Annotated in this window: 45 protein-coding genes, 1 tRNA gene and 3 pseudogenes; 28 read left to right on the top strand and 21 right to left on the bottom strand. The window is 65.2% G+C overall.

The annotated features are described in order from the left end of the window. Positions 1-237 (top strand): annotated as a pseudogene (locus VQ042_RS15990) (IS66 family transposase); the annotation flags it as partial. After that, positions 212-439 (top strand): transposase domain-containing protein, encoded by a 228-nt coding sequence (locus VQ042_RS26015; protein WP_442880100.1) that lies wholly within the window; start codon positions 212-214, stop codon positions 437-439. The pseudogene VQ042_RS15990 and the gene VQ042_RS26015, both read left to right, overlap by 26 nt. A 168-nt stretch (positions 440-607) precedes the next feature. Here the strand turns inward: VQ042_RS26015 and istB are convergent, their stop codons facing one another. From istB to VQ042_RS15945, 8 genes and pseudogenes are all read right to left on the bottom strand, one after another. Then, positions 608-1360: an IS21-like element helper ATPase IstB gene (gene istB, locus VQ042_RS15980; RefSeq protein WP_331821039.1), complete on the bottom strand. Its 753-nt coding sequence runs from the start codon at positions 1358-1360 to the stop codon at positions 608-610. Between the two features lie 14 nt (positions 1361-1374). Continuing rightward, positions 1375-2904, bottom strand: a complete 1530-nt coding sequence (istA, locus tag VQ042_RS15975) for an IS21 family transposase (RefSeq protein ID WP_442880099.1) — start codon at positions 2902-2904, stop codon at positions 1375-1377. A 313-nt stretch (positions 2905-3217) separates the two neighbouring features. Continuing rightward, positions 3218-3457, bottom strand: coding sequence for a hypothetical protein (locus VQ042_RS15970; protein ID WP_331821035.1), 240 nt, complete (start codon positions 3455-3457; stop codon positions 3218-3220). Positions 3458-3816: 359 nt separating this feature from the next. After that, positions 3817-6171 carry an AI-2E family transporter gene (locus VQ042_RS15965; RefSeq protein ID WP_331821033.1) on the bottom strand — a complete coding sequence of 785 codons (2355 nt, stop codon included), beginning with the start codon at positions 6169-6171 and terminating at the stop codon, positions 3817-3819. A 338-nt stretch (positions 6172-6509) separates the two neighbouring features. Further along, the gene (locus VQ042_RS15960) at positions 6510-6920 is read right to left on the bottom strand and encodes a hypothetical protein (protein ID WP_331821031.1); all 411 of its coding nucleotides are present in this window, start codon (positions 6918-6920) and stop codon (positions 6510-6512) included. Between the two features lie 1187 nt (positions 6921-8107). Beyond that, positions 8108-8621 (bottom strand): annotated as a pseudogene (locus VQ042_RS15955) (IS256 family transposase); the annotation flags it as partial. A gap of 177 nt (positions 8622-8798) precedes the next feature. Further along, positions 8799-10181 (bottom strand): ATP-binding protein, encoded by a 1383-nt coding sequence (locus VQ042_RS15950; RefSeq protein ID WP_331821029.1) that lies wholly within the window; start codon positions 10179-10181, stop codon positions 8799-8801. Then, the gene (locus VQ042_RS15945) at positions 10178-10837 is read right to left on the bottom strand and encodes a response regulator transcription factor (RefSeq protein WP_331821028.1); all 660 of its coding nucleotides are present in this window, start codon (positions 10835-10837) and stop codon (positions 10178-10180) included. The genes VQ042_RS15950 and VQ042_RS15945 overlap by 4 nt, the downstream gene beginning before the upstream one ends. A 141-nt stretch (positions 10838-10978) precedes the next feature. Between VQ042_RS15945 and VQ042_RS15940 the strand changes: the two genes are divergently transcribed. The 6 genes from VQ042_RS15940 (at position 10979) to VQ042_RS15915 (ending at position 17466) form a co-directional block, all read left to right on the top strand. Continuing rightward, on the top strand, positions 10979-11287 hold the full coding sequence (locus VQ042_RS15940; protein WP_331821026.1) for a PepSY domain-containing protein: 309 nt from the start codon (positions 10979-10981) through the stop codon (positions 11285-11287). Positions 11288-11473: 186 nt separating this feature from the next. Next, positions 11474-11839 (top strand): hypothetical protein, encoded by a 366-nt coding sequence (locus VQ042_RS15935; protein ID WP_331821024.1) that lies wholly within the window; start codon positions 11474-11476, stop codon positions 11837-11839. Positions 11840-11873: 34 nt separating this feature from the next. After that, a complete protein-coding gene (locus tag VQ042_RS15930) occupies positions 11874-12344 on the top strand; it encodes a DUF2271 domain-containing protein (protein ID WP_331821022.1) in 471 nt (156 codons plus the stop codon). 12 nt (positions 12345-12356) lie between these two features. Continuing rightward, the gene (locus tag VQ042_RS15925; RefSeq protein WP_331821020.1) at positions 12357-14564 is read left to right on the top strand and encodes a PepSY domain-containing protein; all 2208 of its coding nucleotides are present in this window, start codon (positions 12357-12359) and stop codon (positions 14562-14564) included. Then, a complete protein-coding gene (locus VQ042_RS15920) occupies positions 14545-15519 on the top strand; it encodes an FAD:protein FMN transferase (protein ID WP_331821018.1) in 975 nt (324 codons plus the stop codon). The genes VQ042_RS15925 and VQ042_RS15920 overlap by 20 nt, the downstream gene beginning before the upstream one ends. A gap of 15 nt (positions 15520-15534) precedes the next feature. Beyond that, positions 15535-17466, top strand: coding sequence for a heavy metal translocating P-type ATPase (locus VQ042_RS15915; RefSeq protein WP_331821016.1), 1932 nt, complete (start codon positions 15535-15537; stop codon positions 17464-17466). 85 nt (positions 17467-17551) lie between these two features. Here the strand turns inward: VQ042_RS15915 and VQ042_RS15910 are convergent, their stop codons facing one another. Continuing rightward, the gene (locus tag VQ042_RS15910) at positions 17552-18253 is read right to left on the bottom strand and encodes a VIT1/CCC1 transporter family protein (protein WP_331821014.1); all 702 of its coding nucleotides are present in this window, start codon (positions 18251-18253) and stop codon (positions 17552-17554) included. 362 nt (positions 18254-18615) lie between these two features. On the opposite strand from VQ042_RS15910, the pseudogene VQ042_RS15905 reads away from it, so the two are divergent. Continuing rightward, positions 18616-19659 (top strand): annotated as a pseudogene (locus VQ042_RS15905) (IS110 family transposase). A gap of 335 nt (positions 19660-19994) precedes the next feature. Here the strand turns inward: VQ042_RS15905 and ppsR are convergent. After that, on the bottom strand, positions 19995-21383 hold the full coding sequence (ppsR, locus tag VQ042_RS15900) for a transcriptional regulator PpsR (RefSeq protein ID WP_331821012.1): 1389 nt from the start codon (positions 21381-21383) through the stop codon (positions 19995-19997). A gap of 405 nt (positions 21384-21788) precedes the next feature. Here ppsR and VQ042_RS15895 point away from each other — a divergent pair, with 405 nt between their 5' ends. Next, positions 21789-22685, top strand: a complete 897-nt coding sequence (locus tag VQ042_RS15895; protein WP_331821010.1) for an MBL fold metallo-hydrolase — start codon at positions 21789-21791, stop codon at positions 22683-22685. 1 nt (position 22686) lies between these two features. Here the strand turns inward: VQ042_RS15895 and VQ042_RS15890 are convergent, their stop codons facing one another. From VQ042_RS15890 to VQ042_RS15880, 3 genes are all read right to left on the bottom strand, one after another. After that, positions 22687-23784 carry a YeeE/YedE family protein gene (locus VQ042_RS15890; RefSeq protein ID WP_331821008.1) on the bottom strand — a complete coding sequence of 366 codons (1098 nt, stop codon included), beginning with the start codon at positions 23782-23784 and terminating at the stop codon, positions 22687-22689. Positions 23785-23895: 111 nt separating this feature from the next. Then, on the bottom strand, positions 23896-24273 hold the full coding sequence (locus tag VQ042_RS15885; protein ID WP_331821006.1) for an ArsR/SmtB family transcription factor: 378 nt from the start codon (positions 24271-24273) through the stop codon (positions 23896-23898). 1 nt (position 24274) lies between these two features. After that, on the bottom strand, positions 24275-24724 hold the full coding sequence (locus VQ042_RS15880) for a transcriptional regulator (RefSeq protein WP_331821004.1): 450 nt from the start codon (positions 24722-24724) through the stop codon (positions 24275-24277). Positions 24725-24814: 90 nt separating this feature from the next. Between VQ042_RS15880 and VQ042_RS15875 the strand changes: the two genes are divergently transcribed. From VQ042_RS15875 to VQ042_RS15825, 11 genes are all read left to right on the top strand, one after another. After that, positions 24815-25549 carry a cytochrome c biogenesis CcdA family protein gene (locus VQ042_RS15875; protein ID WP_331821002.1) on the top strand — a complete coding sequence of 245 codons (735 nt, stop codon included), beginning with the start codon at positions 24815-24817 and terminating at the stop codon, positions 25547-25549. A 43-nt stretch (positions 25550-25592) separates the two neighbouring features. Further along, a complete protein-coding gene (locus tag VQ042_RS15870; protein WP_331821041.1) occupies positions 25593-26174 on the top strand; it encodes a SoxW family protein in 582 nt (193 codons plus the stop codon). Between the two features lie 149 nt (positions 26175-26323). Then, the gene (soxX, locus tag VQ042_RS15865) at positions 26324-26785 is read left to right on the top strand and encodes a sulfur oxidation c-type cytochrome SoxX (RefSeq protein ID WP_331821000.1); all 462 of its coding nucleotides are present in this window, start codon (positions 26324-26326) and stop codon (positions 26783-26785) included. 12 nt (positions 26786-26797) lie between these two features. Beyond that, positions 26798-27253 (top strand): thiosulfate oxidation carrier protein SoxY, encoded by a 456-nt coding sequence (soxY, locus tag VQ042_RS15860; RefSeq protein ID WP_331820998.1) that lies wholly within the window; start codon positions 26798-26800, stop codon positions 27251-27253. A gap of 81 nt (positions 27254-27334) precedes the next feature. After that, entirely contained in the window at positions 27335-27661 is a 327-nt protein-coding gene (gene soxZ / locus VQ042_RS15855; protein WP_331820996.1) for a thiosulfate oxidation carrier complex protein SoxZ, read from the top strand. A gap of 74 nt (positions 27662-27735) precedes the next feature. Further along, positions 27736-28602, top strand: a complete 867-nt coding sequence (gene soxA, locus VQ042_RS15850; RefSeq protein WP_331820994.1) for a sulfur oxidation c-type cytochrome SoxA — start codon at positions 27736-27738, stop codon at positions 28600-28602. Positions 28603-28701: 99 nt separating this feature from the next. Further along, entirely contained in the window at positions 28702-30396 is a 1695-nt protein-coding gene (gene soxB / locus VQ042_RS15845; RefSeq protein ID WP_331820992.1) for a thiosulfohydrolase SoxB, read from the top strand. A gap of 75 nt (positions 30397-30471) precedes the next feature. After that, positions 30472-31761, top strand: a complete 1290-nt coding sequence (gene soxC, locus VQ042_RS15840) for a sulfite dehydrogenase (RefSeq protein WP_331820990.1) — start codon at positions 30472-30474, stop codon at positions 31759-31761. After that, a complete protein-coding gene (locus VQ042_RS15835; RefSeq protein WP_331820988.1) occupies positions 31745-32878 on the top strand; it encodes a c-type cytochrome in 1134 nt (377 codons plus the stop codon). Before soxC ends, VQ042_RS15835 begins: the two co-directional genes overlap by 17 nt. A gap of 71 nt (positions 32879-32949) precedes the next feature. Continuing rightward, positions 32950-33471 (top strand): DsrE family protein, encoded by a 522-nt coding sequence (locus VQ042_RS15830; RefSeq protein WP_331820986.1) that lies wholly within the window; start codon positions 32950-32952, stop codon positions 33469-33471. A gap of 218 nt (positions 33472-33689) precedes the next feature. After that, positions 33690-34790 (top strand): YeeE/YedE family protein, encoded by a 1101-nt coding sequence (locus VQ042_RS15825; protein WP_331820984.1) that lies wholly within the window; start codon positions 33690-33692, stop codon positions 34788-34790. 105 nt (positions 34791-34895) lie between these two features. Here VQ042_RS15825 and VQ042_RS15820 read toward each other — a convergent pair whose 3' ends face one another. Both VQ042_RS15820 and VQ042_RS15815 read right to left on the bottom strand, forming a co-directional pair. After that, positions 34896-36017: an NAD(P)/FAD-dependent oxidoreductase gene (locus VQ042_RS15820; RefSeq protein WP_331820982.1), complete on the bottom strand. Its 1122-nt coding sequence runs from the start codon at positions 36015-36017 to the stop codon at positions 34896-34898. Positions 36018-36094: 77 nt separating this feature from the next. Beyond that, positions 36095-36170: transfer RNA gene (locus VQ042_RS15815), tRNA-Val, on the bottom strand. A gap of 52 nt (positions 36171-36222) precedes the next feature. On the opposite strand from VQ042_RS15815, the gene VQ042_RS15810 reads away from it, so the two are divergent. The 5 genes from VQ042_RS15810 (at position 36223) to VQ042_RS15790 (ending at position 40332) form a co-directional block, all read left to right on the top strand. Then, positions 36223-37209: an HNH endonuclease gene (locus tag VQ042_RS15810; protein WP_331820980.1), complete on the top strand. Its 987-nt coding sequence runs from the start codon at positions 36223-36225 to the stop codon at positions 37207-37209. 74 nt (positions 37210-37283) lie between these two features. Then, positions 37284-37634 carry a hypothetical protein gene (locus tag VQ042_RS15805; RefSeq protein WP_331820978.1) on the top strand — a complete coding sequence of 117 codons (351 nt, stop codon included), beginning with the start codon at positions 37284-37286 and terminating at the stop codon, positions 37632-37634. Between the two features lie 109 nt (positions 37635-37743). Next, a complete protein-coding gene (locus VQ042_RS15800) occupies positions 37744-39276 on the top strand; it encodes an AAA family ATPase (RefSeq protein ID WP_331820976.1) in 1533 nt (510 codons plus the stop codon). A gap of 226 nt (positions 39277-39502) precedes the next feature. After that, entirely contained in the window at positions 39503-40126 is a 624-nt protein-coding gene (locus tag VQ042_RS15795) for a metallophosphoesterase family protein (RefSeq protein ID WP_331820974.1), read from the top strand. Beyond that, positions 40123-40332, top strand: a complete 210-nt coding sequence (locus VQ042_RS15790) for a hypothetical protein (protein WP_331820972.1) — start codon at positions 40123-40125, stop codon at positions 40330-40332. Before VQ042_RS15795 ends, VQ042_RS15790 begins: the two co-directional genes overlap by 4 nt. A 51-nt stretch (positions 40333-40383) precedes the next feature. Here the strand turns inward: VQ042_RS15790 and VQ042_RS15785 are convergent, their stop codons facing one another. From VQ042_RS15785 to VQ042_RS15765, 5 genes are read right to left on the bottom strand one after another with little or no spacing between them, the layout of a single operon-like run. Next, a complete protein-coding gene (locus VQ042_RS15785) occupies positions 40384-40653 on the bottom strand; it encodes a hypothetical protein (protein ID WP_331820970.1) in 270 nt (89 codons plus the stop codon). Positions 40654-40708: 55 nt separating this feature from the next. After that, positions 40709-40912: a hypothetical protein gene (locus VQ042_RS15780; RefSeq protein WP_331820968.1), complete on the bottom strand. Its 204-nt coding sequence runs from the start codon at positions 40910-40912 to the stop codon at positions 40709-40711. Between the two features lie 14 nt (positions 40913-40926). Continuing rightward, a complete protein-coding gene (locus tag VQ042_RS15775; RefSeq protein WP_331820966.1) occupies positions 40927-41319 on the bottom strand; it encodes a hypothetical protein in 393 nt (130 codons plus the stop codon). Further along, positions 41316-41570: a hypothetical protein gene (locus VQ042_RS15770; RefSeq protein ID WP_331820964.1), complete on the bottom strand. Its 255-nt coding sequence runs from the start codon at positions 41568-41570 to the stop codon at positions 41316-41318. The genes VQ042_RS15775 and VQ042_RS15770 overlap by 4 nt, the downstream gene beginning before the upstream one ends. Continuing rightward, a complete protein-coding gene (locus tag VQ042_RS15765; protein WP_331820962.1) occupies positions 41567-42709 on the bottom strand; it encodes a hypothetical protein in 1143 nt (380 codons plus the stop codon). The genes VQ042_RS15770 and VQ042_RS15765 overlap by 4 nt, the downstream gene beginning before the upstream one ends. A gap of 260 nt (positions 42710-42969) precedes the next feature. On the opposite strand from VQ042_RS15765, the gene VQ042_RS15760 reads away from it, so the two are divergent. Both VQ042_RS15760 and VQ042_RS15755 read left to right on the top strand, forming a co-directional pair. After that, complete coding sequence (locus VQ042_RS15760; protein WP_331820960.1) at positions 42970-43440, top strand: MarR family winged helix-turn-helix transcriptional regulator; 471 nt, start codon at positions 42970-42972, stop codon at positions 43438-43440. An 84-nt stretch (positions 43441-43524) separates the two neighbouring features. After that, positions 43525-43737, top strand: a complete 213-nt coding sequence (locus tag VQ042_RS15755; RefSeq protein ID WP_331820958.1) for a hypothetical protein — start codon at positions 43525-43527, stop codon at positions 43735-43737. 87 nt (positions 43738-43824) lie between these two features. Here the strand turns inward: VQ042_RS15755 and VQ042_RS15750 are convergent, their stop codons facing one another. After that, complete coding sequence (locus tag VQ042_RS15750) at positions 43825-44397, bottom strand: SH3 domain-containing protein (RefSeq protein ID WP_331820956.1); 573 nt, start codon at positions 44395-44397, stop codon at positions 43825-43827. Between the last annotated feature and the right edge of the window lie 388 nt (positions 44398-44785).

The raw sequence follows: 44785 nt of genomic DNA, 5'->3' as shown, positions 1-44785 counted from the left end.
GTGCTGGCATACTGTTGGGCCCATCACGCCAGACGCGAAGTCATCAAGGCGACGCCGAAGAACGGCTCGCCAGTCGCCGAGGAGCTCCTGCGTCGCATCGCGAGCCTCTACGGGATCGAGAAGGAGATCCGCGGCCTGGGGCCGGACGAGCGTCGAGCCGTGCGGCAGGAGCGCTCGCGCCCGCTCGTCGCCGAGCTCGAGGCGTGGCTGCGTGCCCAGCGCGAGCGGCTGTCACGCAAGTCGCCGATGGGACAGGCGCCCGCCTACGTCACGCGGCACTGGGACGGGCTCTGCGTCACTGATCGGCACCTGCAAGCTGAACGGCGTCGAGCCCTACGCCTATGTGAAGGCGACCCTCGAGGCGATCGCCGCGGGCCACCCGCAGAGCCGTATCGACGAACTCCTGCCCTGGAACTTCGTCCCGCAAGACCCGGCATAGTAGCCGGCGCCTTCGGCGTGCGGATTCCGACGAAGCCGGCCATGCATTCCAAAATGAAGCCGGCCCCCTGTTCCGATTTCATTCCGGCCGCCGTTCCGATTTGAAGCCGGCCACCTCCTGGTCTGGTCCTGGGTCGATTCCGATGATGGGTCGGTGTCGGAGTTCAGGTCAAGATGCCGCTGCGGTCGTCGGCCGTGGGGCTCGTTTCCGTAGGCTCTCGCCGGACAATTCGATGCGATAGGCGTTGTGGACGAGCCGATCGAGAATGGCGTCGGCGATGGTCGGATTGCCGATGATGTCGTACCAGCGATCGACCGGCACCTGGCTGGTAACGATCGTCGACCGTCGCTCGTAACGGTCCTCGACGATCTCGAGGAGGTCGCGCCTCTGATCGTCGGTGAGCGTTTCGGGTCCCCAATCGTCGAGGATGAGGAGGTCGACCCTTTCGAGCGACTTCAGCAGCCGCGCATATCGACCGTCACCGCGGGCGAGGCCAAGGGTGGCGAAGAGCCGCGGAGCCCGGTGGTAGGCGACGGAGAAGTCTTCGCGGCAGGCCTTTTGGCCAAGGGCGCAGGCGAGCCAACTCTTGCCGACGCCGGCGGGCCCGGTCAGCAACAGGCCTTGCCGCTGGCGGATGAAGTCGCACCCGGCCAATTGGAGGAAGAGGCCACGGTCGAGGCCGCGCACGGCGCGGAAGTCGGTATCCTCGACCTGCGCGTCGTGACGCAATCGGGCGGCGCGAGCCCGGGCTTCGAAGCGCTTCTGCCGACGTTGCGTCGCTTCGCGTTCGAGGAGAAGCGCCAGCCACTCCCCATGCTCCAGGGCCCGGGCCTCGGGTTGGGCCTCGAGATCCGCAAAGCCCCTGGCCATGCCAGTCAGGCCCAACTCATTCAGGAGGTCGAGGGTCGGATGGGTCAGCATGATCGTGTCTCTCCTCAATGGAAGTAGCGGGGGCCACGCAGATTGACGTGGTCGACGATGGCAGCGGGTTTGGTGTCGGCGGCCGCGCTGGCGCCCGGGTTCGCGGTCTTCGACAGGCTCAGGAGCGAGGCGATGCTTTTGTAGTTGAGGCCGCCGATCGCGACGGCTCGCGCCGAGACCGCCTCGGCCCGGGACTTCTCGATGTCGCGGTAAAGGCGCAAGACGCCGAGGCAGGTTCGAAAGCCCTGCTCCGGGTGCGGGCGGGCAGCGAGGATGGCGAGGATCAGCCCCTCGGTCTGGGGTCCCACCGATGCGGCCCAGCGGCAAAAGCGATCCGGCGTCCATTCGGCATAGCGCCGATGCGAACTCGGCATATGATCGGGATCAGTGCCATGACGGCGACCGCCATAACGCCGCTGATGAACGGCCACCCGCTTGCCGCGGTGGAAGATCTCGATCGTCTTCGCGGTCGCCCGGACATCGACCTGCTGACGGATCAGGCTGTGCGGCACCGAGTAGAAGAAGCCGTCGAATTCCACATGGTAGTCGGTGCCGACGCGGGCGAAGCGCCATTCGGCGAACTCGTAGTCGCTCCCCGGCAGGTCCGCGAGCGCTGGCTGCTCGACGGTCTCGAAGAGATGCCGGCGGCTGACGCCGAGCCGACGCATGACGTGGTCGTTGATGCGATCGAGCGCCCCGGCGATCGCAGCGTTCGCCTCGGCGAGCGAGAAGAAGGTCTGCCGCCGCAGCCTGCCCAGAATGCAGCTTTGGGCGAACCGCACGCCGTTCTCGACTTTCGCCTTGTCGCGCGGCTTGCGGGGCCGGGCCGGCAGGACGCCGACGCCGTAATGGGCGGCCATCATGCCGTAGCTTCGGTTGATCTCCGGATCGTAGAACGAGGCGCGGTTGACGCCGGACTTCAGATTGTCGGGCACGATCAGGCGCGGTACGCCGCCGAGGAAGTGGAACATGCGCACATGGGCGCCGATCCAGTCGGGCAGTGCCTGCGTCCACGTCGCCTCGGCATAGGTGAAGCTGGAGGCTCCGACGACGGCGATAAACAGTTCGGCCTCGCGGATCTCGCCGGTCCGGGGATCGGCGATGGCGATCTTCTTGCCGGAATAGTCGACGAAGACCTTGTCGCCAGCCACGTGCTCCTGGCGCATCGTCGGCGAGAGCCGACGCTCGAAGCTGCGGAACAGTTCGCAAAAGCGGCTGTAGCCGTAGCCGCCGGGATGAACGGCGCGATACTCGTCCCACAGTATCTGCAGAGTGACGCCGGGCTTCTTCAGCTCCACGGCGACCTCCGCCCAGTCCGGTTCCGGCCGCCGCCGCATGCCCTGCTTGACCCCGGCGTGGTCGAAGAGCCTGTTCTCGAGGACATCGTCCGTCATCTCGCCCGGCAGCGGCCAGCTCAGACCGGCCGCCGTGGCGCGCTTCAGGTTGTCCTGGATGGTGCTCCTCGCCACGCCGAGCGTCACGGCGATCTCCCGGGCACTGATGCCGTCCCGGGCAAGCCGAAGCATCTGTCGCAATTGTCTCATGGTCAGCCTTCTCTTTGCCGGCATCACGCTCTCCTCGTTCGACAAGGAGTGATGCCCGAGTTGCTGACCCAGGGTCTTCAGACGCCGGAGAATGGCCGGTTATTAATCGGAATGCTGGCCGGCTTCATTCCGGAATGGTGGCCGACTTCAAATCGGAATACCCGGCCGGTTTGGATCGGAATCCGCATTCGGCGGCAGCTTCCCAACAAACGTTGCAAACTTTGTTGCACTCGAAGGCGACCTTGCGCCTCGCAGGCCGCAGACCTCCCTCAGGACCGGTCAAGCCCAAAAGGCAATGTCCGTCGCCCACCGCTTACATTTCTCCCACCGCCGTCACGACCGACTTGCGGTCCAGGGTCATGACGCCGTTCGGGGAGGTCTTGCGGGTAGCCTCCATCACGCCGTCGGTCAGGCCGTTGACGGCTTCCTTGCCGAGGGACTTCCCGAACGCTCCGACATCGGCGCCCTCGGGCCGCACCCGACGGACCGTCTTGCGGGTCAGGTCGAGCGTGTCGGCCAGTTGCGTCCTCTCCGCAGACGACCTACGCGCCACGGTCCGGACGATTGTTCGCTGGGCGCAGTGCCGAAGGCCGGATCGAGGGCGGGGGCAGGTGCTCGAACGAGCTACGCTGTCGCACATATCGAGGCCGCGAGGGCTGCGGAGATCCCTCGATACCGGCGGCCTTCGATGTCGAGAAATGAAGGCGCCGTCCCAGGGGGGCGGATCCTGTCACAGGGAGCCCGACAGACCTTCGCGGCCTCGTGCGGATCACTGAGCGGTCGAGAACCGAACGGCGGTTTTCCGTGCGGGAAGCAAATAGGTGTAGGGGACGGACTTCTTCCGGCCCATTCCAGCAATCAGAAATTATTTACACGGGTCGCTGTTCACCCACCAACGCGACGATGAGTGGATTAATCCGGGACCGGCTGTGCGACAGCCGTCGAGGGTTTCTCCGGCTCTCGGGGAGCCGGCTGGACTGCCTCCTGTCCGGTTATAACTGAGACAACGTCCGCCGCCATTGATTCGAGCAGGCCGAGTTCCTCCTCCGACAATTTGCGCGGCGTCATATCAAGCAGACTGAGCGCTCCCAGCACCATGCCGTCCGCAGTCCTCAACGGCGCGGCGGCATAAAAGCTCGTACCCCACAGCCGGAGTCTCGGGTGGTCGGCGAAGCGTGGGTCGCGTTTCGTGTCGCTGACGACGAGCAGCTCGCCCTCCGCGACCGCGTAATCGCATATTGCCTGGTTACGCGGCACGGTGGTCATGTCCGTGCCATCCTTCCCGGGTAGATCACTACTCTGGCCTATGAAGTATTCCTCGGCCGCGCTCATGACTGAGATTAGCGCAAACTTCACGTCGAAGACGGCGGCCGCCCGCTTGGTCAACGCGTCGAGCTCCTCGCGGGCGTGGCCGTCCAGAACGTTGGTCGCGAGCAGCGCCTTGACCCGCGCCGCGTCGTTTTCCGGGATGTCGACGATCCGGCGCTCGAGCGTATTTTCCGGTGCGATCATCCGCTGGATCCGCAGAACCGCCTCCTGCACCGTCGTCACAACCTCGTCGGCACCCAGCGCCGCGATGGCGCCTGGTTCCAGTATCGCTGGCGGGGCGTTCCACAGTGCGACAACGATCCGCTTGCCGGGCCAGCGGTTGCGAAGCCGCCGGCAGAAGGCCTTGATCGACGATGCCGGCTCCCTGCTGAAATAACTGAGGCAGACGAGATCAATCCCATTCAGATCGAGATTGTCCACATAGCGCGTGCTCACCACCCCCTCACGCCGTTCGACGGCAGGCAGACCCGCCAGTCCCAGCGCATGGACGAGCATCTCGCACGCGAGGCTGTCGATCTCCCACCGCCCGCCAATGCATGCAATTCTCGGAGCCTGCATCGGATCGACCTCCGGGGGATACTCTTCCTTCAGATCTTCCAGCAGCGCATCCATGCCGTTGAACACCCGCTGGCGATGCTCGGGTCGGGCATTGCTTAAATAGTCTTCGCTCACCTTCCGAAGGACCTCGATCCCGTGTTCGTTGTAGAATTCTACGACGTCGTGGTCAGCGATCGTATCGTCGGCGATTTCGATGGCATCCTCGGGGTTGTCCGCGATCAGGCGCTGATAGATTCGCGTCGGGATGTCCAGAACAGGGGTCGAGCCCAGCAGGGTATCAAGGAAACCAAGCCGCGGATTGCCGCGACCCAGGACGAGCAGGCAAACTGTCAGAGGGGTGGAGAGGATGAGCCCAATCGGCCCCCAGAGGGCAGTCCAAAACGTTGCGGCCGCGATCAACGACATCGCCGAGAGCCCCGTGCTGGTCCCGTAAAGCATGGGCTCGACGATGTTGTTGCTGATTAGTTCCAGGAAGAGGATCAACGCGAGGGTCCAGATGACCATCTCCCACCCTGTTCCGACCGCAAATGCCAGCGCGAGCGGAAATACCGCCGAAAGCAACGGCCCGAGATAGGGAATGAACCGCATCAGTGCTGCCAGAGTGCCCCACAGCAACCAGCCCGGGACGCCGATGAACCAGAGCCCTAAGCCCATCGGCACGCCGTAGGATACATTCACGACCACCTGCATCAGCAGATACTTGGAGATGCGTTTGGCAGCGTCCTCCATGGCGTCGGTGGAGGTGTGCAGGTTTCCGCCGAGAAGCCGGATCAGGCGGTCCCGCATGTCACCGCGATCCAATAGCACGAGAAACAAAAAAAAGATCACGATGCCGGCGGTTGCCAGAGGTGCAAGCGCGGGAGTGAGCCATTCCAAGGCGGTGTCGAGGGGTTTCCTTTCCGACTCGACCAGCTCGACGCGTTGCGGCGGTGCCTCCTCATCGTCGTCGGTGCTGGCTTCTACTTCCGCTTGAACCGTATCGACGGTTTGGATGACCCCGTCGAACATGCCCGGTCCCTGGAAGCTCACCCCCAAGTCGCGGATCTTCTGGCGGACGTTGGTCTGGTAGGTGGGCAGCTCCGCACTCAACGTGCGCACTTGCGACGTTACCAGAAAGCCGAAGGCGGTGAGGAGCATCGCCAGGGTCAGGATGACAGCGATAACCGATATCGCTCGAGGCAGCCCGCGCCGCGTCAGCCAGGTGACGAGCGGTTTCAGCGCGAAACCGATCAGGAACGCGATTGCAAGCGGCGTGAGGACGTTTCGTCCAAGGTACAGCGCCGCGACTATGACGGATGCGACCACCAGCCAGGCCGCAACCTTCACAATATCCGATGGATCCGTCGCTACCTGCTGCGTGGTGTTACCATGCTGGCTCACACGCAAAGCAACCTCCATCAACAGCCAATGTCACCGCGGTTTGTATCTGCCCGGAGTTCAAACCGCCAGCGAGCACGAATTTGACTTATGTTCCTGGTCCCCCTCGCGCAACCATCGCGAGGCTCGGGTGCGGCATAAAGCTCCGGTAGCCTGCATGACACACCCTCGTCCGCTGCACCGTATCGCCGCTCTTGCCAGCATGGAACGCATTGAACGCCCCACGGATCGGCTCGTCCTCGCGGTCGTCGGAAGTGCCCGCGTATTCCGATCCTATACCCGCGGGGCCGCGCAGTTACCGCCCACCGGCATCTCGGGAGGGCAGTGCATACCTCAGCCATTCAGACCGCTGACGTCGCCACCGGTATATCGGACGTCCGCACCTCGTCTTTGGCGAAAACCATCACGGCGAACAGTATCACGCCAGCAAAAACAATCAGCGAGGCGATGGCGACTGCCGGCTCGGCACGCGAATTGCCCAGAAGCAGGAAGTAGAGGGCCGGTGACAAGATGACGACGCCGGTCGTATAGACCCCATACTGAATAATCGCCAAACGCTTCTGCGCTTTTGCCGGATTTAGGGCGTAGAAGGCCCCGAATAGGGCACTTGTGACCCAACCCAAGAGATTGATGTGAGCGTGGGCACCGATTACGTTGTGATTTCCCGAGATTGACATTTGAAGGCCAACCGAGATCCCCACTACGAGGAAGGTGATGGCCGTTTTGAAATAAAGGTTCGCCACGTAAGGCATATGATTCCTCCATGACCCTGCGCCAGGAAGCAGCGCGGCGCGAATTATTACAATGTGGCAGCATTCCTGTCGAATAGATTTCTTAACGGAAGCCGTCTTGGGCGTCCCTTTCGGACGATTGCAACATTTCTGACTCGGATCCATCCTCTACGGGGTGTTTCGGTGCCTCGTCGAGTGTCGGGCTGAGCGCGCGGTGGCGACTATGATCGCAGGAACGTCTGCATCCCGGATGCATTCGATCGCGGTCCGGTAACAGGTGAGGCGCCAATCGTCTTACAATAGCGGCCGCATCATCCCGCCATGCCCAGTCGTTCCTTCAATGGGAAAACTTGTTCTTTGCACATATTCAGGGAGTCTGCGGTAGCTACGCTGCCTTCCTCACCTTGCGCTTCATTCTACGTTTCCCCGTCGACGACCAAACTGGCGCTCCAACTGCAATGGCAGCACAGGCGAGTCCGATGGTCTTGGTAGCGCCTTCGTACTTGAAGCGCGTCACGTCCTGGACGGATATGAAAAGACGTCGGGCTGCTTCGTTGTCCGAGAACCACATCCGGTCCAACCACTCGATAAAATCATGAGCCGTCATTTCGGGTCCCCTTGGGTTGACCCAATATTTACGCTCTCGTCGTGGAAGAGAGTCAATCGAGATGATTCGCACTGGGATCGAAATTCTTCCATCGGATCGGCACCGTCGTCGGGGTGCGAACACGCCGCTGCCCGATCAAGTCGTGCCACAGCCGGCGGCCGGCGTCGGTTCGAGCCGTGTCCCGAGCGATTTGGCGGCACCCAGTCTGCCGATAGCACCTGCCGGCAATCTAATTGGGAAGTCCCTTGCTCTGTTTAGGCGTCAGATCTAGGTGATTTCATGTCAGAAGTAGGACGGTTGCAATCAGCGATCCATAATAACTCCCAAATTTATCAACGAGTAAGAGCAACTCCGGCAGCCTTGTTGATGAACCCCAGATGAACAGAGTGATCGGGGCCGAATTGAACCCAGACAGTGCGGGAGGAACCAGGCGCTATGCTTCCTGTTTATCACCTCAAACAGCGTTTCAGCCTTGCCTGATGAGAAGCGCCTGCCTGAAATGGGAGACGAACCATGAAACTAAACACAATGCTGGCCGCTGGTGCGGCTACGATTCTCGCTGCCGCTGTGGTTCCTGCGTCCGCTCGGTCCACCGTCTCTAGCAGCGCTGCCAAGTAGCCGTCAGCACCTTGGTGATGGCCGCCTTGATGCCCTCGTGCGCATCGGAAACGATGAGCTTTACGCCGCGAAGGCCGCGACGGGTGAGCTTGCGCAGGAACACGGTTCGGATCGGTTCGGCCTCGGACGTGCCGATCTCCATGCCCAGCACCTCGCGCCGGTCATCGGCGTTGACGCCGACGGCGATGATCACGGCGACGGAGCCGATCCGCCCGCCGCGGCGAACCTTCAGATAGGGCGTCGATCCAGAGATAGGGCCAGTCACCTTCGATCGGCCGTTCGAGGAACGCCTTCACCTTGCCGTCGATCTCTTCGCAGAGTCTCGACACCTGGCTCTTGGAAATACCCGACATGCCCATTGCCTTGACCAGCTCGTCGACCGAGCGGGTGGAGATGCCTTGCACCTATGCCTCCTGGATGACGGCCGTCAGGGCCTTCTCGGCCATGCGCCGCGGCTCCAGAAAGCCGGGAAAGTAGCTGCCCTTGCGCAGCTTCGGCGGCATCAGGGGTCTTCTCCAGAAGGCTGCGCAGGCCCATCATGTAGTCGGTCATCAGGGGATTCTCCGGTCCGGGTTGGCTGTTGCAACCCAAGCCTAGCCGGAAACCGCTGGTGACCACCGCGCCGCCAATCTCGTCCCACAGCGCAATGAAAGGCGCGGACGAGATCGGCGACGCTACTGTTGAGCCACCACATGTGGGGACACGACCGTTTTTTTGACCGCGTTCGAAGCGTCCGTCGGTAAAGTGACCGTCGCTTCGAAGCCTGAAGCGGCACCCCGTCGCGGCGATCCGAGAACCAGCGAGCTTCCGATACGGTCCGCGATGGCGGCAACGATGGCGAGCCCCAGCCCGCTGCCGTTCGTGCTCGCGTCCGCACGCTCGAAGCGGACGGTGAGGCGGTCCAGAGTTTCGGCTGGCAGGACTGGCCCTTCATTCGTGACAATCAACTGCCCGTCCGTCGTCAGCGTGACCTCGATCGGGGTGCGCTGCGCGCCATGACGCAGAGCGTTCTCCACTAGGTTTCCGCACAGGATCCCGAACGCGTCAGGATCAAGATCCGACATCACCGGTGTCTCCGGCAGCGTCAGCACGATGCGGCCCGGCGCTTCAGTTCTCGCAAGATCCTCAATCACGATACGTGCGACAACTCTCAGATCGGCGACCCGATCTATACGGAGCCGTCCGCCTTCGGCCCGTGCGAGTTGCATGAGGCGTTCGGACAGCCGCACCAGCCGCTTGAGTACACCCTCGATCTGGGCGGCCCGGGCCGCTGCGGCCGGGTCTGGGGTTTCCGATTGCAGGCGCTGCGCCTGAGCAATGGCGCCGGCGAGCGGCGTGCGAAGCTCGTGTGCGGCGTTAGCGGCAAAGCTTCGCTCCGCCTCGAAGGATTCGCTTAGTCGCCCCAACAGATTGTTCAGGGTTTCTGACAGGGGAACGAGTTCTGACGGGAGCCCGCCCGTGGAAACCGGAGCAAGGTCGCGCCCGCTGCGGGCCTCGAGGCTTGCTCGGAACCGGCGCAGCGGGGCAAGGCTCTGGCGCACGGCAAGAATGATTACCGTCAGCGCGACGGGAATGACAATCAGCAGCGGCAGGCCGAGCCCCAACTGGAATTCACGCGCGACGGACGCGCGATGGACGAGCGGCTCGGCGACGGTGATCCGGATCGTCCCCTGCATGACCGCGTCACTGTAGAGCCGATGGGTGGACGTCTGGCGAAACCCCCGCCCGTCATAAGCGGGGAACACGGCCGGATCGGCCGCGTGGGATTGCAGCAGGATGCGCCCCTCGTCATCGCGCACGAGATAAGTCAGGAATTCGTCGTGCGCCCGTATGACGGCGAGACGTTGTGTAAACCCTTCTGTCTCGCGACCCACGATGTCAGTGACGGCCAGAGGCAGTATGCGTTCGGCGGTCTCGCGCAGCGCGGAGTCTAAGACTTCGTCCATTTCGTGCCGCAGGATAACGGCCGTCACGGAGGCGGCGGCGATCCACAGGACGGTCAGCAGAACGCCAATGGACAGCCCCAACCGCGCCTGAAGGCTCCGTGGCAGCCTCATGGCCGGCCCAGCCGATAGCCGAGGCCCCGTTCGGTTTCGATGACGCTGCCGCCCAGCTTCCTGCGCAGGCGGCTGACGAGGACCTCGATGGTGTTGCTCTCCACTTCGGCGCCGAAGGCATAGAGCTTGTCTTCCAGTTGCGCCTTCGACAGAAGCTGACCAGGGCGGGACAGGAAGGCCTCGAACAGCGACCATTCGCGCGCTGTCAACTGGACGGGGGTGCCGTTGCGGCCGATGCTACGCGAGGCGAGGTCGACCTCGATCTCGCCATGGGTGATGATCGGGTTCGGGTTACCGGCGTAGCGCCGGGCAACCGATCCGATGCGTGCCGAGAGTTCAGACAGATCGAACGGCTTCACGAGGTAGTCGTCGGCGCCGGCGTTCAGCCCCTCGATCCGGTCGGAAACCTGGTCGAGCGCGGTCAGGATGATCACCGGCGTCACGTCGCCGCGCGCGCGCAATCCCTTCAGGAAGCCGACGCCGCGGCCGTCGGGGAGCATGAGGTCGAGCAGCACAAGATCGTAAGCGGCCACTGCCATGGCATCTCCGGCCGCATCCAACCGGGTTGCCCAGTCCACCGACTGACCGTCCCCGGCGATCTGATCCCGCACGGCGGCGCCCAAGATGGTGTCGTCCTCGATCAGCAGGATGCGCATGCCCGGCCACGTTCCTCTCCGATGACCTCAGTGATCCGTCAGGCTGACACATAGCTGACGCCGCCAGGGCCGGTGCTTCAGGTTCCTGTCAGTCTCGCCCCGCATGAGTCCATCGAGATGGCGGCGGGAGGAGTTTGGCTCATGAAGAAGACATTCACAATTCTCGGCTTTCTGGCAGTTTTCCCAACTGGAGCAGCGTTCGCTGACGACGATTGCTTCGTTCCAATGGCCGACTGGCAGCCGCGGGATGCCGTCGAGCGGCTGGCCCAAACGAACGGCTGGACCGTGCGTCGCATCAAGATCGACGATGGCTGCTACGAGATCGACGGCCGGGATGCCGACGGGCGTTCGATCGAGGTGACGGTTCATCCAGAGACGCTGGGCGTCATTGAGCTCGAATACGAGGATGACGACGACCTACCTGCCGGACCGGGCGTCTCTGACGAGTGACGGATATGGCGAAGCGGCGTCCCGTATCTGTGCAGGCCCGACGATCGACTTGGCGATGCGGCCCCTTTTTTCCGGCAGGGCCTTTTTCCATCCTGACGGCAAGCTGAAGCGGAAATCGCGGCCCTGTCAGGGAGCCCTCAGGTCTGTTCTCCAGATTAGTCGAGCAGACGAAAAGGAGATCCTGCCATGCGAAAGACCCTCACGCTTCTCGTCGCTTCCACCGCGCTGATGGCCGCCATCGGCCTGCCGGCATGGAGCGCGATATCGGCCCCCGCCGACGGGAGCCCTCGGCCCTTCGCCGCGCTCTTCGAAGATGCGGCGCAAGCGCTGCAGCTGATCTTGGCCAGTGACGATGACGACGACGATCGCGGCTCCCGCGAGACTTCGCGTCGTGGTGAAGGCGAAGACGATGACGAAGAGGACGACGATGACGGCGAAGACGACGACGAAAGCGGCGGCAGCGCGCGCAATCACGCCCCCGCCGGCACCGTCGTGCCGCCGCAGAACGGGCTCTTCGGCAACGGTGCCCCGCCAAAGGTCCAGGTGAACTGAGCCTTCCCGCCGCCTTCCGAAAAGGACTCGACCGATGAAATCGCTTCTTGCATTCCTCGCGCTGACCTCGGCGCTGACACTGCCCGGCTTCGCCTTGGCACGCCCGGTCACGCTCACCACGACGCTCAACGATTACGGCGGCGACGGCGCCTATCTGGCGCTGTACGTCACCGACGCCTCCGGTGCCTACAAGGGCAGCCTCTGGATGGCCGGCGGCAAGTCGAAATACTACGAGCATCTGACCGAATGGTACCGCGCGACCGGCGGCAATACGGCTGAGGTCAACGGCATCACCGGCGCCAGCGTCGGTGCAGGTCGCAGTCTCGAGATCACGCTCGATCTGGCCGATGCGCTGTTCGACGCCGGCTACACGCTGCACGTCGACGCAGCGGTCGAGGACATGCGTGACAGCCCGAACGAGGTCGCGGTGCCGCTGACGACTGCCGGTGCGGGAATGCCCGTCAAGGGGCGGCGCTACGTTGCCAGCCTAACCTACGGCCTTTGAGGTGACAGGGTCATGATCCGCGCTCTCCATCGCTGGCCGGGTCTCCTGGCCCTGGCACTCCTGACGGTCCTGGCGCTCAGCGGGGCGGTGCTGTCGGTCTTTCCGGCGGCCGAGCGGCTGGCCGCCCCGCAGGCGGCGGCGGAGATGAGCGTCGCGGCGCTGGCCGAGCGGGTCCAGGCCGCCTATCCGGGCGTCGAGCAGATCCGTCGTGCGCCCTCGGGACGGATCACCGCCTACTGGTTCGAACAAGGTGCGCCGGGGGCCGCCGTCATCAACCCCGAAACCGGCGCGGGCGTCGGCTCGGCCGACCCGAACCAGGCGGAGCGCTGGCTGACCAACCTGCATCGCTCACTGTTCCTCGGCGACGGCGGCCGCGTCGCGACGGCGGTGGGCGCGGCGGCGATGCTGGTGCTGTCGCTCTCCGGGACGGCTTTGGTTGCGCGCCGGGTCGGCGGCTGGAGGCGCTGGTTCGCGCCGCTGCGCGGGCCGTTCCCGGGCCGGCTGCATGTCGAACTCACGCGGGGGGCAGTGTTCGGCCTGTTGCTGTCCTCTGCCACTGCACTGTGGATGACCGCGTCGACCTTCGAACTCATCCCCGACGGCGGTGCCGCACCGGTGGTCTCCACCGCGTTGAGCGGCAGGACCGGCGTGACGTTCGCCGACATGCCGGCGCTTCGGGACGCCAAGGTGGCCGAGTTGCGCGAGCTGAGCTTTCCCTATCCCGGCGACACCACCGACGTGTTCACGCTGGAGACCGAGCGGGGCACCGGCACTTTCGACCAGGGAACGGGCGCGCTACTGGGCTGGACCAATCTGACCGCATGGGAGCACGTGTTAGAGACCGTCTACATGCTGCATACCGGTCACGGTGCGGCGGCCCTCGGACTCGTCCTCGGGCTCATGGCTCTCGGCGTGCCGGCGATGGGCGCGACTGGCGTGCTGGTCTGGCTGAGAGGGCGACGCGGCCGGCCACGCATCAGCGCCAACCAGCCTGCCGGCCGGGCCGGGACGATCCTGCTCGTCGGCAGCGAGGGTGGCAGCACCTGGGGTTTCGCGGCGACGCTGCACGCGGCGCTCACCGAGGCGGGACACAGCGTCCACGCTGCGCCGATGTCGGCCTTCGCGCCGGACCGCTACGCCCGCGCAGAGCGGATCATCGTCCTGGCGTCGACCTACGGCGACGGGGATGCACCGGCTTCGGCCAAGGGCTTCCTCGAAAGGCTCGAGGCTCTCGAGCGCGCGCCCGGGATACCGCTGGTCGTGCTCGGCTTCGGCGACCGCAGCTTCCCCGCCTTTTGCACTTTCGCCAGCGCCGTCGTTGCCGCGGCCGGGGCGAAAGCCTGGCCGGAGCTCCTGCCGCTCGACACGATCGACCGCCAGTCGCCGCAGGACTTCGCGCGCTGGGGACGGGCCCTTGGCCAGAAGCTGGGGATCGAACTGGAACTGGCCCATCAGCCGGTCCCACCGGCGGTCGCGGCACTCACGCTGACGTCGCGTCGCGACTATGGTGCCGAAGTTCAGGCGCCGACCGCGATCCTGCGCTTTGCGCCGCCGCCGGTGACGCTCTGGCAGCGGCTGACGGGGACGGGCTTTGCCCGCTTCGCCGCCGGCGACCTGATCGGCGTCCTGCCCGAAGGCTCGGCGGTGCCGCGACTATATTCGCTTGCCTCGTCGCGCCGCGACGGGTTCGTCGAGATCGTGGTGAAGAAGCATCCGGGAGGCCTCTGTTCCGGCCAGCTTAGCGGGCTGGAACCGGGCGACAGCGTAATGGCCTTTCTGCGCCGCAATCCGGGCTTCCATCCGGGCCGGGGCCACACGCCGCTGATCCTGATCGGCGCCGGCACCGGCATCGGCCCGCTGGCGGGGTTCGTGCGCGGCAATGCGGGGCGTCGCCCCATCCACCTGTTCTTCGGGATGCGCGATTCGCGCAGCGATTTCTTCTACGGCGAGGATTTGCCGGGATGGCAGGCGGCCGGAGGGCTTTCCCGGCTCGTCACGACGGTCTCGCGCGGAGCAAAGCCGCATTACGTCCAGGACGCACTTCGCGCCGAGGCCGCCGACATCGCCCGTCTCGTCCGCGCCGGGGCGCGGATCATGGTCTGCGGCGGCCGCGACATGGCCGCGGGCGTCGCCGACGCGCTGGCGGAGATCCTCGCCCCCGTCGGGCTGACGCCGGCGGCGCTGAAGGCTGAGGGGCGGTATGTCGAAGATGTCTACTGATCAGGTGCGGCACGCCCTGAATGGGCCGACCATGGGAACGCGCTGGTCGGCGCTGTTCTTCGCGCACCCGGATTTCGACCCGGAGCGGGTCCGCGCCGCATTGCAGGATGCCGTCGACGGAGTCGATGCGCAGATGTCGACCTGGAAGCCCGGCAGCGACCTCATGGGCCTCAACGCGGCGCCATTAGGCGCGTGGATCACGGTGCCGGCGGGGCTGATGGACGTCCTGCGGCTCGGTCTCGAGATCGGGCATGCCTCCGGCGGGGCCTTCGACATCGGCATGGGCGACGCGGTGACTGCCTGGGGCTTCGGGCCAGAAGCGGCGGCGGCCGGCCGTATCCGCGCCGCGATGGCCGCCGAGCGGGTGCCGGCCTTCGAGGCGCTCGAGATCGACGCCGCGGCCAGCCGTGTCCGCAAGACCGCGCCGCTGGCGCTCGACCTGAATGGCATCGCCAAGGGTTATGGTGTCGACCGGCTGGCCGACATACTGCGCGGCACCGGCATCGCGGCGAGCCTCGTCGGCATCGACGGCGAGATGCGCGCTACCCGGCTCCGTCCGGACGGGGAGCCGTGGGTCGTCGCGGTGGAAGCGCCGGATCCGAACCGGCGGGCGCCCCGTTCCATCTTCGCCCTGGAGGACGCCGCGGTGGCGACCTCCGGGAACTACCGCCACTGGATCGAGGTACACGGCCGCCGCCTCTCGCACACCATGGACCCGAACCGCGGCGCGCCCTTACTCGCGTCGCCCGCCTCGGTCACGGTCGTGGCGAAGACATGTGCCGAGGCTGACGCCTGGGCGACGGGGTGCATGGTGAAAGGGAGCTTGGAGGGCTCGGAAATGGCGCGTAAGCATGATCTGAACGCTCTCTTCATTGACCGTGAGGGCGATCATCTTCGCGAAACGCGCGTCGGACGGCTGTTCGAGACCTGTCCAGACCTCGAACGCGTGGTTTGACGGGATACGCACCAGATGACCCTCTTGCTTCACGATCGCCTGAACGTCGGCCTGCTGGGCCTGGCATTGCTTGGTCTGGTGTCCGGCCTTGTGCTCTGGCTCTCCGGGCAGCCAGACCTTGCCAAGATTGCGTGGACGGCAGGCGTCGTCCCCGTCCTTGGGGCCCTCTGTGTCGAGATTGTACGAAGTCTGTCGAACGGCGAGGTCGGACTCGACATCGTTGCGGCGCTGTCGATGTCGGCCGCACTGTTGTTCGGCGAGACGCTGGCGGCGGCGGTGGTCGCGCTGATGTATTCGGGCGGAACCTTCCTGGAGAGTTTCGCGCAGGGTCGCGCCCGGCGAGAGATGAGCGATCTGTTGTCCCGCGTGCCTCGAACGGCCACCCGCCACCGCGACGGCGCGCTCGATGAAGTGCCTCTGGACGACATCGCACCGGGCGACCTGCTGCTGATCCGTCAGGGCGACGTGGCCCCCGTGGATGGGTCCGTCGAGAGCACGCGCGCGATGCTCGATCAGTCGGCGCTGACGGGCGAGTCGATGCCGGTCCGGCTCGAGCACGGGCAGGAGGTGATGAGCGGCTCGACCAACGCGGGCGAGGCATTCGATCTTCGGGTTACGCGGCGCGCGGCCGACAGCACTTATGCGGGGATCGTCCGGCTGGTCGAGGAGGCGCAGAAGTCCAAGGCGCCGATGGCCCGGCTGGCCGACCGCTGGTCGCTGCTGTTCCTGACCGTCACGGTTGTCCTGGCGACCGCCGCCTGGTGGTTCACCGGTGATCCGATCCGCGCCGTTGCGGTTCTGGTGGTCGCGACCCCCTGTCCGCTGATCCTCGCCGTGCCAGTCGCCCTGGTGGCCGGGCTGTCGCGGGCGGCGCATTTCGGGGTGCTGATCAAGGGGGCCAAACCGCTCGAGGCGCTGGCCCGGATCAAGACGCTGATCCTCGACAAGACCGGCACGCTGACGGACGGGCGGCCACAGATCGTATCGATCGACAGACATGGCGACATGTCCGGCGACGATATCCTGTATTTCGCTGCGGCCCTCGATCAGGCCTCGAAGCACCCGATTGCGCAGGCAATCGTCGCGGCAGCCCGGGCGCGCGCCACCGCCTTGCCGGTCCCTGAGAACGTGGTCGAGACACCGGGAGGAGGCGTTGCCGGAACCGTCGAGGGGCGAAGGGTCGTCGTGGGGGGCGCTGGTTTCGTTGCCTCGCAGGCAGGCGTCGCCGAGCCTGAAAGCGCGGTCGTCGATACGGGGTCGGTGATTGTGTCGCTCGCCGTCGACGGCAAACTGATGGGGCATCTCGTGATGGCCGACGCGCTGCGCCCTGGCACGGCAGACCTGCTGGCCGGACTGCGCAAATTGGGGGTCGCGCGCATATTGCTGGCGACAGGGGATCGCCGTGCCGTGGCCGAGGCCGTGACGGAAGGGCTGGGGTTCGACGCAGTGCGGGCCGATCTCACACCCGATCAGAAGGTGATGCTGGTTCTAGCAGAGCGCAAGACTGGCGCGGTCATGATGGTGGGCGACGGCGTCAACGATGCCCCCGCCCTGGCGGCGGCTGATGTCGGAGTCGCGATGGGTGCGCGTGGAGCGGCGGCGTCAGCGGAGGCGGCGGATGTCGTGCTGCTGGTCGATCACCTGGATCGCCTGCTTCCGGGGATCGAGGTCGCACAGCGCTCGCGACGCATCGCCCTTGAGAGCGTCGTGGCCGGGATCGGGCTGTCGGTCCTGGGCATGATCGCGGCGGCCTTCGGGTATCTGACGCCGGTGCAGGGTGCGCTCTTGCAGGAGGGGATCGACGTGGCGGTCATCCTCAACGCCCTGCGGGCGCTCAGGATCGTGCCGGGACAAACAGGTCGGAAAGCACGCAGCCCTGAAGATGCAGCATCTCGTTGGTCGCTCGAGACGACATCCACCCCGCATGCTCCGGAAGGCCGCATCTGACGAGCCGTCTCTCCCATTGCGAAGTCGCCATGGTTCAGCTCATCGGCTGGTTGCGCACGCTTTCGCCCGGAGCAGCAGATCGCCCTCAGATCGTCTGGCCGAACAAAGCTCCGATCCCCGCGGTCAGGGCCATGGCCGCCGCACCCCAGAAGGCGACGCGCGCCGTGCCGCGCCAGACATTCGCCCCGCCGGCCTTGGCGCCGATCGCACCGAGGACGCCGAGGAAGATCAGCGACGCGCCCGAGACGAGGATGATGAGGAGGTCCGCAGGAGCTACGAAGACCATCAACAGCGGCATCGCGGCGCCGATGGCGAAGGTCGCCGCAGACGTCAGCGCGGCCTGGACCGGACGGGCCGCCGTCACCTCCGATATCCCGAGCTCGTCCCTGGCATGGGCGCCGAGCGCATCCCGCGCCGTGAGTTGAGCCGCGACGTGACCGGCGAGTCCCCGTTCCAGACCTCGAGCCACGTAGATCTGCGTCAACTCCTCGAGTTCTCCGGCCGGATCGTCGCGCAGTTCCGTGGTCTCGCGGGCAAGGTCGGCGTTCTCGGTGTCGGACTGGGAGGAGACCGAGACATACTCGCCCGCCGCCATCGACATTGCGCCCGCAACGAGGCCGGCAACGCCGGCTATTACGATCTCGGGCGTCGCAGCCGCGGACGCCGCGACGCCGACGATCAGGCTCGCCGTCGAGACGATGCCGTCATTGGCCCCGAGGACGGCGGCACGGAGCCAGCCGATGCGCGCGACGAGATGGTTTTCCTGGTGAGACAGGGATCGCGGCATGAGTGTCTCCAGATGGCGTTAGCACGATCGTCGCGGTGGCGGTTGGTGGGGACGCTGCGGTCGATACGGCGCCTATCCGTCGGTCGCGGCGAGAATGCCCCTACGGGGAGCCATCCTTGGGGCAGGAAGGGTATTCGGCGTCCCGGGTGCTGACCGATGCCCTCCGCGGGCGCTGTCCTGTTCGACATCCATCCCAATTTTCGACGCCTGGAAGCTCAGAGCCCGCAGGCGGCGACGGGGATGCCGGGCCGTGGAATGGCATGCCGGCTCCGGCGGCCCCTCATGTTGGAGTGGACGGCCCCCGTACGGCATCGATGTGCCAAAATGAGGTCGTTAAGGATCTCAAGCGAAGGAGACCGTCCATGGAACAGATTATTCGAGTCGGGATGGACACGTCAAAGCACGTGTTCCAGCTGCATGGCGTGAACGCGGCAGAGGAGCCGGTTCTGCGTAAGAAGCTGCGGCGCAAGGAGATGGTGGCGTTCTTCGAGAAGCTGCACCGACGATGATCGCGATCGAGGCGTGTGGCGGATCGCACCATTGGGCGCGCCTGCTGCAGTCGGTCGGTCACGAGGTGAAGCTGCTTCCGCCGCAGTTCGTCAAGCCGTACGTCAAGCGCGGCAAGAACGATGCGGCCGACGCCGAGGCGCTGTGCGAGGCAGTGAGCCGGCCTTCGATGCGGTTCGTGCCGGTCAAAACGACTGAGCAACAGGCGGCATTGATGTTAAGAGGCGTACGCGGACCGGCTGATCCGCAATCGCACGCAGCTCGCCAATTCCATTCGCGGCTATGCGGCCGAATTCGGTCTGTCTGCCGCGAAGGGAATAAGCAAAATCGAGTTGTTGCTCGAGCGCATCGCGGCGGACGAAGCGTTGCCCGATTTGGCGCGGGAGCTGTTCGCGCTCCATGCTGAGGAATACGCGCAGTTGCAAGCGCAACTGGAAGAGGTCGGTGGCAAGCCGAGGGCCTGGCACCGGGCCGATGAATGCAGCCAACGCCTGGCGCAAATCCCCGGCGTCGGCCCGATCGGTGCGTCGCCGCTGGTGATGAAGACGCCCGCGCCTGAGGCCTTCCGACCGGCTCGGCACTACGCCGCCTGCCTTGGTCTGACGCCGAAGGATCACTCCACGGCCGGCAAGGTCCGGCTCGGCGTCATCACGCGCGCCGGCGACGAGGCCTTGCGCAGCGTTCTGGTGGTCGGTGCCACCACCGCTGTCATCCAGCATGTGCGACGCGGCCGAGGGGCCGCGTGGCCGTGGCTAGTTGACCTGCTCAAGCGCAGGCCGCCGAAGCTCGCCGCCGTGGCCTTGGCGAACAAGATCGCGCGCATCGCCTGGAAGCTGATGGTGAGCGGTGAAACCTACAGAGCAAATGTTACGCCACCCGCCCTGGCCCGCGCTGCATAGAGAGATTGGCCAGACAGGGGAAGCGCCTTTTAACGCTACCGTGCTGAGCCGATACCGGAACTTGCAAGAAAGAGCAGATGGTGTGATCGATCGATCCGAGACGCAAGATACTCCGTTGAATCCATCGCCCATTGTCGGCCGCGCTCATGTTAGGAACTTGCGTTGCGGAAACCATCTTGGCCCGCGGTCACGTGCGACCGCACACACAAAGGCCGGACATATGATCGCAAGCGATCCGATCAAAAACGCTGCTCGACAATCTTGCGAGGAGGGGGCCGTCCACATATGGATTCTGGCACAGGGTCCGCAGACCTCGGCTCGGGCCCTCGCGGAGCCTATTCTTCCTCGGCCATGCCGAAGCGGTGCAGCTTCAGATACAGCGCCTGACGGCTCAGGCCGAGCACGCGGGCTGCCGATGTACGGTTGTTGCCGGTCAGCTTCAGCGCCGCCTCGATGCACATGCGTTCGATCACGTTCGTCGTGTCGCGCACCATGTCCTTCATCGGCACGCGGCCGATCATCTCGACTAGGCTTTCGGCGGTGCGGGTTAGATCGCTGTTGCCACGGCCGAGGAGTCCGTCCTCGGGGCTGCGGGCGCGCATGATGAATGCGTATCCCGGCTGCGCGCCCTCGCTGCGCCACACCGCCGACAGTTCGACCTCGGTCGCCTGGACGTTCGCGCCCTTCACCGTGCCGGGGAACAGCGGGATGCGACCATTGCGGCGAATACTGGCGAGGAGCACGTCCTGCTCGATGCCGTTCCAATGGAAGAAATCCTCCAGTCCCTTGCCCACGGCATGGGCGGCCAGCGACAGGCCGGTCAGCACCAGGAAGGATTCGTTGGCCCAGACCACCGTCCCGGCCTCGTCAGTCAGGAGCACGGCTTCGGCGGCGTTGCGGACGAGTTCGCCGAGATCGGAACCGGGCGCGGCCTGCGACGATTCGGCGGCCTCGGTCATGCGCAAGAGGACCAGCTTCAACTCGCCGGCGCGAAACAGTTCCGCAGTCAACGCCAGCCGGGAGCCGTGGCGTGCGACGGCGTCCAGCGTCACCTGCGTTCCGGCCGCAAGCGCGTGCGCCAGCATGGCCTTGATTTCGGCCTGCTGCGACTTTTCGAACAGGGCCGGCAGTTTCTTGCCGGCGAGTTCGGCCGGTGACAGGCCGAGTATGGCGGCGGCGCGCGGATTGCCCTCGCGTATCTTGCCCTTGTCGACGTCGACGATGAGAACGGCGTCGGGTGCCGTCTCGAACAGGAGACGGTAATGGGCTTCCGCCTGCTTCTGCCGTCTGTTGTTCTCCTCCAGCGATCGCCTGTTGGCTAGGAGTCGCGACTGCAGGTCGGCGATGGGGCGCAGATCGCGCCCGACCAGGATGATCTGCCCGTCCGGGCCGATCTGCTGCGCCGAATACTGCATCGTCAGATCCCGCCCTTTCCCGAGCGGATGAATGATGTCGAAACGCTGCGAAGGCTTTCTATCGCGCGCCGATCCGAGCATTGTCTTCAGCAAGTCGCGATTGTCCTGGCGCACGACGGCATCGATCTGCTGGCCGCGCCAGGTCGCGATGGAGGAGGATTTCAGGTCGCGCATGTTGAGTGTCAGGTCGTCGATGACGTCGTTGCGGTCGACGACGAGGGCGAGGTCGGCCGAGGCCGCGACCAGATTGGCCAGCGTTCGCTGGTCGATTGCTGGCAGCTTCAGATCGGTGGGGCGACTTGAGGCCATGTCGGGTGCCTGGCGTTCGATGGAAAGGGCGTCGGTCGGGGACCTCGTGCTTGCCGTACGGACAGGGATCGCATCGTGTCGCCTGCTTTTGTCTTTTTCGATGGCGCTTGTCCAGCGCCGCGTTGCGGGGTTTGTCACTGGTGCGTTACACTATTGCATGTCGTTCGATCCGAACACCGTTGAGATGGGGACCGGAATGAGATCGCCAGGGCCGGGCGGGGGCCTTACCGCAGCCGGCGCGATCGCCCGGCGGCAGATGATCCCAGCGCCGCGGTGGCCCCCAGGATGGTGACGGGCGCCGTCGATCTCAGCGCCTGCGACCGCGAGCCGATGGTGCCGACCTCGGCGTCTATACATTGTGAAAATTGCATGTAGGAATGCCCGGGTACACCACGGGAGGACGACATGTTCACGCGACGCAGTTTCATGGTCGGCGCAACGGCGCTGTCCGGATCCCTGGCATTCGGGGCGAGGGGGCAGGCCGCGCCCGCCGATCGCCTGTCAACGCTGAGCGACGGGCATCTGGAACTGCCGGCCGACTTTCTCCTGCCAGGCGTGCCGGCCGAGGCGCGCCGGGAACTCGGCATCGAGACGGGGGATGGTGCGATGCTGTCGCCGCCCTGCAATCTGACGCTGCATCGCAGCGGCGACCGCCTCGTCCTCTTCGACGCGGGCGCCGGGTCCAACTTCATGCCGAGCGCCGGCCGGCTGCCGGACAGCCTCGCCGAGGCCGGGATCGATGCGAGCGAGATCACCGACGTGATCTTCACCCATGCCCATCCCGATCACATCTGGGGCGTGCTGGACGATTTCGAAGACGTCGCCTTTCCCGAAGCGCAGTTTCATGTCTGCCGGACCGAATGGGATTTCTGGCGCTCGGAGGCCGCGCTCGCGAATATCCCGGAAGAGCGCCAGAACTTCGTGGTCGGCGCGCGCGGCCGCTTCGATGCCATCGAGGAGCGGACCACCCTCTTCGATGCCGGTACCGAGCCGGTCGCCGGCATCGAGGCCATGGCGGCCTTCGGCCACACGCCGGGCCATTGTGCCTTCGTGCTGCACGGCCTTGATGCGCCGGTGATGATCGTCGGCGACGCGATCGCCAACGATCCGGTGTCCTTCGCGCGGCCGGATCTGCTCTGGGGCGCCGACCAGGATGCCGAGGCGGGCGCGGCCACGCGCCGGCGGCTGCTCGACAGGCTGGCGGCGGAGAAACTGCGCTTCGTGGGCTTCCATCTGCCGCAGGGCGGCATCGGCCGGGTCGAGACGGAAGGATCGCACTACCGCTTCGTGCCGGGCGCCTGACCTATTCCGCCGGCCCCCGTTCGATACCGCGAAAGGCGTGGCGAATCGAGCCTTCGAGAATGTAGGCGAGGCCGATTCGGGCGCCCAGGGCGACCGAGATCAGGACGAGCGGCGCCGAGACGGTGAGCAGCGACGCTGCCGAGATACCCTGGCCGATGGTGCAGCCCAGCGAGAAGACGCCGCCCACCCCCATCAGCACCGCGCCGGCAAGATGGCGCGACAGTTCGCGTGCGTCGTCGCAGGCTTCCCAGCGCACGTCACCGCCGCGATGGGCCGCGACGGCGGCGCCGACGATCACCCCGAGGACGAGCCCGACGCCATAGTCCGGCAGCACGCCGGTATAGGCGACGATTTGCAGGATGAGGTCGCCGGGCGGCACCACGAAGGAGGCGCTCTCCACCTGCACCGGCACGAAGGCGCGCTCGGCGACCGTGGTGGTTGCCAGCCAGCCGAAGGCGACCGCGATGCCGATGACGGTTCCGGCCAGCATCTTGCCCCGGTCGCGCCGGAAGGGAGCGGACCGGAAGACCCAGGTGCCGAGCGCGGCGATCACGACGAGCAGGATGGCCCAGCGCAGGTCGCGGCCGGTGAGGGCGCTGGCGGTGGCGCCGAGCGTCTGGTCGGGTGCGCCGAGCCGGGTCAGGTCGTAGGCCTGGGAATCGACGAGTGCGACGCGTCCGAATGCGAGGATGCCGCGCTGGGCGGCGAGGGCCGAAAGGCCGAGGATGACGATGACCACGAGGCCGCGCAGCGAACCGCCACCGAGTCGCACCAGCGCGCCGAAGCCGCAGGTGCCGACGAGTGCCATGCCGAAGCCGAAGGCGAGGCCGCCAAGGATCGCACCGGTCCAGCCGAAGTCCGGGGTCAGGTAGAAGCTGCGGCTCGGGTCGAACAGGCCGGCAAGGCTCATCGCCTGGGTCAGGAGAATGGCCACGAGAATGGCAAGGCCCCAGGCCCGCAAGCCGTTGTCGTCGCCGGCGTACCAGCGGCGTTCCAGCGCCGACAGTGTGCAGAAATGATGCCTGCGCGCGACATAGCCCATCGCCGCGCCGGCGATGAGCCCCGCCAGCGGCAGCGCCAGGCCGCTCTCCACCAGCATGTGTTGCCTCCCGAGCGCCTTCTATGGAGCGCTTCGCTGGTCAGCCTAGTCCTGACGCACAGTGCTGGCAAGGAGATCGCAACCGTCGCGGACCGCCGAAACGGAGCCAGGTCAGCCCTGGGTGTCAGGAGCGGAGCGGACAGGCGCGCAGAACAGCTCGTACAGCGTCCCGATCAGTGAGGTGACCTCCTCGCTGGCCAGGCTGTAATAGACCGTCCGGCCCTCCCGCCGGGTCTTCACGAGCCGGTCGAAGCGCAGCCGCGCAAGCTGTTGCGAGACGGCCGCCTGCGGCATCGACAGGATCTCCTCGATGTCGCCGACCGAACGCTCCTGCTCGGACAGGAGGCACAGGATGACGAGCCGGGTCTCGTGCGACATCGCCTTCAAGAGGTCGCTGGCCTTGCGCGCTTGGGCGAAGAAGGCTTGCGTCTCCTCCGGGGAGGTCGAGGGGTCGAATTTGGGGACGGCCCAGTTGGTCGGATTGCGCAAATCAGTCGCTCGATCGGATCGGTACAGGGGAAGCCGTGGTGGCGGCCGGCAGCTGCTTCAGCATATCGTCCACGAGACCCCAGAAGAAATCCTCCCCCGGATAGCCGCGCAGACGTGCGATCTCCTGGCCATTCTCGACGAGAACGAAGCTCGGCGTGATCCGCTCGGGCGTAACGTCCGTCAGGTCGTGCGGCCAAGGCTCGGTTACGTCGACGCGGCGCAGCGGCGCCTTCCGGCCCGCGTCGGTCCTCGGATAGGCAGGCGCGATTTCCGCGTCGAAGCGGGCACACCAGATGCAGCCGGGCCGCTCCAGCACCAAAAGCTCGGCGGCGGCGGGGCTTGCGATCGGGGCGACCAGCGTCCATGCCAGCAACGCGGCCAGAAGCCGACGGCCGGAGCGCGCGGGGCGGGGGCGTAGCAGGGACTGTCCGATTGCAATAGATAATAACATATGCATTCTTCTATCTAATCGCTACGTCACCGCTGAACAAGCCGGTGGTCGTCGGCAGTGCAACATAAGTTCGCGATCGGAAACGTTCAAATGCTCGATGTCGGCTATGGCGCTGCACTGCTGGCGGGATTTCTGTCCTTCGTCTCGCCCTGCGTGCTGCCCATCGTTCCGCCCTATCTCGCCTATCTGGCGGGGCTGAGCTTCGATCAGGTCCGCGAGCGCGGGGCCGAGCCCGCCGTCAAGCGCCAGATCATGCTGGCGTCACTCGCCTTCGTGGCCGGTTTTACCACCGTCTTCGTCGCGCTCGGCGCGACGGCGAGCCTGGTCGGGCAGGTGGTCGCCCAGTGGTTCGACGTTCTGTCGGTGGTCGCCGGTGTCATCATCATTATCATGGGCCTGCATTTTCTCGGTGTGTTCCGCCTCTCGCTCCTCTACCGGGAAGCGCGCGTGAACGTGTCGAGGAAGCCGGCGGGGCCGCTCGGCGCCTATGTCATCGGCCTGGCCTTCGCCTTCGGATGGACGCCCTGTGTCGGTCCCGTGCTCGCCGCGATCCTGTTCGTGGCCGGCTCGCAGGGCTCTGCCCTCAGGGGCGCCGGGCTGCTGGCCACCTATTCGATCGGCATCGGGGTGCCTTTTCTGCTGGCCGCCGCCTTCGCGACGCGGTTCCTCGATTACGCGGCGCGCTTGCGCCAGCACATGGCGACGGTGGAGAAGGTAATGGGCGGAGCGCTGGTGCTGACCGGCATCCTGTTCGTGACCGGGCAGATGGCGGTGATATCCTACTGGTTGCTGGAGACCTTTCCGGTCTTCGCGACGATCGGCTAGACCGGCGCCGGGCGCGCCGGAAACAAGGGAGGAGAAGCGCATGATGAGGCAGATCCTGTTCGCGGCTGCGGCGCTGTTGTGTCTGGCGTCGGCGGCCCCTGCCGCGGAAGTCGGTGACGACGGGCTGCACAAGCAGCCATGGTTCACCCTGACATTCCGCGATGTCGCCGAGGACATCGAGGCGGCCCGCGCGGACGGCAAGCGCCTGGCGCTGGTGTTCGAGCAGCGCGGCTGCATCTCCTGCCGGCAGATGCACGAGGAGGTCCTGGCGGATCCGGCGGTGCGCGACTACATCGCGGCGAATTTCCACGTGGTCCAGTACAACCTGTTCGGTGACGAGGAGGTCACCGACCTCGACGGCACCACGCTGGCGGAAAAGACCGCGGCCCGCCGCTGGCGGGTGGTGTTCACGCCGACGATCCTGTTCATGCCGGAATCAGCGCCGGCGGAGGGGACGGTCGGCGAAGCGGCCGTCGCCACCATGCCGGGTGCATTCGGCAAGCAGACATTCCTCCACATGTTCCAGTGGGTTCGCGAAAAGGGATACCAGGGGGAGGAGCATTTTCAGAAATATCATGCTCGCAGGCTGGCCGAGGGCGGTGCCACAATGGAGACGACCGAATGATTGCTGCGGCGCGGGACGAATTGTGAGCAGTCGCAATACATTCGAAAATAACAATACTTGCATTTATTCCGCTGGGCTGCTTTAGTCGCTGAGGGGAATCGAAGCAGATCGGCCGACGAAAGCCGACATTCGGGAGGTAGAATTTGTCCATGATGCGTCCGTTCGCGCTCGGCCTAGCCATGTCCATCGCGCTGCCGTCACTGGTCGTTGCGGCTGAGACCGCACCCGCCGATGTGTCCTTTGCCGATGCACAGGTCGCCGAGCCGTTGACCGAAAAGCCGGGCGATCCGGCCGAGGGGCGGAGCATCTTCATGGATCGCGGCCTCGGCAATTGCCTGGCCTGCCATGTCAACGCCGATCTCGACGACCAGCTGTTCCACGGCAATGTCGGGCCGGAGATGAACGGCGTCGGCGAGCGCTGGGAGCCGGGGCAGCTGCGCGCGATCGTCGTCAACGCCAAGCAGGTGTTCGGCGAGCAGACCGTCATGCCGGGCTTCTACACGCTCGATGTCGGCGTCAACGTCGCCGAAAAATATCAGGGCAAGACCATCCTGACGGCCCAGCAGGTCGAGGATGTCGTTGCCTATCTCGAGACGCTGAAAGGCGACTAGGAAGGAAATTCCATGAACATGACGAGACGCCAGATCTTTGCGCTGTCCGCCGGCGCTGCCACCTACGGCCTCTTCGCCTTTGCCCCGAGCCGGGCCTTGGCAAGCGTCGAGGAGGCCGAAAAGGCCTTGGCCGCCTTCACTGGCGGCACCGAGCCGCAGTCCGGGACGATCAGCCTCACGGCACCGGAGATTGCCGAGAACGGCAACACCGTACCGATTTCGGTGACGGTCGAGAGCCCGATGACCGAAGACAATTACGTGGAGTCGGTGACGATCCTGGCCGAGGGCAATCCCAATCCCGAGGTCGCCACCTTCTACTTCACCCCGATGAGCGGTAGCGCGACGGCAACGACGCGGATCCGGCTGGCGCAGACCCAGAACGTCATAGCGGTGGCGAAGATGAACGACGGCTCGGTCTTTTCGGACCGCAAGGAAGTGAAGGTCACGATCGGCGGCTGCGGCGGCTGATCGGCCGTTCCGTCCGTCGAACCGAGATCGAGAGATGCGTGACCTCGCCGCAGGCGAGCGTCACACGAGGAGAACCAGACAATGGCAACGCCAAAGCCGAGAGTAAAAGTCCCCAAGAGCGCCAGCGCCGGGGAAGTCATCACCATCAAGACCCTGATCAGCCACGAGATGGAATCGGGCCAGCGCAAGGACAAGGATGGCAATCCCATCCCGCGGCAGATCATCAACAAGTTCACCTGCGAGTTCAACGGCACCAAGGTGTTCGAGTGTGACCTCGATCCCGCCGTGTCGGCCAATCCGTATTTCGAGTTCACCGCCAAGGTGCCCGAGAGCGGGACGTTCAAGTTCACCTGGGTGGACGACAACGGCGAGACCTACACGGACGAGCACGAGATCGAAGTCCAGTAGAAGCTGGAATCGCAATCGGGACCAGGGAAGAGGGGCCAGCCACCAGGGCTCGGCCTCAGCGGGGAGGAAATCGCTTGAAGAAGTCTGTCATCGCCCTTTTGGGCGTCTCCTGCCTGGGGAGCCTTGCGCTGGTGTCCGGCGCCTTTGCCGAGCCCGTCGACGAGACGCTGACGATCGACGGCGAGGAGATGATCACCGTCGCCCCCGCGCCGACTGAGCCGCCGGGGCACGCCTTCGAACAGGTCGAGTCCGGCTGGCTCTATCGCGAGCCAGAGACCCGTGCGACCCAGATGGACAGCTTTGAAAATCCCGGCATGCTCAATGTCGAGCGTGGCGAGGAGATTTGGAACACGGTCGACGGCGCGGCTGGCAAGTCCTGTGCGACATGCCACGAGGAGGCCTCGGAGACGATGGCCGGCGTCGGTGCCAATTATCCCAAGTGGAATGCCAAGGCGGGCAAGCCCTTCAATCTCGAGCTGCAGATCAATGCCTGCCGGACCGAGAACATGGAGGCGGAGCCTTACAAGTTCGATGCGCAGGATCAGAAGGACCTTGTGACCTTCATCCGGCACCAGTCCCTGGGCGAACCGGTCGCGATCGACCTGGCCGAGGGCGAGATGATGAGCTGGTGGGAGAAGGGCAAGGAGCGCTACTACCTGCGCACGGGTCAGCTCGACCTGTCCTGCGCTTCCTGCCACGAGAGCGCCAACGGCAAGTACATCCGCGCCGACCATCTGAGCCAGGGCCAGACCAACGGCTTCCCGACCTATCGCTTCAATACCGGGGGCATGGTGTCGCTGCACAATCGGTTCCGCGGCTGCGTGCGCGATACACGGGCGGAAATCCCGACGGCCTTCTCCGATGAATTGATGGCGCTGGAGGTCTACACCGCCTGGCGCGGCGAGGGCCTGTCTGTCGAGACACCCGCCGTCCGCCAGTAGCCGATGGCACCGGGGCCGGTCGCCACCGGTCCCGCGCATCTGACAGTCGACAATCGTTCAAGTCTGGATTGCCGAGGCAATCCGGATCGAGGGTGAGCCATGTTTTCCAGACGCGAATTCCTGACTGCGACAGTGGCGCTGGGGGCGCTGACGGGATCCGGCCTGTCGGGGCGTTGGTCTCGGGCCGCCGCCCAGCAGACGCTGACCGAGGATGATCTGCTCGGCGCCTCTGATTTCGGCAATCTGACGCTGCTTCACGTCACCGACATCCACGCGCAGCTGAAGCCGGTGTTCTTCCGCGAGCCGGCCGTCAATATCGGCATCGGCGCGGTCGTCGGCCTGCCGCCGCATGTCAGCGGCGCCGATTTCCTCAAGCTCTACGACATCGAGCCGGGATCGCCCGACGCCTATGCGTTGACCTCCGAAGATTTTTCGGCGCTGGCGCAACGATACGGCCGGATGGGCGGGCTCGACCGGATCGCGACGATCGTGCGCCGCGCTCGCGCCGAGCGCGGCGACGACAACGTGCTGCTGCTCGATGGCGGCGACACCTGGCAGGGCAGCTACACGGCCAACAAGACCGCCGGCGCCGACATGATCACGGCCATGAACGTCATCGCGCCGGACGCCATGACCGGCCACTGGGAGTTCACCTACGGCACCGAGCGAGTGCAGGAGGCGATCGATGCCCTGCCGTTCCCGTTCCTGGGATCGAACATCTTTGACCGGGAATGGGACGAGCCGGCCTTCGAGGCCTGGAAGATGTTCGAGCGCGGCGGTGCAAAGGTCGCGGTGATCGGCCAGGCCTTTCCCTACACGCCGATCGCCAACCCCTCCTGGCTGATTCCGGAATGGTCCTTCGGCATTCGCGACGAGCAGATCGCCGCCCATGTGGAGGAAGCCCGGGCGGCCGGAGCGGATCTCGTCGTCTTGCTCTCCCACAACGGCTTCGACGTCGACCGCAAGCTTGCCGGTCGGGTCGACGGCATCGACATCATCCTGACCGGCCACACCCATGATGCGCTGCCCGAGCCGGTGCTGGTCGGCAAGACGCTGCTGATCGCCTCCGGCTCGAACGGCAAGTTCCTCAGCCGCCTCGATCTGGAGATTGCCGACGGACGCCTGAAGGATTTCCGCTATCGGCTGATCCCGGTCTTCTCGGACGTCATCGCGCCGGACAAGGAGATGGCCACGGTCATCGACGACGTGCGGGCGCCTTATGCGCAGGAACTGCAGCGGGTCATCGGCCATACCGAGGGCCTTCTCTACCGCCGCGGCAATTTCAACGGCACCTGGGACGACGTCATCTGCGACGCGCTGCTGGTCGAGCGAGATGCCGAGATCGCATTGTCGCCCGGCTTCCGGTGGGGGACATCCGTACCCGCAGGCAGCGACATCACGGTCGAGGATCTGCACACCGTGTGCGCGATGACCTATCCGCAGGTCTACCGCAACACGATGAGCGGCGAGATGCTGAAGGCCGTGCTGGAGGATGTCGCGGACAATCTCTTCAACACCGATCCCTATTATCAGCAGGGCGGCGACATGGTCCGCGTGGGCGGTCTCGGCTACGGCATCGATCCGACCAGGGAGATCGGCTCGCGGATTTCCGACATGACCATTCTCGCCACCCAGGAGCCGATCGAGGCGGGCCGCGACTACGTCGTCGCCGGTTGGGCGTCGGTGAACGAAGGCACCGAAGGGCCGGCGATCTGGGATGTGGTGGAAAGCTATCTGGCGAAGAATCCGACCGTCTCGCCGACGGAAAATCGCCGCGTCGACGTCCGGATCTGATCGGACGTCTCGACAGCCATATTGCGGCATGATATATGCATAATATCATATATTTATATGTCGGGAGGACAGTGAATGATCGACGGGCCCGAAAAGGCAAGGGGCGGGACCTCCCGCCGAGGCTTCCTGAAGCGCGGCCTGGCCCTCGGCGGAGCGGCTGCGGCCGGGCTGGCCGGCGCCCGCAGCGCATTGGCCGCCGGCGGTGATCCGGCGATCACAGAGATCCAGGACTGGAACCGCTATCTCGGCGAAGGCGTCGTGGCGCAGCCCTATGGCACGCCGTCGGCCTTCGAATCCCATGTGGTGCGCCGCGACGTGTCGTGGCTGACCGCCGATGCGACGAGCTCAGTGAGTTTCACGCCGCTCCACGAGCTGGAAGGGATCATCACCCCGAACGGTCTGTGCTTCGAGCGCCACCATGCCGGGATCGCCGAAGTGCCGCCGGACGAGCACCGCCTGATGATCAACGGCCTCGTCGACCGGCCGCTGGTCTTCACGATGGAGGACCTCAAGCGCTTTCCCCGCGAGAACCGCGTCTACTTCCTCGAATGCGCCGCCAATAGCGGCATGGAATGGCGCGGCGCGCAGCTCAACGGCTGCCAGTTCACCCACGGCATGGTCCATTGCGTCATGTATACGGGCACGCCGCTGCGCCACCTGCTGGAGGAGGCCGGCGTGAAGACGTCCGGCAAATGGCTGCTTGCCGAGGGCGCGGACGCAGCCGCCATGACCCGCTCGATCCCGATGGACAAGGCGCTCGACGACTGCCTCGTCGCCTGGAAGATGAATGGCGAGGCGCTGCGGCCCGAGCAGGGCTATCCGGTGCGACTCGTCGTGCCCGGCTGGGAAGGCAACATGTGGGTCAAGTGGCTGCGCCGCCTGGAAGTCGGCGACCAGCCCTGGGAGCAGCGGGAGGAGACCTCCAAATACACCGACCTCCTGGCGAACGGGACGGCGCGCAAGTTCACCTGGGGCATGGAGGTGAAGTCGGTCATCACCAATCCGAGCCCACAGGCTCCGATCACCCATGGCCGGGGCCGCACCGTGCTGACCGGCCTCGCATGGTCGGGCAACGGTCGGATCAGCCGGGTCGACGTGTCCCTCGACGGCGGCCGCAACTGGCATGAGGCGCGGATCGACGGCCCGAGCCTGCCGATGGCGCTCCACCGCTTTTACTACGATTTCGACTGGGATGGTTCCGAACTGCTGCTGCAGTCCCGCGCCGTGGACGAGAAGGGCTTCGTCCAGCCGACGAAATCCGCGCTGCGGACCGCCCGCGGCGAGAACTCGATCTATCACAACAACGGTATCCAGACCTGGCACCTGAACGCCGAGGGAGGGCTCGAGAATGTCGAAGTGTCCTGAGGTGATCCTCGTCGCCGTGCTGCTGGCCGGCGTATCAATCGTTCCCGCCCTGGCGCAGGCAGGCGATGCGGCGGCCGGCGAGAAGGTCTTCAACCGCTGCCGCGCCTGCCACGATGTCGGCGAGGGCGCGAAGAACAAGATCGGGCCGCAGCTCAACGATATCTTCGGCCGCACGGCTGGCGGCCTCGACGGCTACAAATACTCCCCGGTCATGGCCACGGCCGGGCAGGAAGGGCTCGTCTGGGAGAGCGAGACGCTGGCGGCATATCTCGCCGACCCGCGCGGCATGCTCCCGGGCAACAGGATGGCGTTTCCCGGCCTGAAGAAGGAGGCCGAGGTCACCGATCTTCTCGCCTATCTGGCGACCTTCTCCCAGGACGGTGCCACCGACGCGGCGCTGCCCGCTGAGGACGCGGCCGCAGCTCCCGTCCAGCCCGAGACGGAACCTGTCCAAACGGCGGAAACCTCACCGCACGCTGGTGCAGCGCCTGCGGTGTTTGCCGAGCCGTCCGCCGGGCCCATGCGCCTAGGCCGCATCGCGACCGAGGCGGAAGTCGCGGCCTGGGACATCGACATCCGGCCCGACGGCAAGGGGCTTCCCGTCGGCCGCGGCACGGTTGCGGACGGGGAGCCGATCTTCACCGAACAATGCGCCTCCTGCCATGGCGATTTCGGCGAGGGGAGGGGCCGCTGGCCGGTGCTGGCCGGCGGGCAGGACACACTCACCCGCGAACGGCCCGAAAAGACCGTCGGCTCCTACTGGCCGCATCTGTCGACCGCCTACGACTACATCCGGCGTGCCATGCCCTTTGGCAATGCGCGCTCGCTGAACGACGACGAGGTCTATGCGCTGACGGCGTATGTCCTCTATCTCAACGACATCGTCAGCGACGAGGCGTTCGAACTGTCCAACGAGAACTTCACGTCGATCGAGATGCCGAATTCCGGTGCCTTCATCCCCGATGACCGGGAATTGGAAGCCCATTACAAGACCGATGCGGAGCCCTGCATGTCCGACTGCAAACCCGGGCCGGTGACAATCACCATGCGCGCGCAGGTGCTCGACGTGACGCCGGACAGTGGCGCCGAAGGCCCGGCGGGTGGTAACGTCGACTGACGCGGGCAGCTCGGTTGCGCACCGGGGGGCCGCGGGCCCTGAGAACCAGACTGAAAAAGGGGAGGCACGCCATGGCCACCGACACGCGATCGCGGTCTGCCCCTCGGCACACACGGCCGAGCGCCGTACTGGCCGGTCTGCTCCTTGCCTTCGCCGCCATGCTGGTGTCCGGTCACATGGTCACCGGCGCCGCGGCGCAGGCGGCCGAGGATGATGGCGGTTTCGTCACCCACAAGCTGGCGCTGCAGGTCTCCGACAATGACGAGGCGGCGATGCGTTCGGCCCTCGACATCGCCGCCAACGTCTCGCGCTTCTACACGGCGAAGGCCGAGGAGGTGGAGATCCGCATCGTCGTCTACGGTCCCGGCATCGAGATGCTGCGACCGGCGCGCACGCCGGTGATGGAGCGGCTGACCTCCTTCGAGCAGAGCATGCCGAATGTCGGCTTCGTCGCTTGCGGCAATACGCTGGACACGCTGGAGCAGGCCGAGGGCCAGCGTCCCGAGATCGTGCCCTTCGCCGAGGAGGTGGAAGCCGGCGTCGCCGAGCTGATCCGCCTCGACGAGACCGGCTATACCATCGTCAAGCCCTGATCCCGCCCAGCATCCGCCCAGCATCAGGGACCGTCCCTGTCGGTCTGTCAGACGGCGCCTGCGCGCTTGGTGTGAGGATCGCGGATTCAGAATCCACTGAGGCTCCGTTTACCGCAAAGCTGTTTCCGCGGGCCGACCTCCGCCGCATTCCTGTGGCGTGAACACATTGCGAACTGCGCATATGTTCTGGGTACTGAAACGCTACGGGACACACCGCGATGGATTTCGTTCCACTGATCGACCTCATCGGCGAGGACGCGACCGCGCTCGCCGGGGGCGCCGTCGTCGGCGGGCTGTTCGGCGTTTTCGCGCAGCGCAGTGCCCTGTGCACCCGCTCAGCCGTGCTCGATGTCACCCGCGGCCGCGACCTCTCGGCGCTGGCGGTCTGGGCGGGGGGCTTTGCCGCCGCGGTCCTCGGGATCCAGCTTCTCTTGAATTACGGCTATGTGGACGTGCGCGATACGCGCTTCTTCTCCACCGCCCAGAGCCTGTCGGGCGCGATCATCGGCGGCCTCGTCTTCGGGCTCGGCATGGTGCTGTCGCGCGGCTGCGTCTCCCGGATGATCGTCCTGGCCGCTTCCGGCAATCTGCGGGCGCTCCATACCGCGCTGGTCATCGCGGTCGTCGGTCTGGCGACCTATAGCGGCGTGCTCGTGCCGCTGCGCGATGCGGCCGGCGGGCTGTGGAGTACGGCTGCGATCGGCGGCAACGACCTGCTCGCCCAGGCCGGTTTCGGCCAGCAGGCCGGCATCGTCATCGGGGCGGCCCTCGCCGGCGCGGCGCTGGCAGTCGCCTTGATGTCGAAGGTCTCGGCCTGGCGCTTTCTCGGCGGCGTCGGCGTCGGCGCCAGCGTGGTCGCCGGCTGGTACTTCACCTACACCCTGTCGCTGCAGGTCTTCGAGCCGATCCAGGCCGAGAGCCTGTCCTATATCCGGCCACTCGCCACCACCGGCGGGCTCGTCGCCGACATGGGCGGTGTATTCGGCCTCGATCAGGGCGTGCTCGCCGGAACGCTGATCGGCGCCTTCCTGGCGGCGGTGCTGTCCGGCAATTTCCGCATTGCCACCTTCTCCGAGCCGGGCACGCCGCCGATCCTGCGCTACACGATCGGCGCCGCCCTGATGGGCTTCGGCGGCATTCTGGCCGTCGGCTGCACGATTGGCGCCGGCTTCACCGGCGGCGCGGTGCTGGCTGTCTCCTCGTTGGTCGGCCTGGCGTCGATGGTCGTCGGCGCCGCGGTGGCGGATCGGATCATCGACCGCGACCGTTCGGATGTTCCCGCGGGCCATGGCGAGGTCGCGACCGCACCGGCCGAATAGCCGCGACCTGTCGCACCGCGCTGTACATACGTGGAGGTGTATCTGCTGGATTGCCGGCTCGGGCGGGGCGCCCTGCGTCAGATGGGCGTGCCTGTCCGCTACCCTTTACCGGCTCGCCAGTCCGAGGCATTCCGCCACATGCTCGGCGATGGCCAGGCTGGCGGTCAGGCCGGGGCTCTCGATCCCGAACAGATTGACCACCCCATCGACGCCGTGGACGCGGGGCCCGTCGATGCGGAAATCGGCCGCCGGCTGTCCCGGTCCCGAGAGCTTGGGGCGGATCCCGCTATAGGCCGGGGTCAGCGAATCGTCGGGCAGGCCCGGCCAGTAGCGCCGGATTTCCTCGTAGAACCCCGCCGCACGGCCGGGATCGACGCCATAGTCGACGCCGTTGATCCATTCGACGTCGGGACCGAAGCGCATCTGGCCGCCCAGGTCGAAGGTGAGGTGGACGCCGAGGCCGCCATCTTCCGGCACCGGGTAGATCAGGCGCTGGAACGGCGTGCGCCCGGGGGCCGCGAAATAATTGCCCTTGGCATACATCGCGGCCGGCACGTGCGCGGATTGAAAGCCGTCGATCGCGCCGGCAAGACGCTGGGCGCCGAGACCTGCGGCGTTGACCAGGAGGTCGGTCGTGATCTCGGTTTCCTCGCCGGTTGCCCGGTCTCGCGTGGCGAGACGCACGGCGCCGTCCTCGATACGGCCGGAGACGATCGTGGTGTTGAACACCACCTGGCCGCCGGCAGTGTCCAAGTCGCCGAGATAGCTCTGCATCAGCGCGTGGCTGTCGATGATCCCGGTCGAGGGGGAGTGGAGGGCAGCGACGCAGGTGAGGGCGGGCTCCATTGCCATCGCCGCTTCGCCGGTCAGCAGCGCCAGATCGTCGACGCCGCAGCGCGCGGCCTTGCCGGCAATCTCGTCCAGCCGCGAGACCTGCGCCTCGGCGGTCGCGACGATGAGCTTGCCGGTGCGCGCATGCGGCACATGCCGCTCGGCGGCGTAGTCGTAGAGCATCCTGCGGCCCGCCACGCACAGATCCGCCTTCAGGCTGCCGACCGGGTAATAGATGCCGGCATGGATGACTTCGGAATTGCGCGAACTCGTCTCCGAGCCGAAATGATCGGCCGCCTCCAGCACCAGCACCTCGCGCCCGGCCAGAGCGAGCCGCCGCGCGATCGCCAGCCCGACGACACCGGCGCCGACGACGATGCAGTCCGTGTCACTCATGAACCGGTGTCCGCTTGTCGTGAGATCTGATGGGGCGAGGTTGCCGCAGGGTGTCGCAAGGACCGGCCGCGGCGGACTGGTGGGCGATGACAGACTCGAACTGCCGACATCCTCGGTGTAAACGAGGCGCTCTACCAACTGAGCTAATCGCCCCTCCCTGTGCCATAGGGGGTGCGGGCATTCGCCGTCAAGGCGACTTTCCCGCATGTTCCCGGTATTTTCCGGGGTTACGGTTGCAAACGGATTACCGGTCACCGTCTGTTCACGGGCGGAACCGGTGCGACAACCGCGCGGTCGTGGCGCGGGTTCGAATCCTGCTTGCGACTTTCACGAAGGCGAATCATCATCCTTCTCGAACCCAGGAGAAGGATTCCTGCACATGCCAGCACGCGTATTCGCGTCGCCCGACATCGACCTCTCTTATTTCGCCTACGACCCGGTGACCGGAAAGGTGAGGTACGCCATGTCCCGGGGCAGAGCGCAGGCTGGCGACGAGGTCGGTGTCGTAAACCAGCACGGTTATCGCCATTCGACCATCGAGGGTCAGTATGTCGCCGTTCACCGCCTTGCGTGGCGACTCCACTACGGTGAGTGGCAGATGCATCAGATCGACCACCGCGACAAGGAGAAGACGAATAACCGGATCGACAACCTTCGGAAAGCCGACGACTCCCAGAACCGGGTCAACACAGGGTCTCTGGGAAACCTCACCGGCTACAAGGGTGTCACTTTCGACGAGCGGGCCATCGCTCGTCCATACCGCGCCCTTATCCAGTGGCGTGGACGGCGCCGGTTTATCGGCTGCTTCGATACCGCGGAAGAAGCGGCGGCGGCCTACGATCGAGAAGCCACTCGCCTTCATCGAGACTTCGCCGATCTGAACGGTGTCGTGGTCGAAAAGCCAACGACCAAGAAGCGGAATGCCACGGGCCTGCAGGGCGTCTCGAAGGTGAAGTCCGGCAGCAAGACGGTCTGGAAGGCTATGATCTTCCACGGCGGCAAGCACGTGTATCTCGGCAAATACCGGTCGGAAGAGACAGCCGCGCGGGACTATGATCTGGTCGCCCTCGAACTGAAGGACGGAGCGAAGACGAACTTCTTCACCTCGCGCCTGTTCAAGTTGATGGGGGAAGCGGAGGAGATGCGGAAGCTGCTCATCAAGACCGATTACCGGGCGAAGCTGGCTGCCTGATTGCCGGCTTCAGCCTCGCGCCGGCTTCTGCCACCATGATCGGGCGACCATCCCTGGGCGAACGGAGGCCCCACATGAACGACGACGACAAATCCACGAAACCCGATTTCGTCCCCTATGACGCCGAGGCCGCGATCGCCTTGGTGAAGAAGGTCTTCCCCAGATCGACCGCGGAAAGCCTGCAACGGTCGACGATGGTGCCGATGAGGCAGGTCACTCGCTGGCTCAATGGCGACTCCCGAATTCCCCCGGGCCTGCTCGCAAAGCTCGAGAAACAGCTCGCCCTGAAGTCGGTATTCGATGACCGAGTCCGCACGGTTTACGCTGACATGAGAGAGGAATTCGGGTTCGTCAGGCAAGTCGCGAGGTCATGCATGCTCGAACTCGCGCACCACGACCACTTTGAGGATTTCGAAGACTTGTGACGAAATCTCGGGATAATCGTTAAGCGATCTTAACCTGTCGCTGCTATCCAGAACGCTTCCAGACGGAACTCGGGCGATGAGGCCCACCGTCGAACTCTGGAGTGCTTGCATGAGCAAGAAGCTGTCGCGCCTCGTCGGCGCTCGCCGCATTTACAGCGAAGGCCAGACGTTCTCTGGCGACGACGAAGATCTCGGCATTCAGTCGCTTGTCGAAGACGCACGGATCCCGACCCTCAAAGCGATTTTCCTCGCGAATCCCGAGCTTCCGCTGCCTGAGAGGATGGCGGACCGGCGGCGGCTTGTCGTCATCCGCGCCCCCGAAAATTGGGAGCGGGCGGCTCGGTGGGCTGCGCGGACGTATCTCAACGGCATGCCGCATGAAGTTCGTGGCCCGTCTCTGGACGTCGCCGGCCGCGAGATCGATGTCCCCGAGATCCTGAAGGCGCTCACGCACAGCGACGTTCTCTTGCAGCTAGCGCCGGGCGACGCGATGCCTAACGTGCTGGCGCGGATCGTCGCCGCCGAGATCGACGCCACCAGGGTCGGCGAAGGACACATGACGGAGGTCCTCCGTCAGCACTTTGGCACGCCAACGACGTGGTGGCCCGTGGGGTGGGACCCGCTGTCCTTCGATTGCGTCCATCTCGATTTGGCGATCGAACAAGCCAGTCTGCCCTCCGATTTCATCGAGATCCTGGCGATCTTCCGCGCCCAGGCCGTCGCCCCGGAGCCGGCGATCGCCGAGGCCGTGGACGACGACTGGAAGAAGGAGCCGGAGCCGACAGGGCCGACGGCACGTGTCCTTTCCTTCGGTTCGGTCGTCGCGAAAACCCAGGCCACAAAGGGCTTGTGGGCAGCTTGCGAGAAGATTGTGAATGCCGACTTGCCGCTCCGGACGGTCTACAACGATCCGACGGACGCGTTGGTGGCGGAGTGGCCGCATGCCGGCGATGTCATCCGCCGGCTCCTGGCGGGCATCAATGTCGGCGACATAATCAAGATCCGGCCCACGCTGCTTGTCGGGGCGCCGGGGACGGGGAAGACGTCGCTCCTGCAAGCAATCGCAGCGCTCCTCGACACTCCGCATTTCGTCTTCCCCTGCGCGTCGTCCGGCGACAACAGCTTCGGAGGAACGCCGGCGAGGTGGCATTCGTCGCAGCTCTCCACGCCTGGCGAAGCGATCCGACAGCATGGTGTCGCCAATCCGATCGTGATTCTCGACGAGTTGGAGAAGTCGGGCAGGCACCACGAGAACGGCAGCTTGGTCGACGCCCTCCTGCCCATGCTCGAAGCGCATACTGCCAGCGAGTACTACGAGACCGCTCTCGATGCGAAGATCGATCTCTCGCACGTGTCGTTCGTCGCGACGGCCAACACGCTGACGATCCCGGCGCCCCTGAGGGACCGGTTCGACGTCGTTCGGATGCCTGACCCGGGGCCGGAGCACATCGGGCCGCTCGCCCGGCGGATCGTCGACGACATCCGGCGCAAGCGCGGCCTGGTCCCAGGGATGATCCCGCCGGTCGCCCCGGATGAGGAAGACTTGATCCGCAATGCCTGGCGTGGCGGCTCTCTGCGGAAGCTGGCGCGCATCGTAGAGGCGCTGGTCGACAACCGCGACCGGCTTGAAAACAGAAACTGAAGGCGATGGAGGCCTGACTATGTTGATTGTGATCCCGAAGCATTTGCAGCAGAGGCTGCGTGAAATCGAGGAGAGGGAAGGCATCCCGCCAAACGATTTCGTTTGCTCCGCACTCGAAGTCTGGACCAACACCGATGCTGAGATGCGTAAAAGTATCACTCTCAATGTAATGCGATGGAAGCTTCAGAGCATTAGAAGGCAGTAGTATTTGGCGATGGAGGCCACAATGAGCAGGATTTTCTTTACCGCGGACCACCATTTCGGGCACGCCGGCATCATTGATCTGTGCGGCCGGCCGTTCAAGAGCGTTGGACGCATGGACAGCGAGATGGTGAAGCGGTGGAACGCCACGGTCGGCCCCAACGACACTGTCTGGCACTTGGGCGACTTCGCCTACAAGATGCCTGTTGACGACGCCGAGAAGATCTTCGGCCTCTTGAACGGCAAGAAGCACCTCGTCGTCGGCAATCACGACAAGTCGTCGGTTCGGTCGTGGGGCTGGGAATCGGTTCATGATCTCCATGAAATCGCCGTCGACGGGCGCCGGGTCGTCATGTGCCATTATCCCTTGTCCGAGTGGCCCGGCTACTACCGCGACGCGATCCATTTGTTTGGCCACGTCCACGGCAATCGCCTGGTCGCCGGCGCCGTGGATGTCGGCGTCGACAATTGGGACTTCCGGCCCGTGACCCTCGACGAGATCCTTGCCGTGAGGACGCCGACGCCCACGATCGGCAGGAAGCTGGAGAACTGGGAGAGGTCGTACATCGAGCGGGCCAAGGAAGAAGCCGAAGCCCGGGCCCTGGGCGACGTCATGCAGCAGCGCGTCGACCAGGCGGGCGGACGATGACCGCGAAGGACGCCGTCATCTGGTCTTGGATCCAGGGCGACCTGACCGACGCCGAGGCGATCGCCGCCGGGGCGACCCTCGAGGATCTCGAAGCCGCCAGGCAGGCGGTCGAGGACGGCACCTACCGTGTCGCGATCCGCGTCGACGACCTCAGCGACGACGAGATCGCAGCGATCTGCGGGACGGCCGGCAACGACAGGGGATGATCTCTATTACGCGTTAGTGTCGATTCCCCGAATTAACGCGTAATAGACCGCTCACCCATGGCCGCCGTTCGCGCCGCTCCCGCCGTAATCGCACCGCACAGATTCCCGGATCCTCGCGACCAGATGCTCCGCGATCTCCCGCCTGGCCTGATCGTAATCCTGCCATGAGACTGCCGGCCTCTTCACCGCAATGCGGGCCCGGAGATCGACGGGGATCTCCTCGATCGCCAGCGCGATGACGGTGCGCATGTGCGCGGATGTGATGCCTGCGTCGGACGGCAGGACGCCGAGTGGGCGGACGTAGCGCGAGCGTCTGGACAAAGAGAAGCCTCCGATTCTGGGTGAACCGGAGGCTAGGGGATGTTCGCGTTTTGATCTAGCTGGCCTGCACCTCTGCGATCGCATCCTTCAGAATCGTCGCCGCCATCTCTCGTCGGATCTCCGGGGCGTGCGGCGTCGGCATCCCGTGCATGATCATCAGCGCCGCCGCTAGATCGTCGGCGAGTTTGATCGCGACAGGCCTTAGGTTCTGCGCGTCGACGCCTTCGACGATGTTGCGGTGTGAAGATGCTGTGTTCATGGCGGTGTCCCTCCTCAGAGAGAATGCGGCGCTTCTTCCTGACGGACGATTTCTCCGAGCCGCTCGAGGCCGAACAGCCCGCCGCGGCCGATGGCGATCCAGAACGCCGCCTCGTTCCGGAAAAGCGCGAGCGTCAGGGCCAGATCGCGCTGGAAAACTCCGGGATATTTCTGGAATTCCAGGACGGTGTTCTCGATCTCCCGGACGTAATACGGGAGCCAGTGAGACCGCAGAGACTCCGCCCGGATGACGTCCCGGCGCCGGCCGACCAAGGGCGGGAGCGGGCGGCGGAGCAGGGCCCAGAGATCGCGGAGGACGAGGCGCAGGGTCGCAGCATAGCTGACGCCGGCGCGGACAAGGCGGCGGGTCTTCGCGTGGGCGCGGGTCATGAGGGTGCGGAGATTCACGACCGGTCCTCCCCATCATTGCCCGGCCAGTCGCCCGGCCGGTAGCCGACGAGATAGGCGCGGATCAGGCGGACGTGCCACGGCTGGACCTCGCGATGAGTGCTGGACCCCTCGCGCCCCTTCAGGCGCCGGATGTGCTGCGGGTTCTCGATGCCGAGGACGAAGGCGAGGTCGGCGTCGGAGAGACCCAGTTCGCGCTGGGCCTCCCGGAATTCCTCGGAGCTGAGGGCAGGCTGCTGGCGATCGGTCATGCGTTCCCCTTGATCGCGGCGACGAGATCATCGGCAGCCGACACACGCCGGCCGACCGTATTCTCACCGCAGTTCCGCATTCCCCACGTCGCCCCGTCGCTTCCGTCGTACGTCAGGTGCCAAAGCCAGCCGTCCAGCGACTGGACGATCCACGTGCGGTAGCCGGTGGCCCGGTTGCTGTTGTCCTCCCAGATGACCTCGCCATCGGGGACTGCGCCGGGATCCGGCATGTCGGGGGAGGCGGCAACGGTGGCGATGGCCTGCCGGCGGGTGTCGGCGATCCGGCGATCCTCGGCGGCATTGTTTTCGCCAGCCTCGAGTGCGGCGGCCTCGTCGGCGGAGGCGCGCTCGTAGTAGGCGTAGCAGGCGCGTTCGCCTTCACAGCCGGGGCCCCAGCCCATCGAGGCGTCGTCTTCGCCGAGGTAGAACTGCTTGCCATGACCGTTGATGCGGACGACGTCGCCGCCGTGGCGCATGACGGTGCCGATCGCCGGAGCGGAGCGGACCAGGACGCCCATGCGGCCGCGACCGGCAGCTGCGTCTTCGGCCTGGTTGCGAGCCCGAGCTTCGCGGCGCAGCCGGTCTTCCTCGGCCTCCCGCTGCCTCTTCTGCCGCCGGATCTCTGCCTGTTCCGCGAGGAGCCGGTCTGCCTCCGCCCGCTTCTCCGCCGCGACCTTTTCCGCCGCCTCCTTCTCTGCCGGGCCGATCGCCCGCAATGCCGAGAGGGCGAGTTCGATCTCGGCGGGCTTGCGGATGTCGAGGTCGTAGCCGCGGCGGGAGCGCTTCTCGAAAGGGAACGCCGCATCGACGGACGGGAGCGGCACCGCACTGGCAATGCTGACGTGGCAATTGTTGTAGCCGTAGACGGCGGTCACATCGAACAGCGAATAGGCAGCCTTGGATTCCGACATCCGGCTAGCGAACAGCTTCATGAACTCGTTCGTCGTGGGCTCCTTCTTCGGCGGCGAAAGCTCGTCGATCTGCTTCTGGTAGCGTTTCGAGACGGACCAGGCACGCTGCGTCGGATTCCACTTGGCACCGGGGATCGCCTTCACCCGGGCGAGGAGTTCGGCGCCGTACGGGAAGCCGACGTAGACGCGGTTCGGTTCGGATGGGACGGGGGACGTCGTGATGGTCATTGTCGGGTCTCCTTTCGGCGCGCCGCGATGGCGCTGACAGTCTGAATATGTAGCCAATGGCTACAATTATCAAGGCGCGTGTCGGGGACGCCGCGCTACGTGAAGACCGTCATAATGGCCTGGGAAGCGCTGCCGATCGACGCCAAGGACCGGATCGTGGAGGCGGCGGAAGAGGAGGGGTGATGAGGTCGTCGCCGGCCTTCCGCAGTCTTCGGGCGCAGGGTAAGAATACGGTCAGAAGCGATGGGAGATGATTCGAAGTGGACGACAAGGGTCATCTCGAAGTGGCGATCGCAGAGTATCGCTTGATCAAAGATCTTCTTCGCATGGCAAAGCTGACCCGAGCCTATGTGGATCTCGCGGTGCGCGATGCCGGCTTAGTCATCGGGCAAGACGACATGATCGCCATCTTGTCGGAAGACCAGCCACAAATAATCACCGTCATCGCAAAGCGACTGGGCGTGAAGCCACCTACCGCGTCGAACATGGTACACTTGCTTGAAGCCAAGGGCTTCGTGAAGCGTGTCGCATATTCCAGAGACCGTAGAAGAATGGGCGTCGTCCTGACATCCTCGGGCGCGGGCCTTCAACGATCCGTCGAAGAGATTCGGCTGCGTCTCGAACGGGAACTCCTGCGAAATTTGCGACCCGCAGAGATCGGAACGATCCATCAGAGCTTGGAACTCATAGACGGACAGCTGAAACAGCGGACGGGTAGATCAGGAGCCTGATCCCGCGGTGGGGTTACGAACCTTTAAGCTGTGCGGCGCCCGCCGGTTCTCGCCTCGCCATGATTGGCGATCACGTCTTCGATCATGAAACATCCCCAGTTCCTGCTCGACGCACTCTCGCAGATTGTCACCATAGCGCCCGATGACCGGAGCCACACGATGCCGCTCCGTACCGCCATCCGTCGGGTTATCGATTGCCGCCCGCCCGCAAGGCTCGTCGAAATCCATGTCGAGGGGGGAGTACTCGAGGAGGATGAGATCGAGCCCCTCTACGCTCTCATTTCCCTGCCCATCTGAACACCGGAGGACGTCCCGCAACCGTGTCGGAAAACGGCGGGGCGTATGCCGGACAGCAGGACGGGTGTGAACCGCCCGCTCATCGGTTCACATGAACGGGAGCCACGACCACTCCGCTGGCAAATTGACCTTCTCTCCGGGATAAACGCCCCAAAGATTGCTCTGAGCAAGGTAACCCGCGACGGAAGACTGTGTAATCTCGACGTGGCACCAATGCCCATCGCATTGGAAATCTCGAAGCAGCACACCCTTGGCCAGCTTCGCCCTGACCGTGCTATCCAAACTGCGCTGGGATGTCAGGCGCGCGGGACCGTCGATCCATGGCGCAATCTCGGCGGTTCGCCGCCCGGACAGGAGAGCTCCATGGATCCAGCCGCTTTCTCCGTCGCTCCCCCGGATGCGCCGCCAGTTGCCGAATTCCTGGAATATCTCGAGGGGAATGCCGGAGCGGACATATGTCCAGACGATCTCGTACGACACACTCGGGCCCCGGCGGACATTCGCCGTTTCGGCGTCGAGCGAAACGAAGCGGGGCAGCGGAAGTTCGGTTCTGGCCTCTGCGTCCTCAGATGCCCCCTGAAGGATGCCTGCAAGACAAAGGGCACGGACGAGACTTCGAACCGTTTGGCGCGGGAATGATTTTGGGGTGGCGGGATTCATCACGGTGCAGCCATACCGCCGGCGCCCCTAACGTCCTGCTAACTGGGCAAGATGGCTATCCGATGCCCGCAGGGGGTCAAAGGTTGCACTCTCCATAACCCAGCATTTCGGTACCTTTGGAGGCACTCGCACTCCCAGCATTGAACACGCGGACGACTATGAACCTCGTCGGGGGCGTGCCCAGGGGAATCGCATTTGGAAATTTTTGTAGTCTGATTGTTCACTTGCGTTTGCGGTTGCGATGGATTCTTCGCTTGGCCGGCGGATTTTCGCCCTTGGGAGGATGTCGTGGAAGAATTCGTCGCCTGCTGGGAAGGGCTTGATGATCCGCGCACCGGCAATGCCGAACTGCATGATTTCCACGAACTCCTGGTGATCGCGCTGTGCT

Origin of the sequence: Aurantimonas sp. A2-1-M11 (assembly GCF_036549475.1) — a bacterium.
Classification (GTDB): domain Bacteria; phylum Pseudomonadota; class Alphaproteobacteria; order Rhizobiales; family Rhizobiaceae; genus Aurantimonas.
The sequence above is the reverse complement of the archived record's forward strand: the minus strand, read 5'-3'. Positions and strand labels throughout refer to the sequence as shown.

What these genes read in the sequence shown, in the direction of transcription:
- istB (WP_331821039.1), bottom strand. Translation starts at nt 1,360, where the DNA reads ATGCTGACCCATCCGACCCTCGACCTCCTGAATGAGTTGGGCCTGACT.
- istA (WP_442880099.1), bottom strand. Translation starts at nt 2,904, where the DNA reads ATGAGACAATTGCGACAGATGCTTCGGCTTGCCCGGGACGGCATCAGT.
- VQ042_RS15960 (WP_331821031.1), bottom strand. Translation starts at nt 6,920, where the DNA reads ATGCCTTACGTGGCGAACCTTTATTTCAAAACGGCCATCACCTTCCTC.
- VQ042_RS15950 (WP_331821029.1), bottom strand. Translation starts at nt 10,181, where the DNA reads ATGAGGCTGCCACGGAGCCTTCAGGCGCGGTTGGGGCTGTCCATTGGC.
- VQ042_RS15945 (WP_331821028.1), bottom strand. Translation starts at nt 10,837, where the DNA reads ATGCGCATCCTGCTGATCGAGGACGACACCATCTTGGGCGCCGCCGTG.
- VQ042_RS15940 (WP_331821026.1), top strand. Translation starts at nt 10,979, where the DNA reads ATGAAGAAGACATTCACAATTCTCGGCTTTCTGGCAGTTTTCCCAACT.
- VQ042_RS15935 (WP_331821024.1), top strand. Translation starts at nt 11,474, where the DNA reads ATGCGAAAGACCCTCACGCTTCTCGTCGCTTCCACCGCGCTGATGGCC.
- VQ042_RS15930 (WP_331821022.1), top strand. Translation starts at nt 11,874, where the DNA reads ATGAAATCGCTTCTTGCATTCCTCGCGCTGACCTCGGCGCTGACACTG.
- VQ042_RS15925 (WP_331821020.1), top strand. Translation starts at nt 12,357, where the DNA reads ATGATCCGCGCTCTCCATCGCTGGCCGGGTCTCCTGGCCCTGGCACTC.
- VQ042_RS15920 (WP_331821018.1), top strand. Translation starts at nt 14,545, where the DNA reads ATGTCGAAGATGTCTACTGATCAGGTGCGGCACGCCCTGAATGGGCCG.
- VQ042_RS15915 (WP_331821016.1), top strand. Translation starts at nt 15,535, where the DNA reads ATGACCCTCTTGCTTCACGATCGCCTGAACGTCGGCCTGCTGGGCCTG.
- VQ042_RS15910 (WP_331821014.1), bottom strand. Translation starts at nt 18,253, where the DNA reads ATGCCGCGATCCCTGTCTCACCAGGAAAACCATCTCGTCGCGCGCATC.
- ppsR (WP_331821012.1), bottom strand. Translation starts at nt 21,383, where the DNA reads ATGGCCTCAAGTCGCCCCACCGATCTGAAGCTGCCAGCAATCGACCAG.
- VQ042_RS15895 (WP_331821010.1), top strand. Translation starts at nt 21,789, where the DNA reads ATGTTCACGCGACGCAGTTTCATGGTCGGCGCAACGGCGCTGTCCGGA.
- VQ042_RS15890 (WP_331821008.1), bottom strand. Translation starts at nt 23,784, where the DNA reads ATGCTGGTGGAGAGCGGCCTGGCGCTGCCGCTGGCGGGGCTCATCGCC.
- VQ042_RS15880 (WP_331821004.1), bottom strand. Translation starts at nt 24,724, where the DNA reads ATGTTATTATCTATTGCAATCGGACAGTCCCTGCTACGCCCCCGCCCC.
- VQ042_RS15875 (WP_331821002.1), top strand. Translation starts at nt 24,815, where the DNA reads ATGCTCGATGTCGGCTATGGCGCTGCACTGCTGGCGGGATTTCTGTCC.
- VQ042_RS15870 (WP_331821041.1), top strand. Translation starts at nt 25,593, where the DNA reads ATGAGGCAGATCCTGTTCGCGGCTGCGGCGCTGTTGTGTCTGGCGTCG.
- soxX (WP_331821000.1), top strand. Translation starts at nt 26,324, where the DNA reads ATGATGCGTCCGTTCGCGCTCGGCCTAGCCATGTCCATCGCGCTGCCG.
- soxY (WP_331820998.1), top strand. Translation starts at nt 26,798, where the DNA reads ATGAACATGACGAGACGCCAGATCTTTGCGCTGTCCGCCGGCGCTGCC.
- soxZ (WP_331820996.1), top strand. Translation starts at nt 27,335, where the DNA reads ATGGCAACGCCAAAGCCGAGAGTAAAAGTCCCCAAGAGCGCCAGCGCC.
- soxB (WP_331820992.1), top strand. Translation starts at nt 28,702, where the DNA reads ATGTTTTCCAGACGCGAATTCCTGACTGCGACAGTGGCGCTGGGGGCG.
- soxC (WP_331820990.1), top strand. Translation starts at nt 30,472, where the DNA reads ATGATCGACGGGCCCGAAAAGGCAAGGGGCGGGACCTCCCGCCGAGGC.
- VQ042_RS15835 (WP_331820988.1), top strand. Translation starts at nt 31,745, where the DNA reads ATGTCGAAGTGTCCTGAGGTGATCCTCGTCGCCGTGCTGCTGGCCGGC.
- VQ042_RS15830 (WP_331820986.1), top strand. Translation starts at nt 32,950, where the DNA reads ATGGCCACCGACACGCGATCGCGGTCTGCCCCTCGGCACACACGGCCG.
- VQ042_RS15825 (WP_331820984.1), top strand. Translation starts at nt 33,690, where the DNA reads ATGGATTTCGTTCCACTGATCGACCTCATCGGCGAGGACGCGACCGCG.
- VQ042_RS15820 (WP_331820982.1), bottom strand. Translation starts at nt 36,017, where the DNA reads ATGAGTGACACGGACTGCATCGTCGTCGGCGCCGGTGTCGTCGGGCTG.
- VQ042_RS15810 (WP_331820980.1), top strand. Translation starts at nt 36,223, where the DNA reads ATGTTCCCGGTATTTTCCGGGGTTACGGTTGCAAACGGATTACCGGTC.
- VQ042_RS15805 (WP_331820978.1), top strand. Translation starts at nt 37,284, where the DNA reads ATGAACGACGACGACAAATCCACGAAACCCGATTTCGTCCCCTATGAC.
- VQ042_RS15800 (WP_331820976.1), top strand. Translation starts at nt 37,744, where the DNA reads ATGAGCAAGAAGCTGTCGCGCCTCGTCGGCGCTCGCCGCATTTACAGC.
- VQ042_RS15795 (WP_331820974.1), top strand. Translation starts at nt 39,503, where the DNA reads ATGAGCAGGATTTTCTTTACCGCGGACCACCATTTCGGGCACGCCGGC.
- VQ042_RS15790 (WP_331820972.1), top strand. Translation starts at nt 40,123, where the DNA reads ATGACCGCGAAGGACGCCGTCATCTGGTCTTGGATCCAGGGCGACCTG.
- VQ042_RS15780 (WP_331820968.1), bottom strand. Translation starts at nt 40,912, where the DNA reads ATGAACACAGCATCTTCACACCGCAACATCGTCGAAGGCGTCGACGCG.
- VQ042_RS15770 (WP_331820964.1), bottom strand. Translation starts at nt 41,570, where the DNA reads ATGACCGATCGCCAGCAGCCTGCCCTCAGCTCCGAGGAATTCCGGGAG.
- VQ042_RS15765 (WP_331820962.1), bottom strand. Translation starts at nt 42,709, where the DNA reads ATGACCATCACGACGTCCCCCGTCCCATCCGAACCGAACCGCGTCTAC.
- VQ042_RS15755 (WP_331820958.1), top strand. Translation starts at nt 43,525, where the DNA reads ATGAAACATCCCCAGTTCCTGCTCGACGCACTCTCGCAGATTGTCACC.
- VQ042_RS15750 (WP_331820956.1), bottom strand. Translation starts at nt 44,397, where the DNA reads ATGAATCCCGCCACCCCAAAATCATTCCCGCGCCAAACGGTTCGAAGT.